The 57,050-nt window shown below is 66.2% G+C and carries 56 protein-coding genes and 1 pseudogene (2 of these 57 cut by a window edge); 23 read left to right on the forward strand and 34 right to left on the reverse strand.

From position 1 onward, the window contains the following. The 3 genes from purT to EF834_RS14830 all read right to left on the reverse strand — a co-directional run. On the reverse strand, positions 1-870 hold the 5' portion of the coding sequence (purT, locus tag EF834_RS14820) for a formate-dependent phosphoribosylglycinamide formyltransferase (RefSeq protein ID WP_127947989.1). 333 nt of this gene lie to the left of the window's left edge; only the first 870 of its 1,203 coding nucleotides appear in the window; its start codon is at positions 868-870; its stop codon lies off the left edge, out of view. A gap of 86 nt (positions 871-956) precedes the next feature. Beyond that, positions 957-1,688, reverse strand: coding sequence for an alpha/beta fold hydrolase (locus tag EF834_RS14825; RefSeq protein ID WP_127947990.1), 732 nt, complete (start codon positions 1,686-1,688; stop codon positions 957-959). Positions 1,689-1,711: 23 nt separating this feature from the next. Continuing rightward, entirely contained in the window at positions 1,712-2,089 is a 378-nt protein-coding gene (locus EF834_RS14830; protein WP_127948135.1) for a VOC family protein, read from the reverse strand. 110 nt (positions 2,090-2,199) lie between these two features. Between EF834_RS14830 and EF834_RS14835 the strand changes: the two genes are divergently transcribed. Next, complete coding sequence (locus EF834_RS14835) at positions 2,200-3,300, forward strand: CaiB/BaiF CoA transferase family protein (RefSeq protein ID WP_127947991.1); 1,101 nt, start codon at positions 2,200-2,202, stop codon at positions 3,298-3,300. 51 nt (positions 3,301-3,351) lie between these two features. Here EF834_RS14835 and yczR read toward each other — a convergent pair whose 3' ends face one another. Continuing rightward, a complete protein-coding gene (gene yczR, locus EF834_RS14840) occupies positions 3,352-4,821 on the reverse strand; it encodes a MocR-like transcription factor YczR (protein WP_127947992.1) in 1,470 nt (489 codons plus the stop codon). A 63-nt stretch (positions 4,822-4,884) separates the two neighbouring features. Between yczR and EF834_RS14845 the strand changes: the two genes are divergently transcribed. From EF834_RS14845 to EF834_RS14855, 3 genes are all read left to right on the forward strand, one after another. Beyond that, positions 4,885-5,106 carry a hypothetical protein gene (locus EF834_RS14845; RefSeq protein WP_127947993.1) on the forward strand — a complete coding sequence of 74 codons (222 nt, stop codon included), beginning with the start codon at positions 4,885-4,887 and terminating at the stop codon, positions 5,104-5,106. Positions 5,107-5,284: 178 nt separating this feature from the next. Then, positions 5,285-6,373 (forward strand): S-(hydroxymethyl)mycothiol dehydrogenase, encoded by a 1,089-nt coding sequence (locus EF834_RS14850; protein WP_127947994.1) that lies wholly within the window; start codon positions 5,285-5,287, stop codon positions 6,371-6,373. Between the two features lie 23 nt (positions 6,374-6,396). Beyond that, positions 6,397-7,032, forward strand: coding sequence for an MBL fold metallo-hydrolase (locus EF834_RS14855; RefSeq protein ID WP_127948136.1), 636 nt, complete (start codon positions 6,397-6,399; stop codon positions 7,030-7,032). Between the two features lie 17 nt (positions 7,033-7,049). On the opposite strand, the gene EF834_RS14860 is transcribed toward EF834_RS14855, so the two are convergent. Beyond that, positions 7,050-8,339, reverse strand: a complete 1,290-nt coding sequence (locus EF834_RS14860) for an adenylosuccinate synthase (protein WP_127947995.1) — start codon at positions 8,337-8,339, stop codon at positions 7,050-7,052. 272 nt (positions 8,340-8,611) lie between these two features. Here EF834_RS14860 and EF834_RS14865 point away from each other — a divergent pair, with 272 nt between their 5' ends. Both EF834_RS14865 and EF834_RS14870 read left to right on the forward strand, forming a co-directional pair. Beyond that, a complete protein-coding gene (locus EF834_RS14865) occupies positions 8,612-9,286 on the forward strand; it encodes a hypothetical protein (RefSeq protein ID WP_127947996.1) in 675 nt (224 codons plus the stop codon). Between the two features lie 101 nt (positions 9,287-9,387). Continuing rightward, positions 9,388-10,164: a site-2 protease family protein gene (locus EF834_RS14870; protein ID WP_127947997.1), complete on the forward strand. Its 777-nt coding sequence runs from the start codon at positions 9,388-9,390 to the stop codon at positions 10,162-10,164. 86 nt (positions 10,165-10,250) lie between these two features. On the opposite strand, the gene EF834_RS14875 is transcribed toward EF834_RS14870, so the two are convergent. From EF834_RS14875 to EF834_RS14895, 5 genes are all read right to left on the reverse strand, one after another. Beyond that, complete coding sequence (locus EF834_RS14875) at positions 10,251-10,556, reverse strand: chorismate mutase (protein ID WP_127947998.1); 306 nt, start codon at positions 10,554-10,556, stop codon at positions 10,251-10,253. 85 nt (positions 10,557-10,641) lie between these two features. Then, complete coding sequence (locus tag EF834_RS14880) at positions 10,642-11,556, reverse strand: aminotransferase class IV (RefSeq protein WP_127947999.1); 915 nt, start codon at positions 11,554-11,556, stop codon at positions 10,642-10,644. An 81-nt stretch (positions 11,557-11,637) separates the two neighbouring features. After that, positions 11,638-12,567 carry a cation diffusion facilitator family transporter gene (locus EF834_RS14885; RefSeq protein WP_127948000.1) on the reverse strand — a complete coding sequence of 310 codons (930 nt, stop codon included), beginning with the start codon at positions 12,565-12,567 and terminating at the stop codon, positions 11,638-11,640. A gap of 62 nt (positions 12,568-12,629) precedes the next feature. Then, positions 12,630-13,724, reverse strand: a complete 1,095-nt coding sequence (locus tag EF834_RS14890; RefSeq protein ID WP_164874140.1) for an FUSC family protein — start codon at positions 13,722-13,724, stop codon at positions 12,630-12,632. A gap of 37 nt (positions 13,725-13,761) precedes the next feature. Next, the gene (locus tag EF834_RS14895; RefSeq protein WP_127948002.1) at positions 13,762-14,178 is read right to left on the reverse strand and encodes a DUF3151 domain-containing protein; all 417 of its coding nucleotides are present in this window, start codon (positions 14,176-14,178) and stop codon (positions 13,762-13,764) included. 81 nt (positions 14,179-14,259) lie between these two features. Here EF834_RS14895 and EF834_RS14900 point away from each other — a divergent pair, with 81 nt between their 5' ends. Further along, a complete protein-coding gene (locus tag EF834_RS14900) occupies positions 14,260-14,793 on the forward strand; it encodes an Rv0361 family membrane protein (RefSeq protein WP_127948003.1) in 534 nt (177 codons plus the stop codon). Between the two features lie 106 nt (positions 14,794-14,899). On the opposite strand, the gene EF834_RS14905 is transcribed toward EF834_RS14900, so the two are convergent. Continuing rightward, entirely contained in the window at positions 14,900-15,496 is a 597-nt protein-coding gene (locus EF834_RS14905) for a hypothetical protein (protein ID WP_164874141.1), read from the reverse strand. A gap of 752 nt (positions 15,497-16,248) precedes the next feature. On the opposite strand from EF834_RS14905, the pseudogene EF834_RS14910 reads away from it, so the two are divergent. Further along, a pseudogene (locus EF834_RS14910) lies at positions 16,249-16,527 on the forward strand (integrase core domain-containing protein); the annotation flags it as partial. A 31-nt stretch (positions 16,528-16,558) separates the two neighbouring features. Here EF834_RS14910 and EF834_RS14915 read toward each other — a convergent pair. Continuing rightward, entirely contained in the window at positions 16,559-17,197 is a 639-nt protein-coding gene (locus EF834_RS14915) for a class I SAM-dependent methyltransferase (RefSeq protein ID WP_127948005.1), read from the reverse strand. Positions 17,198-17,738: 541 nt separating this feature from the next. Here EF834_RS14915 and EF834_RS14920 point away from each other — a divergent pair. After that, positions 17,739-18,320, forward strand: coding sequence for a TetR/AcrR family transcriptional regulator (locus EF834_RS14920; RefSeq protein WP_235871240.1), 582 nt, complete (start codon positions 17,739-17,741; stop codon positions 18,318-18,320). 339 nt (positions 18,321-18,659) lie between these two features. Here EF834_RS14920 and EF834_RS14925 read toward each other — a convergent pair whose 3' ends face one another. The 3 genes from EF834_RS14925 to soxR form a co-directional block, all read right to left on the reverse strand. Then, complete coding sequence (locus EF834_RS14925; RefSeq protein ID WP_127948007.1) at positions 18,660-19,511, reverse strand: alpha/beta fold hydrolase; 852 nt, start codon at positions 19,509-19,511, stop codon at positions 18,660-18,662. A 370-nt stretch (positions 19,512-19,881) separates the two neighbouring features. Beyond that, positions 19,882-20,043, reverse strand: a complete 162-nt coding sequence (locus tag EF834_RS18225; protein ID WP_164874142.1) for a hypothetical protein — start codon at positions 20,041-20,043, stop codon at positions 19,882-19,884. 14 nt (positions 20,044-20,057) lie between these two features. Beyond that, a complete protein-coding gene (gene soxR, locus EF834_RS14930; RefSeq protein WP_127948008.1) occupies positions 20,058-20,501 on the reverse strand; it encodes a redox-sensitive transcriptional activator SoxR in 444 nt (147 codons plus the stop codon). A gap of 162 nt (positions 20,502-20,663) precedes the next feature. On the opposite strand from soxR, the gene EF834_RS14935 reads away from it, so the two are divergent. After that, a complete protein-coding gene (locus EF834_RS14935) occupies positions 20,664-21,008 on the forward strand; it encodes a DUF1330 domain-containing protein (protein WP_127948009.1) in 345 nt (114 codons plus the stop codon). Positions 21,009-21,143: 135 nt separating this feature from the next. Here EF834_RS14935 and EF834_RS14940 read toward each other — a convergent pair whose 3' ends face one another. Further along, positions 21,144-21,893 (reverse strand): SDR family NAD(P)-dependent oxidoreductase, encoded by a 750-nt coding sequence (locus EF834_RS14940; RefSeq protein ID WP_127948010.1) that lies wholly within the window; start codon positions 21,891-21,893, stop codon positions 21,144-21,146. A 60-nt stretch (positions 21,894-21,953) separates the two neighbouring features. On the opposite strand from EF834_RS14940, the gene EF834_RS14945 reads away from it, so the two are divergent. Continuing rightward, positions 21,954-22,301 carry an ArsR/SmtB family transcription factor gene (locus EF834_RS14945; RefSeq protein ID WP_127948011.1) on the forward strand — a complete coding sequence of 116 codons (348 nt, stop codon included), beginning with the start codon at positions 21,954-21,956 and terminating at the stop codon, positions 22,299-22,301. A gap of 125 nt (positions 22,302-22,426) precedes the next feature. Next, positions 22,427-22,948, forward strand: a complete 522-nt coding sequence (locus tag EF834_RS14950; protein WP_127948012.1) for a GNAT family N-acetyltransferase — start codon at positions 22,427-22,429, stop codon at positions 22,946-22,948. A gap of 207 nt (positions 22,949-23,155) precedes the next feature. Here the strand turns inward: EF834_RS14950 and fbaA are convergent, their stop codons facing one another. Next, positions 23,156-24,193, reverse strand: a complete 1,038-nt coding sequence (fbaA, locus tag EF834_RS14955) for a class II fructose-bisphosphate aldolase (protein WP_127948013.1) — start codon at positions 24,191-24,193, stop codon at positions 23,156-23,158. A 227-nt stretch (positions 24,194-24,420) separates the two neighbouring features. Here fbaA and EF834_RS14960 point away from each other — a divergent pair, with 227 nt between their 5' ends. Beyond that, positions 24,421-25,128, forward strand: coding sequence for a VTT domain-containing protein (locus tag EF834_RS14960; protein WP_127948014.1), 708 nt, complete (start codon positions 24,421-24,423; stop codon positions 25,126-25,128). A gap of 2 nt (positions 25,129-25,130) precedes the next feature. Next, complete coding sequence (locus EF834_RS14965) at positions 25,131-25,793, forward strand: DedA family protein (RefSeq protein ID WP_408014521.1); 663 nt, start codon at positions 25,131-25,133, stop codon at positions 25,791-25,793. Positions 25,794-25,800: 7 nt separating this feature from the next. On the opposite strand, the gene EF834_RS14970 is transcribed toward EF834_RS14965, so the two are convergent. From EF834_RS14970 to EF834_RS14980, 3 genes are all read right to left on the reverse strand, one after another. Continuing rightward, entirely contained in the window at positions 25,801-26,922 is a 1,122-nt protein-coding gene (locus EF834_RS14970) for a glycoside hydrolase family 76 protein (RefSeq protein WP_127948015.1), read from the reverse strand. A 34-nt stretch (positions 26,923-26,956) separates the two neighbouring features. Continuing rightward, on the reverse strand, positions 26,957-27,637 hold the full coding sequence (locus tag EF834_RS14975) for a TrmH family RNA methyltransferase (RefSeq protein WP_127948138.1): 681 nt from the start codon (positions 27,635-27,637) through the stop codon (positions 26,957-26,959). Positions 27,638-27,717: 80 nt separating this feature from the next. After that, the gene (locus EF834_RS14980) at positions 27,718-28,512 is read right to left on the reverse strand and encodes an SDR family oxidoreductase (protein ID WP_127948016.1); all 795 of its coding nucleotides are present in this window, start codon (positions 28,510-28,512) and stop codon (positions 27,718-27,720) included. A 110-nt stretch (positions 28,513-28,622) separates the two neighbouring features. On the opposite strand from EF834_RS14980, the gene EF834_RS14985 reads away from it, so the two are divergent. After that, entirely contained in the window at positions 28,623-29,069 is a 447-nt protein-coding gene (locus EF834_RS14985) for a hypothetical protein (RefSeq protein ID WP_127948017.1), read from the forward strand. A gap of 107 nt (positions 29,070-29,176) precedes the next feature. On the opposite strand, the gene EF834_RS14990 is transcribed toward EF834_RS14985, so the two are convergent. Then, on the reverse strand, positions 29,177-29,635 hold the full coding sequence (locus tag EF834_RS14990) for a DUF3995 domain-containing protein (RefSeq protein ID WP_164874143.1): 459 nt from the start codon (positions 29,633-29,635) through the stop codon (positions 29,177-29,179). 240 nt (positions 29,636-29,875) lie between these two features. Between EF834_RS14990 and EF834_RS18230 the strand changes: the two genes are divergently transcribed. Further along, positions 29,876-30,337 (forward strand): DUF1109 domain-containing protein, encoded by a 462-nt coding sequence (locus EF834_RS18230; RefSeq protein ID WP_164874144.1) that lies wholly within the window; start codon positions 29,876-29,878, stop codon positions 30,335-30,337. 115 nt (positions 30,338-30,452) lie between these two features. On the opposite strand, the gene galK is transcribed toward EF834_RS18230, so the two are convergent. From galK to clpB, 7 genes are all read right to left on the reverse strand, one after another. Beyond that, the gene (gene galK, locus EF834_RS15000; protein WP_127948020.1) at positions 30,453-31,631 is read right to left on the reverse strand and encodes a galactokinase; all 1,179 of its coding nucleotides are present in this window, start codon (positions 31,629-31,631) and stop codon (positions 30,453-30,455) included. Next, entirely contained in the window at positions 31,628-32,743 is a 1,116-nt protein-coding gene (gene galT / locus EF834_RS15005) for a galactose-1-phosphate uridylyltransferase (RefSeq protein ID WP_206615293.1), read from the reverse strand. Before galT ends, galK begins: the two co-directional genes overlap by 4 nt. Positions 32,744-32,825: 82 nt before the next feature. Continuing rightward, positions 32,826-33,359: an orotate phosphoribosyltransferase gene (gene pyrE / locus EF834_RS15010; RefSeq protein ID WP_127948021.1), complete on the reverse strand. Its 534-nt coding sequence runs from the start codon at positions 33,357-33,359 to the stop codon at positions 32,826-32,828. 129 nt (positions 33,360-33,488) lie between these two features. Continuing rightward, complete coding sequence (locus EF834_RS15015) at positions 33,489-34,184, reverse strand: type III secretion system chaperone family protein (protein ID WP_127948022.1); 696 nt, start codon at positions 34,182-34,184, stop codon at positions 33,489-33,491. A gap of 54 nt (positions 34,185-34,238) precedes the next feature. After that, complete coding sequence (locus EF834_RS15020; RefSeq protein ID WP_127948023.1) at positions 34,239-35,093, reverse strand: hypothetical protein; 855 nt, start codon at positions 35,091-35,093, stop codon at positions 34,239-34,241. Between the two features lie 119 nt (positions 35,094-35,212). Next, positions 35,213-35,605, reverse strand: a complete 393-nt coding sequence (locus tag EF834_RS15025) for an RNA-binding S4 domain-containing protein (RefSeq protein ID WP_268961032.1) — start codon at positions 35,603-35,605, stop codon at positions 35,213-35,215. A gap of 58 nt (positions 35,606-35,663) precedes the next feature. Continuing rightward, on the reverse strand, positions 35,664-38,258 hold the full coding sequence (gene clpB, locus EF834_RS15030) for an ATP-dependent chaperone ClpB (RefSeq protein WP_127948024.1): 2,595 nt from the start codon (positions 38,256-38,258) through the stop codon (positions 35,664-35,666). A gap of 235 nt (positions 38,259-38,493) precedes the next feature. On the opposite strand from clpB, the gene EF834_RS15035 reads away from it, so the two are divergent. Together EF834_RS15035 and EF834_RS15040 are read left to right on the forward strand one after the other, a co-directional pair. Beyond that, positions 38,494-39,657 (forward strand): FAD-binding oxidoreductase, encoded by a 1,164-nt coding sequence (locus EF834_RS15035; protein WP_127948025.1) that lies wholly within the window; start codon positions 38,494-38,496, stop codon positions 39,655-39,657. A 58-nt stretch (positions 39,658-39,715) separates the two neighbouring features. After that, positions 39,716-40,483, forward strand: coding sequence for an FAD-binding oxidoreductase (locus EF834_RS15040; protein WP_127948026.1), 768 nt, complete (start codon positions 39,716-39,718; stop codon positions 40,481-40,483). 106 nt (positions 40,484-40,589) lie between these two features. On the opposite strand, the gene EF834_RS15045 is transcribed toward EF834_RS15040, so the two are convergent. The 5 genes from EF834_RS15045 to dnaK form a co-directional block, all read right to left on the reverse strand. Continuing rightward, positions 40,590-42,167, reverse strand: a complete 1,578-nt coding sequence (locus EF834_RS15045; RefSeq protein ID WP_127948027.1) for an AMP-binding protein — start codon at positions 42,165-42,167, stop codon at positions 40,590-40,592. A gap of 199 nt (positions 42,168-42,366) precedes the next feature. Beyond that, the gene (locus tag EF834_RS15050) at positions 42,367-42,774 is read right to left on the reverse strand and encodes a heat shock protein transcriptional repressor HspR (RefSeq protein WP_127948028.1); all 408 of its coding nucleotides are present in this window, start codon (positions 42,772-42,774) and stop codon (positions 42,367-42,369) included. Between the two features lie 32 nt (positions 42,775-42,806). Then, positions 42,807-43,979 carry a molecular chaperone DnaJ gene (dnaJ, locus tag EF834_RS15055; protein WP_127948029.1) on the reverse strand — a complete coding sequence of 391 codons (1,173 nt, stop codon included), beginning with the start codon at positions 43,977-43,979 and terminating at the stop codon, positions 42,807-42,809. 34 nt (positions 43,980-44,013) lie between these two features. Further along, entirely contained in the window at positions 44,014-44,604 is a 591-nt protein-coding gene (grpE, locus tag EF834_RS15060) for a nucleotide exchange factor GrpE (RefSeq protein ID WP_127948030.1), read from the reverse strand. Further along, entirely contained in the window at positions 44,601-46,442 is a 1,842-nt protein-coding gene (dnaK, locus tag EF834_RS15065; protein WP_127948031.1) for a molecular chaperone DnaK, read from the reverse strand. Before dnaK ends, grpE begins: the two co-directional genes overlap by 4 nt. A 381-nt stretch (positions 46,443-46,823) precedes the next feature. On the opposite strand from dnaK, the gene EF834_RS15070 reads away from it, so the two are divergent. From EF834_RS15070 to EF834_RS15090, 5 genes are all read left to right on the forward strand, one after another. Continuing rightward, positions 46,824-48,245 (forward strand): phytoene desaturase family protein, encoded by a 1,422-nt coding sequence (locus tag EF834_RS15070; RefSeq protein ID WP_127948032.1) that lies wholly within the window; start codon positions 46,824-46,826, stop codon positions 48,243-48,245. Positions 48,246-48,403: 158 nt separating this feature from the next. Then, a complete protein-coding gene (locus tag EF834_RS15075; protein ID WP_235871226.1) occupies positions 48,404-49,786 on the forward strand; it encodes a S1 family peptidase in 1,383 nt (460 codons plus the stop codon). 145 nt (positions 49,787-49,931) lie between these two features. Then, the gene (locus EF834_RS15080) at positions 49,932-51,254 is read left to right on the forward strand and encodes a S1 family peptidase (protein ID WP_127948033.1); all 1,323 of its coding nucleotides are present in this window, start codon (positions 49,932-49,934) and stop codon (positions 51,252-51,254) included. Positions 51,255-51,627: 373 nt separating this feature from the next. After that, entirely contained in the window at positions 51,628-54,699 is a 3,072-nt protein-coding gene (locus tag EF834_RS15085) for a (Fe-S)-binding protein (protein ID WP_127948034.1), read from the forward strand. A gap of 235 nt (positions 54,700-54,934) precedes the next feature. Beyond that, positions 54,935-55,882 carry a type IV toxin-antitoxin system AbiEi family antitoxin domain-containing protein gene (locus EF834_RS15090; RefSeq protein ID WP_127948035.1) on the forward strand — a complete coding sequence of 316 codons (948 nt, stop codon included), beginning with the start codon at positions 54,935-54,937 and terminating at the stop codon, positions 55,880-55,882. A gap of 96 nt (positions 55,883-55,978) precedes the next feature. Here EF834_RS15090 and EF834_RS15095 read toward each other — a convergent pair whose 3' ends face one another. After that, positions 55,979-57,050: the 3' portion of a dipeptidyl-peptidase 5 gene (locus EF834_RS15095; protein WP_127948142.1), read on the reverse strand. 878 nt of this gene lie beyond the right edge of the window; only the last 1,072 of its 1,950 coding nucleotides appear in the window; the start codon falls outside the window, past its right edge; its stop codon occupies positions 55,979-55,981.

Below are 57,050 nucleotides of genomic sequence, written 5' to 3' on the forward strand. Positions count from 1 at the left end.
CGGGCGAGGACTGACCTCGGAGAAGTACACGTCGTCACCCTTGACGAACAACTCGACACCGAAGATGCCGCGGCCGCCGAGAGCCGTGGTGACCTTGTCCGCGACGCCCCTGGCAGCGGCGAGCGCGGCGGGGCTCATGGCCTGCGGCTGCCACGACTCGACGTAGTCACCGGACTCCTGCAGGTGCCCGATCGGCTCGCAGAAGTGTGTGCCGTCGACCGCGCGCACAGTCAGCTGGGTGATCTCGTAGTCGAAGTCGACGAAGCCCTCGACGATCACTCGCCCCTTGTTCACCCGTCCACCGGAAAGCGCATATTCCCAAGACTTTTCGAGATCCTCGGCGCCGCGGGCCACGGACTGGCCCTTGCCGGACGACGACATCACCGGCTTGATCACGCACGGGAACCCGATCCGCTCGGCCGCGGCCCGGACCTCGTCGAGAGAGTCCGCGAACGCGTACGGCGACGTCGGCAAACCCAGGTCCTCGGCGGCGAGGCGGCGGATGCCCTCGCGGTTCATCGTCAGCTGTGTGGCCCGTGCGGTGGGGATGACGGTGGCGAGGCCCCGCTCTTCGACTTCGGCGAGTGCCTCGGTGGCGATCGCCTCGATCTCGGGCACCACGAAGTGCGGCCGCTCATCCTCGATCAGGCGCAGGAGTTGATCGCGATCGCCCATGTCGATGGTGTGCGCTCGGTGGGCGACCTGATGGCCGGGGGCATCGGCGTAGCGGTCGACGGCGACCACCTCTACACCGAGGCGCTGCAGTGCGATGATCACCTCCTTGCCCAGTTCACCTGAGCCGAGCAGCATCACGCGGGTCGCGCTAGGGCTCAGGGGAGTGCCGATTCGGGTGAGGGTGTCTTCTCGCATGGTCGGACTATATGCCGTTCTCGGTGGACGTCCCGTGGTGGCGCCCACCTGCTGGCGCTGATGGACTCCTTTGCAACACAACTCCTCTAGCCGCTACCGTTTGCACCGCGACCGTTTGCGCAGTCCAGGAAATCCAGCACGGACGCGTTGAAGAACTCCGGCCGCTGCCGAGCACACGGGTGCCCTGCGTCGGGGACGATCGTGAGTTCGGCGCCGGGAATCGAATTCGCGATGAGTTCGGTGTGACCGCGCGGGATCACGTCGCGCTCTCCCGCGATCACGAGTGTCGGGACCGCGATCGTGCCCAAGCGGCCGACCGGGATATGCGGGTGCAGCACCATGAGTCCCAACACCTCCCGCTTGCGCGCCAGCGTCGACGACAACGGCATCACCAGCGCGCCGAGGAGCCACGCGAGGGTCACGGGAATCCGGAACTTCCACGGCAGGCTGCTGGGATCGAGGTTGGCACTGTTGACGATGAGCGACCGCACCCGCTCCGGATGGCGCAGCGCCAACGTCAGCGCAGTGTTGCCGCCGTCGCTGTAGCCGAGGACGTGCGCGCTGTCGATCCCGAGGGTGTCGAGGACGACGCACACGTCGTCCGCGAGGCGCTCGAAGTCGAGCGGGCCGTCTCCGCGCGTCGACTCACCGTGGGCTCGGGTGTCGAGCGCAACCACGCGGTAACGCTCGGCGAAGGCCGGTACCTGAGCGGCGAAGTAGTCGAGGTTCTCGCTGTTGCCGTGCAGGAGCACCAGCGCCTCGCCCGTTCCGGAGACCTCGTAGTGGAGCCGGGCGTCGGCGGTTTCGACATATCCCACGCCGATCAACGTATCCCACGGGATCAGCTCGGCGGCTGGTGAATCGACAGCACGTTGCCGTGCGGGTCACGGAACCACGCGACGCGGGTTCCGTCGGGCGCCGTCCACACGGCGTGCTCGTCCTGGTCCATCCCCTGGTAGCGAAGGAACTCGATCCCCTTGCCGCGCAATTGGTCCACGGTGGAGGACAGGTCCGTCGTGCGCCAGCCCAGCACGGTGTAGCCGGTGTCGACCCTCGACTGCACGAGCGTAATTCGTAGTTCGGTGCCGCCACCGTCGACGACGAGTGTGAAGGGGGTCCGCTCGACCTCGGAAAGACCCAGGGTGTCGACGTAGAACATCGACGACACGTCCAGGTCGGTGCTGGCCAGGAAGGCGACGAGTTCTCCCGGGAAGGCCATGAATCCACTGTGCCCCTCGACGCCCGCCCCGGACAAGACCACCACAGACAAGACCACTGCAGTACAGATACGGTCACAGAATCGGAGGTAGACCATCCAGGAGGAATGACGTGACTACTGCAGGTTCGGAACGACGGGGCCCGCTCGAGGGTATCCGTGTCGTCGAGTTCGCCGGGATCGGCCCCGGTCCACACGCCGCGACGCTGCTCGCCGACCTGGGTGCGGACGTCGTGCGGGTCCAGCGGGCGGGGCGCCTTCCGGCCGAGGGCGAGGTGGGCGACCAGACCGCACGTAACCGCCGCATCGTCGAAGCCGACCTGAAGAACCCCGACGACGTGGAGAAGATCCTCGGTCTCCTCGGCCGCGCCGACGTCCTCATCGAGGGTTTCCGCCCCGGCGTCATGGAGCGAATGGGACTGGGTCCGGACGTCGTTCTCGAGCGCTGCCCGCGCCTGGTGTACGGGCGTATGACCGGCTGGGGCCAGAATGGACCGCTAGCACAGTCCGCGGGCCACGACATCAACTACATCTCCCTCACCGGCGTGCTGCACGCGGTCGGCCGCAGGGGTGAACGTCCGGTGCCGCCGCTCAACATGGTCGGCGACTTCGGGGGCGGTTCGATGTTCCTGCTGTTCGGTCTCCTGGCTGCCCTGGTCGAACGTCAGACGTCGGGCAAGGGCCAGGTAGTCGACGCCGCAATGGTCGACGGCACGCTCGCGCTGTCGCACATCATCTGGAACTTCCGCCGCAACGGCATGTGGTCGGACGAGCGTGGCGTCAACATGCTCGACGGCGGTGCGCCTTACTACGACACGTACGAGACCGCCGACGGCAAGTACATGGCAGTCGGCGCGATCGAACCCCAGTTCTACGCCGCACTGCTCGAAGGCCTCGGACTCGACCCCGTCGCCCTGCCCGGCCAGCACGACGCGGCCCGTTGGCCCGAGTTGCGCGAGATCCTCACCGACCGCTTCCGCAGCAAGACTCGCGACGAGTGGACCAAGATCTTCGAGGGCACCGACGCCTGCACCACCCCGGTCCTGACGTTCGCCGAGGCTCCGCAGGACCCGCACATTGCGGCTCGCGACGGCATCATCGAGCTCGAGGGCGTACCGCAGCACGCCCCCGCGCCCCGGTTCTCGCGCACGGCGACGACGACACCCGCACCACCGGCACGGGCGGCCACCGACGCCGACACACTCTGGCGCTGAGCATCTTCTACGGCGGGCCGGACACCAGGCGGTGTCCGGCCCGCCGCCGTCTCAGACGAGCATCGAATCGGCCGGTTCCCCACTGACCCCGAGGGCTTCGTAGGCCGCCGCCACTCCCGCCACCGCGCGTCGCAGTTCCTCCGCCGGCCGCGCGTACGGGAACCGCATGTATCGCTCAAATGCCCCCTCGACGCCGAAGCGCGGTCCGGCTGCCAGCACGACCCCGTGGCTCGGCGCAGTCGCGGCGAGCGCGGTCGACAGCGGCGCCGGCATCCTCAGCCACAACGACATTGCGCCCGTTCCCGCGGTGGGAACCCAGTCGGGTAGCCGCGCAGACAGCTCGTCGAGCAGGACGGTTCTCTGGCTGCGCAACAACTCGCGACGTTCCTCCACCGGGCCGTCACCAGCCATCAGGAGATGCACGGCGGCGAGTTGATCCATCACTGGGGTGCCGAAGTCCCACGCCGCTCGGGAACCGGCGAGCCGGGTGATCAACTCGGGCTCGGCTCGAATCCACCCGATGCGCAGGCCACCCCAGTGTGACTTCGACAGCGACCCGATACTCACGACGCCCGACCGCGCGACGCCCCGCGCGTGCGCCGCGACCGGAGCGGGGGGTGGCGCGTCCAGCCACACGTCGACCATCGTCTCGTCGACCACGAGCGTCATCCGCGTGTCCCGCGCGATCCGTGCGAGCTCGGTGCGACCGGCCTCGTCGAGGCACAGCCCGGTCGGATTGTGGAAGTCCGGGATCAGGTACGCCATACGTGCAGCGGTCTGCCTTGCAGCACTGCGTATTCCCTCGAGATCCCATGCCTGGGACCCGCCGCCCTCGGGACGCACAGGGACGGGAACCAGCCGGCCGCCCACCTGGCGGATGGCCGCGAGCGCATTGGGATACGTCGGATGGTCGACGAGCACCCGCTCGCCCGGGGCGACGAACACACCGAGGAGTAGTCGCAGAGCGTGCTGGGCACCGGACGTGACCATGATCTGCGCCGGCGTCGTCTCGAGACCCCGCGCGCGGTATCGCGCCGCGATCGCCTCGCGCAGTGCCGCGATACCGCGCGGCTCCAAACCGAAGGTGTCAAGGAACGGCGGAAGCTCCTGCAGCGCAGTGCTGTACGCATCCTGAACGGCCGACGCCGGGGCGGCCATCGCGGCGTAGGTCAGATCCACCACACCATCGACGGGCGGGGTGCGCCGCTGCACCTCGGTCGGCCCGTGGTCCTGCGACGTCACGGGAAGGGTGACCGTGCTCCGCGAGCCCTGACGACTCGACAGGTAGCCCTCCTCGCGCAGAACCGCGTAAGCGGTAGTGACAGTCGTCCGGCTCACCCTCAACTCACCGGCGAGGTCCCGCTCTCCCGGGAGTGCCGACCCCAGCGGGATTCTGCCGTCGTGGACGAGCAGGCGGATTCCGTCGGCCAGAGCCCGGTAGGCGGGACGACGCCCGGCATCCTCCCGCCACGCACCGAGATCACGAGACACCGTCCTGGCACCGACCGTATGAGTCATCATGCAGTCCAGTATTCGGAATCTGGATGTTTATCTCAAGACCAGTCACCCCGAAGACTGGCCGTCATGAGCACAGCCGTCGCCCTGATCTGCCTGGCCCTGCTGGCCGGCTTCGTCTATCGGTACGTCTCCCCGGACCGCCGGAGCCGCCTGTTCCGGCTCGAACAATTCCGTCCTGCAGCACCTTTGGCTGGAATCTTCGACGAACCCGATCGAGCAGGGACGGATGGGACGTCGTCGTCACCGGCCCGGAGGGGCGATCAGTCCAGTGTGGCCAAACTGGACTGATCGATGGCGTCGGACGCTTAGCAGCCGCTCGATTCCGGCCCGTCGATGTTCGGGATCGTCTCCGGCGGTATCCAGCTTCCGGTTCAGGGCGCGCGCGATGACTAGTCTCGTAGTCGGATGCGCACCCCGCGATGCGTGCGCCCGTGCATTCACGCCGACCGAACGGAGCGGAGAGACCATGCCGCAGCAGGTACGGGGCGTCATCGCCCGTGTGAAGGATGCGCCCGTCGAACTCGTGAACATCTCGATCCCCGATCCCGGACCGGGCGAGGCCGTCGTCGCGATCGCGGCGTGCGGGGTATGCCATACCGACCTGACCTATCGCGACGGCGGGATCAACGACGAGTTCCCATTCCTCCTCGGGCACGAGGCCGCGGGTATCGTCGAGGCCGTCGGCGAGAACGTGGACACCGTCGAGGTCGGCGACTTCGTGGTCCTCAACTGGCGCGCAGTGTGCGGAAAGTGTCGCGCCTGCAAGCGCGGTCGCCCACAGTACTGTTTCGACACTTACAACGCGAAGCAGAAGATGACCCTCGAAGACGGCACCGAACTTACCCCGGCGCTGGGTATCGGGGCATTCGCCGACAAGACTCTCGTTCACGCCGGGCAGTGCACCAAGGTCGATCCGACCGCCGACCCTGCCGTAGTCGGTCTGCTCGGCTGCGGTGTGATGGCCGGCATGGGTGCCGCCATGAACACCGGCGGCGTCACCCGCGGGGACTCGGTCGCCGTCATCGGCTGCGGCGGCGTCGGCGACGCCGCGATCATGGGTTCGCGTCTGGCCGGAGCGAACAAGATCATCGCGATCGACCGGGATGCCCGGAAGCTCGAGTGGGCCGTCGGACTCGGCGCCACTCATACCATCGACGCCGCCGAGGTCGACGACGTCGTCGAGGCTATCCAGAAACTCACCGACGGCTTCGGCACCGACGTCGTGGTGGACGCGGTCGGCCGCCCCGAGACATGGAAACAGGCCTTCTACGCACGCGATTTGGCCGGTACCGTCGTGCTCGTCGGTGTCCCAACCCCGGACATGACGATCGAGATGCCACTGGTCGACTTCTTCTCGCGCGGAGGATCACTCAAGTCGTCGTGGTACGGCGATTGCCTGCCCGAGCGCGACTTCCCGATGCTCGTCGACCTGTACCGGCAAGGCCGACTCCCGCTCGAGAAGTTCGTGACCGAGCGGATCACGCTCGACGACGTGGAGCAAGCGTTCGCGACCATGCACCGCGGCGAGGTGCTGCGTTCGGTGGTGATCCTGTGAGCGGCCCTGCGGGCGGAGCGACGGTGGACCCGAATCGCTTGCGGGTCGACCGGGTCGTGACGTCCGGAACGTTCGAACTCGACGGCGGCACATGGGATGTCGATAACAACGTCTGGCTCGTCGGAGACGACGACGAGGTGGTGGTCATCGACGCCGCGCACTCCGCGCAGCCGATCATCGACGCCGTCGGCAACCGCAAGGTGGTCGCGATTGTGTGCACGCACGGGCACAACGACCACATCACCGTCGCACCAGAACTGGCCGAGAGGCTGGATGCGCCGATCCTGCTCAACCCCGCCGACGACATGCTGTGGCAGATGACTCATCCGGGCTCACGCCACCAGTCACTCGAGAACGGACAGCGGATCATTTTGGCGGGCACCGAGATCCGGGCAATCCACACACCTGGTCACTCCCCCGGATCGACCTGCCTGTACCTGCCCGAGGCCAGTGAACTGTTCACCGGGGACACCCTGTTCTCGGGCGGTCCCGGCGCCACCGGGCGCTCGTACTCCGACTTCCCGACGATCATCGGGTCGATCCGCGACAGGCTGTTCTCACTGCCGCCGGAGACGCGCGTCCACACCGGTCACGGAGACGGCACCACCCTCGGCACCGAAGCTCCACACCTCGAGGAGTGGATCGCGCGCGGACACTGACCTTTCCGGTCGGCGGGTCAGGCCAGAATGTCGCGGCGGACGATGGTCTGGTCGCGACCCGGGCCGACACCGATGCAGGAGACGAACGCGCCCGAGAGCTCTTCCAGCCGCCGCACGTAGTTCTGCGCGTTGACCGGCAACTCCTCGAAGGTTCGGCAGTCGGAGATGTCCTCCCACCAGCCCGGCATCTCCTCGTAGATCGGCTTGGCGTGGTGGATGTCGGTCTGCGTCATGGGCATCTCGTCGACGCGGACACCGTCCACCTCGTACGCGACACAGATCGGGATGGTGTCCAGGCTGGAGAGCACGTCGAGCTTGGTCAGGAAGTAGTCGGTGATGCCGTTGACGCGAGTCGCGTACCGCGCGATGACCGCATCGAACCAACCTGTGCGGCGGGAGCGGCCGGTGGTGGTGCCCACCTCGCCGCCCTGCTTGGCCAGGAACTCGCCGTGCTGATCGAACAGCTCGGTCGGGAACGGGCCCGAACCGACCCGGGTGGTGTAGGCCTTGAGGATGCCGAGAACCGTCCCGATCTTGGTCGGGCCGATACCGGAACCGACGGACGCACCACCGGACGTCGGGTTCGACGACGTCACGTACGGGTAGGTGCCGTGGTCGACGTCGAGCAGCGTGCCCTGCGAGCCCTCGAGGAGCACGGTGTCGCCGCGCTCGAGCGCACGATTGAGTTCGAGGCGGGTGTCCGCGATGCGCCGCTTGAATCCGGCTGCCTGCGTGAGGACCTCGTCGACGACCTGTTGCGGATCCAGGGCCTTGCGGTTGTAGATCTTGACGAGTACCTGGTTCTTGAATTCCAGTGCGGCTTCGACCTTTTGGGTAAGGATCTTCTCGTCGAGGACGTCGGCCACACGAACGCCGACCCGAGCGATCTTGTCCTGGTAGCAGGGGCCGATGCCGCGACCTGTGGTGCCGATCTTCTTGGCGCCGAGGAAGCGTTCGGTGACCTTGTCGATCGCCACGTGGTACGGCATGATCAGGTGCGCGTCGGCCGAGATCAGCAGGCCGTCCGTGTCGACGCCCCGCTCCTCCAGTCCGGCCAACTCGTCGAGCAGGACGCCCGGGTCGATCACGACGCCATTACCGATCACGTTCTTGACGCCGGGGGTGAGGATGCCCGACGGGATCAGGTGCAGCGCGAACTTGTCGCCGTTCGGCAGGACCACGGTGTGTCCGGCGTTGTTGCCACCCTGGTACCGAACGACCCACTGCAGGCGGCCGCCCAGTAGATCGGTAGCTTTGCCCTTACCCTCGTCACCCCACTGGGCACCGATGAGGACGATTGCCGGCATTTCCCTGTCTCCTACGGTCGACGTGCAGTCGTATCGGACTACATGGTCCTGCCGTGGTGTAGGCAGTGGCCGGGGGCACAGTCTAGTCGAGTCCGACTGTCGGCCAGCCCGCTAGCCCTCCGAACCGGCCTGAGCTGGCCTCGGTACCCAATCGATCGTTTGCGACGTCCACACGGATTCGGGTAGACATCGAAATGCCCTTGCGTGCGACTCCGTCGCCGCTGCCGTGGCCTGGCGACGAACGTGAGCGTCGGAAATCAGCAAGGAGTGTCATGACCCCGGTAGTGCTCAAGTGCGGCGACGCGCCCCTACCGTTGGCGCTTCGCTCGCTCGACGTGTTCAACGCCCCCACCCTCCCCGAGAAGGACGACTTCGACGAGGCCTTCGCGAAACTCGAGACGGTGGAACAGCCACGACTGGTAGTCGTGGGAGATGACGCCGCGTTCGCAGCGGCACTGACCCGACTCATGCGCACCGAGCGTCTTCACGTCGAACTCGCGTACGTCCCCGAGGAGCGCACCGACGCCACACATGCTTACGGCTTGCGGACCGGTTCCAAAGCCGCGACCACCGCCGTTTCCGGCACGGCGCGCCAACTGCCACTGATCCGCGACGATGCCGGCATCGCGCTCGTCGGGGAAGCGCGTGTCCACGGGTCCGAGCACGACGGCGAGTTGATCGGCGAGGCGTACGTCGACGAAAAGCGCCTTTTCTCGGGCACGGTGCCCGGCATGCGGGTCGTACCGATTCCCGAACTTCCGGGTTTGCGCGCCACGATCGACAAGCGCCGCTGGTTCGGCGGCCATCGGTGGCTTTCCGGCCGCGCCGTTCAGCTCGGTTCGCCGTCGGCCTTCCTGACCCGCGACGGCATCCGGACCACGCGCGGCGTCAAGCGCTCGACGTTCTACCGGCACGACCAGGACTGGCTGCTCGTCTACGATTCCTGAGTGCGGCGGCCCTTCGGGCGGCACTTCGTCTGTATGACGGCACTTCATCCGGATACTGGCGCTTCATCTGGATACTGGCGCTTCATCTGGATACTGAAAGCATGCATATCGACTCACGGTCGCGGTCGTCGGTCGTCCGACCGAGCCCTGTGTTCCTCGGCATCGTCTCGATCGCCATCGTGGGCGGCGTGCTCGCCTGGCGGGCCGGCGGCGACGTGTCATCGGGCCGGATCGGGGTCTTTCTGCTCGTAGTCGCGGGGTGGGTCGTCACGCTTTGTCTGCACGAGTTCGCGCACGCCTTCGTCGCTTGGCGAGCCGGCGACCACGACGTCGTCATCCGCGGATACCTGACACTGGACCCGCGCAAGTACACCCAGCCCCTGTTGTCGATCGGACTGCCCGTGCTGTTCCTCGCCCTCGGCGGCATCGGCTTGCCGGGCGGCGCGGTGTACGTCAGGACAGGGGCCATGCCGCCACGCGTGCAGACGCGCGTCGCGCTCGCCGGCCCGACCGTGAACGCCATCGCCGCGGTGATCCTGCTCGTGGTGGTTCGGATGTTCGGTGTCGACAGCGAACACCAGGTGTTCTGGTACGGCTTGAGCTTCCTCGCGTTCTTGCAGGTGATGGCAACGATCCTCAACCTGCTCCCCGTCCCCGGCCTCGACGGCTACGCGGCGCTGGAACCGCATCTGAAGCCGAGTACCCAAGCATCACTGGGCAAGATCAAGCCCTTTGGGCTCCTTTTGCTGATTGCGCTGTTATTTGTGCCACAGATCAACACCGTGTTCTTCGACACGATCTACTCGATCTTCGGCCTGTCGGGTGTCCCGGAGGTCTACGCGGCGTTCGGCGGCTACCTGATGCAGTTCTGGCGCTGAGCGGGACCCGTAGTGAATAGTGCGGAAGTAATGAGTGACCGTGTCGGCCCCGATCGGTGCCGTGTCGATGGATCGGGGCCGACCGGTCACATGGCATGACCTAGGCGCCCCCGCCCGAGCCTGAGCAGCAACAACGCGAGTGTGTGCCCCTCCGGCCCAAGGTCATCGAATCGCGACAGAACCCTCATTTCCCGGGTGTGCACCAGACGGGGGCCGCCGCCGAGCATGCGCACCTCACCGACTTGGCGGGAAAGTTCGGTACGCCGCTGGATGGCAGCAAGGATCTCTGAATCCAAGCGGTCGATCTCATCGCGGAGCTGCTCGATGTCGACGTCCTGTTGGCGGTCGGCCTCGAGGCCCGTCGACATATTCGATACCTGTGCGCTGGTCATGTCAACAACGCTAGGTACGCGATCGCGTAGGGGCGTAGGTAGTTGACTACTCGAATCAAGCGGGCCGCCCCGAGTGTGACCGGGATCAACCCAACGAGGTGACCCAGCCGTGCAGTTCGTCGGACCGCAGCGCCGACGCATGCCGCTTGCGCAGCGCCTCGCAGATCGGCCCCTGGGTGCCGTCGCCGACGACTCGGCCGTCGACCTCTACGACCGGTGCAACATTCGCCGATGTGCCGGTTACGAACACCTCGTCGGCGATGTACAACTCGGTGAGATCGACCGTTCGCTCGACGACCCGAATGCCGTCCTCGCCCGCGAGGGTGAGCAGCGTACGGCGGTTGATGCCATCAAGAATGTCGCAGGACACGTCGGGGGTGATCAGAGTGCGACCCCGCACCAGGAAGATGTTCGCCGCGCTCAACTCGCACACGTGCCCGGCGCCGTCGAGGAAGATCGCGTCGTCGTAACCGGCGTCGATCGCGTCTTGCTTGGCCAGCACCGAGTTGACGTAGGCGCCGTTGACCTTGGCCCGCGAGGGGATCGCGAAGTCCGGAATACGGCGCCACGTGCTGGTCTTGAGCCGCATACCGTCCTGCGGGACGATCGGGACCGCGTCGTAGGCGAACATCGACAGGATGGTCCGGCAGCCCCGGACCCGGGTGCCGGGAATCGACTCGTCGACGTGGACGGTTGCCCGCACGTAGACGTCGGACGCGGGCGAATTGGCGGCAACCAACTCCATTGCCACCGAGACGAACCGTTCGAAACTCCACTCGCCCTCGAAGCTGTCGATCCCGATGATCTGGCACGATTCGATCAGCCGCCGGTAGTGATCCGCCAGACGGAAGGCAGTGCGGGTCGAGCCGTCGACGTGGACCGGGAACACCGTGTACACGCTCAGTCCGTACAGGACCGCGGACGTCGCTACGCTGAGCGTCGCCTCTTTCGCGGGTACGAGTCCGTCGCGGTAGTACACGTGAGGATGCGGCTCGGCCATGGTGCGATCGTAGAGAAAGAGGCCAGGGCTCACAGCGAGATTGTGACCATCACCCCACACGGGCCGGGCTCGTCGTCCAGCTCACCAGGTGAGGTCCTCCTGGCAGCGAGACCCTTCGGTGCCGGTTTCGACCTGAACGGTGGCGTGGCTCAGGCCGTGCGAGTCGAGAACCTGCTTGGCCGCGGCCAGCACCCGGCGTGAGTCCGTGTCCTCGCTGCAGGTGGTCAGGTGCGCCGTGGCGACGTCCATGCCCGTCGTCAGCGTCCACACGTGCAGGTCGTGGACGTCCGAGACGCCGGGCAGCGCGCACAGGTCGTCGCGGACGGCGTCGACGTCGACGTGGGCCGGTGAGGCCTGCGTGAGGATCCTCAGCGCCGACCCGGCGAGCCTGAGTGCCCGCGGAACCACCCACAGCGAGATCAGCACGCCGACGATGATGTCGGCGTACGTCCAGTTGAACAGCAGTACCGCGGCGCCCGCGAGCAGGACACCGACGCTGCCGACCGCGTCGGCGAGCACCTCGAGGTAGGCGCCACGGACGGCGATCGAACCCTTGGCGTCGCCGCGGAGCATCAGCATCACGACGATATTGGCGGCCAGGCCGGCGGCCGCGGTGGCGATCAGCGGGATGCCGGGGATCTCGGGAGCATCGCCGATCCGGTTGACCGCCTCGAACATGATGTACGCGGCTACGCCCAGCAACAGGACAGCGTTGGCCATCGCGGACAGGACCTCGGCACGGTGCCAACCGAAGGTACGGGCCGCAGCCTTGGAGCCCTGCCTCGCCAGCAGCAACGCGACGAGGCCCATCGACATGCCGAAGACATCGGTGAGCATGTGACCGGCATCGGCGAGCAGTGCGAGGGATCCGATCACCAGCCCGACGGTCGCCTCGAGAACGAAGAACGCGAGCACGATGACGAGCGCGATCACCATGCGGCGAATCCGCCCGGGTGAAGCCCCCGCACCCCCGTTTCCACCGATGGCTCCGTGCCCGTGACCTGCTCCCATGTTCACCCTCCTCGTCAGCCGAGGTCATCATATGCACATATACGCATATATTGAAAGTGGGGTCAGACCTCGGGGCGGTAGGCAGGCCTGGGCACGGTCGGCGGCAGTGTCGCGATCGCGGAGATCCGTTCGAGCCCCGCAACCTGCAGCAGGTCGACGATGACGGAACGCAGCTGGGCGAACACGACCGTGGCGGAGATCCCCGCATCCTCGACGAGTTCGGGCTTCATTCCAGACGAGACGGTACGCAACATCCGGGCCACCTCGGCCTGGTCCGGCTGCTCCCCCGGTTCGGCGAGGATCATCCGCCGCATCACCTCCAGCCCTTGGGAGAGCTTCTCGACCTGGTCGACCAGACGCGGATCCAGGATCTCGTCGTCGAGGACCAGCGACAGCGACCGCCGCGACAGGACCCGGATGTTGCGCATCGCGTTGTCCAGCGGATCGGCCGTCGCGATCAGGCGCGCGAGTCGGGCCCGGCTGCCCCAGTACAGCGGCGAGATTCGGCTGATCTCCATGCCCCCGGAGAGATTGCTGCGCAGCGAGTCGATCGCCGGCTGCGTCGCACGGGCCTTGCGAAGCGCCTTCTCGATCGGTTTCCGGTCGTTCGCAATCAGGCCGTCGGCGAGTAACCGCAGCACGTCCGCGGCGGTCGCGACGATGCTCGCGGCATCACGTCGCGATCGGCGGACGGGATGGGTCGGCACGATCGCGACCACAACGATGCCGACGATGCCCCCGATCAGGGCGTCGACCATGCGCTCGACGCCCGCGGCGTCCCCGGGAGGAAGCAACGTCGCGACCAGAACCGCCGACGTACCGGCCTGCATCGAGAAGATGGGACCCGACCCGATCAGCACCGCCGTTCCCATGGCCAGCATGACAACGAGCGCGATCTGCCAGGCACCGTTCCCGATGACCGAGATCAACAGGTCGCCGACACCGATGCCGACAGTGACTCCGCAGACCAACTCCACGGAACGGCGCGTCCGCGCGCCGAGCGACAACCCGAGCGAGACGACGGCCGCGATCGGCGCGAAGAACGGATGTTCGTGGCCGACGATCTCGGTCGCAACGAACCAGGCGATGCCGGCCGCCAGACCACACTGCAGAACGGGCAGCGCCGAGACCTTGAGACGGCCGATCGAGGCCGCCACCCGGTCTCGGGCCGCCGCCCGGTGGGAAACGAAACGGTTAGCCGAGACCAAGTGCTTCGGCCGCGCGCGGATCACAGTCCTCGAGCAGATCCAAGCACCGCGCGTACTCGTCGTTCTCGCCGATCGACTGGGCTGCCCGGGCCAGGGCCGCGACGCAACGCAGGAATCCGCGGTTGGGCTCGTGGCTGTAGGGGACCGGACCGAAGCCCTTCCACCCGTTGCGGCGCAGCTGGTCGAGCCCCCGGTGATAGCCGGTGCGTGCGTAGGCGTACGCCGTGATGACCTGGTCCTGCTCGAGTGCGGCCTCGGCCAGGTACGCCCACGCGATCGACGCGGTCGGATGTTCGGCGGCGACCGTCGCCGGGTCCTCGCGATTGAGCAGAGCCGACTCCGCCTCCTCGTCACCGGGGAGCAGAGTGGGCTGCGGTCCGAGAAGATCACCGAAAGACGTCATGGCGTCTATTGTGCCCGGCGGCGCGCGCTGGCCGATAGGCTGCCCACGGATCGATCACGTTCCCCCTCCGAGAGGCGTCACGTGTCCCCCACCGACGACTTCCAGGCCCCGACCCCACCGGCCGGCACCGGTCCCCAACGCATTGCACCGGCGACACCGTCGGCGAAGCCGACCGAAGCGCCCGGCGGCTGGCGCGGCAGGCTCACCGCGTCGAACGTTGCTTTCGCCGGCGTCCTGGTGACGATCGGAGTCATTTCGTTCCTCATCGTTCGCATCGCTCAGAGCGGGCCGGAATCCGAGGTCCGCGACGCCGTCAAGACGTTCGTGGCCGCGCTCGAGTCGGGCGACCTATCGGCCCTGCAGGCATCGACGTGCGGCACACTCGCCGACTTCTACCAAGACATCCCGCCCGCCGAGTTCGCCGACGTCCACGCCGACGCCGTCACCGACGGCGGCATTCCCGTCATCACCAGCATCGATTCCGTCCAGATCACCGACGACTCGGCGATCGCCCAGGTCACCGCGCACACTCAGGGCAACCCGTCCGATGAGTCGCCGCGGACGTTCGACCTCGAACGAATAGACGGTGCCTGGAGGGTCTGCGCCCCCGAATGACTCCGTTCACGAAACGTGTGAGAACCAGTCTCTCGAAGACACCATAATCCTCGACGGCCCTCGACAGCCCTCGACGACGGCGACCCCCAGCGACGCTTCGGGGCGTCTACCAGCGTAAATGCAGGAGTCCGGTCACCGACTCGTTGATGTACGCCTGGCCGTACGGACCGACTGCGGCTCCACACACGACCCGTCCGTAATACCAGCAGGCGAGCGCGTCGTACGGCCCACCGGTGTAACCGACCCTGTTCGGCCACGACCAGTACTCGTCGCCCGGGCTGTCGGGGGCCTCCCCGTAATCATCGCCGGTGCCGGCGAACTCGATGTTCGGCGAGCCGTTGAAGCACGGCTGCGGCGGTCCCCCGCACTCTCCCGGAACCGACACCATCAGCCCGGCTCCCGGTGCCGCGCCCTCCGGGACGAAGGCCCCCTCTCCGACGCTCAGCACGGCGCCGGTGGCCGCGTCGATGAGCACCGATTTGAGCTTCGACGACCGCAAGAGTTCCCTGTCCGCGTCCGAAAGCCGTTCCAAACGGCTCGAATTCGGATCTTTCGTGTCTTCGACAACCTTCTCGAAAGCTACGGCTCTCGGATCCGGCTCCGCCTGATTCGACCCACCCGGGGCGCCATGTGCCGGAGCGAATCCAAGCACCATGGCACCAGCTGCCGCGACTACGCCGAGCACCCGCTTCCGTGACTTCATTGACACCCCCACCGCTGTCCAATGAACGGAAAATCCATCTCACGATACCCACCGGTCCGCTCGGATCCGGGGCTTCCAGCGGCCGCGCTTCTACTTCCCGCGACTACTTCCCGCGACTCACTTCACACTCAACGGAACAAACTGCCCTAGTTGGTCGATCTGGCCCGCCGCGACAGCGTCGCGTCCCTCGATCAGTCAGGCGAGTTCTGCTTCCGCGACCTGGCAACGGCTGCGGAGAACCAAACTATTAGCGCGACAAGGGCTAGAGACCAGCCGAGGATCCCGCTGGCGTTCCCCTGCACCAGGAACGACAAATTGACACCCAGAATGACCAGGGTCATACAGGTGAAGTTCACTATCAGAAATCTCGGTTTGGTCATCACTCGAGCCTATACAAGCTGCATCTGCTGTCGCCGCGCACACCGCGCCGCATCTGTCCCGTTCGCGGTGTCCCTCAATGCGGTTGGAGAAATTTCCCTGCCCACTGGGTTTCGTTTCTGCTTAATGCCTTTCAACGTTCCCGACAAATAGGGACCTTTGAATGTTGCGATCCGGTGTGCCAAGGCGCCCTCTTCGTCGAGTGGATCTGCGCTTTCTACTGCGTGCGTTGACGGCGGCGCGCAACAAGCCAAGAAACGAGGAAGTAGATGATGGCGATTCCGAGTCCGAGGGCACTCTGGACCCAGACTGACAGTTCCACCGTGAAGGAAAGCACCATTCCGAGGACGAAGATCCCGAAGAACGTAACCGGCCAGGCTGTCAACGATTGGTGCCGGTTCACCGGTGCCGACTCGCTATTCATCGAACCCGGCGCACCCTGGCAAAACGTGTGGATCGAGTCATTCAACGGCCGTCTACGCGACGAACTGCTCAACGCGTGGCATTTCGACTCGCTGCGCGAAGCTCGCGTGATCATCGAAGACTGGCGCCTTGACTACAACACCAACAGACCCCATTCCGCCCATGGCGAACTCACCCCAGCCGAAGTCGCCCAACTATGGGCTACCCCCCGTCAACACCACGCTGGATAGCAACCGGATCATCGAAGCTGGATGGAGAGGATCACCCCCGCTTTGCTACCATAAAATAGCTAGATGCTCCTTTGTATATTTCCTCGGCGTCGATAATCTGAAAATTGCGACTTTTAAGCAGATCGTCCAGCTCAGAGCTTTTCAGCCTTCTTATAGGGATGGGAATTATTCCAATTTTGCTCAATATTCGGAAAAGTAATATCTGGATACCAACTGGAAGTGACATCTTATCCCGCAGGCAGGGTGTCACCGAAATGACGAGCCCCTGAGGCTTCAGTAACGCATGCATTCTTTCCACAACCTTGTGAGGATTAGGAACTGTATGCAACACATTGAAAGCCAGAATCGCATCGAACGTTCCTTCTTCGTATCTCTTGTCAAAGATATCAGCCTGTACGAAAGTTACGTTCGCGACGTCACTAGCAGCAGCTTTCTCATCTGCTAGTTCAATCATTTTAGATGAGATGTCAAGGGAATGAATCTCCTTAACCTCACTTGCAAGCTCACAAGACGTGGTGCCTGTTCCGCATCCATAATCTAGAATAATATCGGTGCCCTTGAGGTGCTTCTTAGCATTTTCTCTGCTTTTGGTATGGATGTACTCAAATCGTTCCTCGGTTTTATCGTATTTGCCTGCAGATTTATCCCAGAATGCTTCCGGTTCATTCACTTCCCAAGTCCCCTCTCGCTACTTTGGAGCGTCTTACCAGTCGTGTCGCTGTGGGCCTTGCCGCGGTGTTTTGGGCGCGAGATTTGTGGTTATGCCGCCTTCTGTCGCGTAGCGGGTATGTGGGTGTCCTTTCGTCGTTGGCGGGGCCGGATCAATGCCCCGAAGTCGATGTCCGCGCGACGGCCACCCCCGCAACAGCTACCAGGTGGGCTATGGTCAGCAGAATCCACAAGCGCGTGCGCGCGTTCATCGACACCCCCGCCGAGCCGTGAAACGAGCTCGACGCTCAGCAGCACTGTCCGGTCGGCGCTCTGGGCGCTGTGGTCGGCATCCAATGTGGCCAGTCCTTCCCATTCAGAGTTCGCCTGGCGCCACATCGCCGGACCAGGTGCAGGGCAAACCCAAGACACTAAGTGGATGGTATCGATCCGCTTAGCGTGCTCACTGCACTTCGGATGTGGATTCTGAGGGAGCTGCGGTACGACCACTACGCAGAGATGCCGCGCACAACAGGCAGCGCATCGTCGACGTAGCGCGCGAACTGTTCGCCATTCGTGGGCTCGAGGTCGGTCACAATGAAGTGGCCCATCAGGCCGGTGTAGGTGTAGGCACTGTCTACCGGCGTTTTCCGACTAAGGAGTCTCTTGTAGAGGCCATTTTCGAGGACAGGATCGACGAGATCACCGCGCTTGGACGTTGCGCCTTGAACAAGCCCGACTCATGGCAGGGACTGATGTACTTCGTCGAAGAGATGTGCCAACTCACGGCACGGGATCAAGGACTTCGCGAGGCCGTCTTCTGTCGCGAGCACGGCGGGGATCGGGTCGAGGCGGCGCGCGTACGGCTGTACCCTATAGTTGCCAAAGTCGTGGAGGCAGCCCGGGCCGACGGCTATCTGCGCGCGGACATCAGTGACAGCGACCTGGCGCTGATGTCGATCATCGCCGGCGCGGTCAACGAGTTCGCGGCCGATATCCGCCCCGATTTGTGGCGGCGCTACGTGACGATCTTCCTGGACGGGATGCGCGCAGACGGCGATCAAGCACTATTGCCGGTAGAGGCCCTCAGCGCCGATCAACACGACGCTGCGATGCGGAGTTGGAATCCCCGCACACACAGTTAGCGGGCGCACCAACGAGTCGTGGTCCATCCCCGGCGGGCGAGCCAAACCCCCTTTGAACCGTTACTCCCAAGGCGGTGCTGGGTTACAGTGAACTGCGACCCACCAATCCCAGCCGCATACCTCCTGGACCACAAAACGGGTCCCCCTCACGACCCCTCCGAAGACCCGACCTTCAGAATGGGACACAAGGCCCGTTGAGTCTCAGCGGTGTGGAAGCCCCCGACAAGGTTCGGGCCAACGCGACGTCGACTCATTCGCGATTCGGCCGCCGATCGTGACGAAACCACTGAGTAACACACATACTCGCAGCTGTGCACCGACGCGCTGGGGACTGCCAGCTCATCGGAGCAAGAATTCGAGGGTGATCCGCTCGAACGCCTCCTTGGCTTCGACCATCACCCAGTGCCCGCAGTTGGAAAAGACGTGGAGTTCCGCATTGGGGATCAGTCGCATCGGGATCATCGGCATGTCCGGCGGGCATTGCCGGTCGTCGCGACCCCACGTCAGCAATGTCGGGCACTGTACCTTGCCCATCATCGACCAGTACGGGGGCAGACCTGCATTTACCATCGCCCGCTGCTGCGCCTCGAATGCGGCGGAGCCGTACATCGCAGCCAAGGTCTTGTGCGACTCCGGATCATTGGCCGTCTGCCAGCGTTCCTCGATCCGCTCTTCGGTGATCAAGCTGCGGTCGTAGACCATGCACTCGAGCCAGCGAACCAACTTGTCTCGACTGGGCGCGTCTGCGAAATCCTGCAGCAGACGCGTGCCCTCACTCGGGTTCTGGCTGAAGATGTTCGGCCCCACTCCGCCGATGGTGACGAGCTTGCTCACTCGCTCGGGACACTTCATCGCCACATTGACGCCAACGACTCCACCCATCGAATTGCCCATCACCGCAGCCGATTCGATACCGAGCGCATCCATGAAGCGGATCGCCGACGACCCTGCCGTCACCACGGGGTGTCCGTCGACTGGATCGCTCACACCGAATCCGGGGAACTCGAGGATGTAGCAGTGGAAGTGCTCGGCGAACCTCTCCAGGTTGCCTCGGTAGTTCCGCCAACCACTGACACCGATCCCCGAACCATGCAACAGCAGGAGCGGCGGCCCCTCGCCGGCCTCGTGATAGCGCAGCACACCCTTGTCGGTGGCGATTTCCCTCTTGGTTCCCTCGTAGGTCACGTCCATCCCACAACACTAGAATAAGTTGCACCTTGCAACCACCTGATCGCCCTTACCCTCGGTCGCGATGTCGCAAACCATGCCGCCCGGGCGCGAGGGCGCTTCCCGGTCTCGCGGACGGCTCCGAGATCGTGCGCGGACGCGGGCAGGACAGGGTGCGGTCTGTGCCGGGACTGGGCGTTCCGGGGATGCTCAGTCGATCAGCTCGTCGCGTATGCGGGCCGGCTTGCCCGGGCCAATGCGTTCCAACAATCCTGCGCCAGCCGGGCCGGTTCAGAGGTTCGATCCCCGCGTTCGTGGACTTCGTTGGGGCGTAACTATTTTCGTTGACAAGTCGCGCCGGGGGTTGGCGCCTTTTGGGAGGCCGTAGCTGAAGTTACCGTTGCGGCTTGATCAGGAGTGCACCGGCCACCTCCACCATCACGAATAGCACGGCAACGGTCATGACCCACTGGCCAACGACTGCGGCTCCGAACAAGATGAAGCTGAGCGTTCCGACGGTGCCGATGGCGAGCAGTGGCACCCCGATCAAGGTCATGAAAGGGTGCGCTGTCAGTGCAGTGTCCTGGGCAGGTAGACCGCGCCGGTGCCGCCGTGGCCTGCGGCGTCGGCGGGGTTGGCGATGGCGCAACCCTTCAGCGAGAGGCAGCCGCATCCAATGCAGGAGTCCAGCTTGTCACGAAGGGCTATGAGTCCACTGATCTGGTCGTTGAGACGTTCCCGCCATGCCTTCGACAGCCGGTTCCAGTCCGCCCGTATCGGGGTTCTGTTGTCGGGTAAGGTTCTCAGGGCGTCCGCAATTTCTTCGAGGCTGAGACCAACATTGCGAGCAGCGCGGATGAACGCTAGGCGCCGCAACATGTTTCGCTTGAATCTGCGTTGCCCTCCCCCTGTTCGAGATGCCGTGATCAGTCCCTGCTTTTCGTAGAAGCGGATCGCCGAGGGGGCAAAGCCACTGCGATGCGCGATCTCGCCGACGGTAAGCAGATCATTCATGTGATGCGCCTCACGTTAACTGGGGTATTGACTTGAAGTGTACTTCAACTATCAGTATGTCGGCATGACTCGGATCGCTTGGACACAGGCCATCGACAACGCAGTTGCAGGCCTGCACGGCTCGCGCTGAACAAGAGAACGCCAACCGACAAGGAGACAGACATGGCCAATGAGACCCCCGCTTACTTGGTCGCCAGTTCGTTCATGCCCGAAGGGCACGGCTCACTCGAACCCTACGTCGAAGCAACCCATCCGATGATAAAGAAATACGGTGGTGAGCTTCTCATCGATGGCACTAGCAGCCAACTCATCGATCACTTCGAGGGTGAGTGGAAGGAGGGAGCCCGTTTCACACTGTTCAGGTTCCCGTCCATGGAAGCGTTGCAGGGCTTCTGGAACTCTCCGGATTACCAAGCAGTGAAGCACTTGCGCACTGACGTCATACCGCCGAATTTCACCTTTGCCGTTGAAGGTTTCGACCCAACCAAATGGGACGTGCCCTCATGAAGGAACGAGCCGTCCATGGAGCAGTCCGTCATTGGTGACTGAGCCCCGGCCCGAGACGCGACGGCCACGATCGATCTGTGGGAGCGGTGCGCTGTTGCGCGCTGCTCCCACAGATCGATGCGCGAGGGGCACGACCTACACGAGCTCGAGACCACCGTCGACGGTGACAACTTGACCGGTGATCCAGGACGCGGCCGGATCGCTCAGATGCACTATCCAGTCGGCAATCTCGGCCGGGACACCGCGGCGCCCCAACGGGATACGTCGTGCCTCGTCTCGTTTGATCTGCGCAACCATGTCGTCGGGGAGCCCGGCGGCGGCCAGGGCCTCGCTCTCGGTCGGGCCGGGAGCCACCGCGTTGACCCGCACGCCGTCGGGGGCCAGCTCGAGGGCCCAGCTGCGGGTGAGTTGTTCCAGCGCGGCCTTGGAGGCGGCGTAGTGCGCGGCGCCGGGAATCGGGCGATGCCCATAGGTGCTCGACACATTCACGATGCTGCCGCGGGTCTGGCGCAGGTGCGGCAACGCCGCACCTGCGAGCACACTGGGGGCAACGACGTTGAGGGCGAACAGGTCGGCGACACGTTCGGCGGTCACGTCGGCCAATGGCATCAATGTCGTCACCCCGGCGTTGTTGATCAGCACATCCACCCGGCCCCACCGCGCGACGGCCGCGCCGATCACCGCGTCGGCCTCGCCGTCACGGCGCAGATCGTGCGCTGCCACCTCGATCGCCGGATGCTCGCCCGCGGTGTCATCCAGCAACGCCTGACGGCGGCCGACACCGAGCACCTGGGCGCCGGCCCGGGCGAACGCGATCGCGGTCGCCCGCCCGATCCCCGTCCCCGCGCCGGTCACGATCACGACCTGGTCGTCGAAGCTGCCCATTACTCATACCACCCATCTTGTTCTATGTTCGTCGAACATCGAACAAGGTAGCATGGTCGTATGCGCGAACCACAACATCCGGAGGTGTCCGATATCCGGCTGACGGCCGTGCTTGCCGCGTTGAGCGACCCGATCCGGGTCGGGGTGGTCTCGCAGTTGGCCGACAACAACGAACGCGGATGGGGAGAACTGCAGGTTCCGGTCGCGAAATCCACACTGAGCCATCATCTTCGGGTGCTGCGCGATGCCGGCATTACCCGAACTCGGCAAGAAGGCACCCGGTGTTTCGTCGTACTTCGCCGCCGCGACCTCGATGAGCGATTCCCGGGACTTCTGGACACAGTCTTGACCGCGGCTTCGATCGACGGAGTGGGAAGCGACGTCGGGCTCACGACATCAAGCGGCTGATCCATCGAGACTCGCGAACGACACGCCCGAGGCAAACTCGCAAACCGCCGTCCCGACAGGACTCGCCACTCGCGGGCGGACCAGAATCGGCGCACCGCGCCTGTCACTGCACCAGACTGGTGGGCATGGACGTTGTTCTCGTTCGGCCGGCGAAAGCCGAAGACCTCGGCGCCCTTCCCGAGGTGGAAGTCGCCGCGGGCAGCCTGTTCCGCGAATTGGACATGGACGCTGTCGCCGATGAACCGGCCCCGGAAGTCGAGTGCTTCCTACGCGCTCACCAGCGAGGCGACGTTCTGGTCGCTGAGACTGCCGATCGTGTAGTCGGCTTCGTACGGCTCAATGAGCTCGACGGCGCTCTCCATGTGGAGCAATTGGGGGTGGTGCCCACCCACGGCGGTCAGGGAATCGGCCGCACACTGATGCTGGCGGCCGAAGACGTGGCCCGCTCCCGGGGGTATCGCCGAATGATCCTCACGACTTTCCGCGACGTACCGTTCAACGGTCCCTTCTACAGGAGCATGGGCTGGCGCACCGTCTCGCAAGCACGTCTGACACCCGGCCTCGCCGATGTACGGCGAACGGAAGCCGCAACCGGCCTCGATCAATGGCCTCGCATCGCCATGGAGAAGTCCGTCACCGATGACTGAGTCCCACCGAACTACGACGGCCGGTGACGGCCAGGATCGATCTGTGGGAGCGGTGCGCTGTTGCGCGCTGCTCCCACAGATCGATGCACGAGGGGAACGAATGAGAGATCACACTTCCCACCCCTCTACGTCATCTGCAGATTTCTCCACAGAACAACTCGGAGTTGCCCCTTTTGGGGATAGTTGGAATCCCTCGTCGGACCTCGACTACCCGGCGGAGACCGAACGTCCCGCGGACTTGAGGTCCGTGCAGGCCTCGACGACGCGCTCGGTCATCGACGCCTCGGCCTTCTTCAGGTAGCTCCGCGGGTCGTAGGTCTTCTTGTTGCCGACCTCACCGTCAACCTTCAAGACGCCGTCATAGTTGGTGAACATGTGCGCCGCGACCGGACGGGTGAACGCGTACTGGGTGTCGGTGTCGACGTTCATCTTCACGACGCCGTAGCTCAGCGCCTCATCGATCTCCGACTTCAGCGAGCCCGAACCACCGTGGAAGACCAGGTCGAAAGGCTTCGAACCGGCCGGCAGGCCCAGCTTCGCGGAAGCCGCAGCCTGGCCCTCGGCCAGCACGGACGGCTTGAGCTTGACGTTGCCCGGCTTGTAGACGCCGTGGACGTTTCCGAACGTGGCTGCCAGCAGGTACTTGCCGTTCTCGCCGGAGCCCAGAGCGTCAACGGTCTTCTCGAAGTCCTCGATCGAGGTGTACAGCTTCTCGTTGATGGCGTTCTCGACGCCGTCCTCTTCTCCACCGACGACGCCGATCTCCACCTCGAGGATGATGTTCGCGGCCTTCGACAGCTTCAGCAGGTCCTGCGCGATTTCGAGGTTCTCGTCGATGTGGATGGCCGAGCCGTCCCACATGTGGGACTGGAAGAGCGGGTTCTGGCCGTTGTTCACGCGCTCCTGCGAGATGGCGAGCAGGGGGCGGACGAAGCCGTCCAGCTTGTCCTTGGGGCAGTGGTCGGTGTGCAGCGCGATGGTCACGTCGTACTTGGCCGCGACGACGTGCGCGAACTCGGCGAGCGCGACCGCACCGGTGACCATGTCCTTGACGCCCAAGCCCGAACCGAACTCGGCACCGCCGGTGGAGAACTGAATGATGCCGTCACTGCCGGCGTCCGCGAAGCCCTTGATCGCGGCGTTGATCGTCTCCGACGATGTGCAGTTGATGGCGGGGAATGCGAAGGAGTGCTCCTTTGCCCGTCCGATCATCTCGGCGTAGATCTCGGGAGTTGCGATAGGCACGGCGGCTGTCCTCCATTGACGAGTCGTGGGCGCGGCCGAGGCGACGGCGCGCAGGATGTATATGCAGTATGGCAATCAACACACACGAGCGCCTCCCCGGTATCAGCTCCCCCGGTGGACAGGCCGTCGGCGGGCCCGTCGGCAGGTGAGGCATACCTCGCCTCGAGAGCCTCTCAGTCCCCACCGGTACTCTGGTCCGCGTGAATGTGCTGGCAGCTTCGGAATCCGTGACCACAAATCTGGCCTTGCTGCCGGGATTCCTTGATCCTGTAAACCTGCTGAACTCGTTCGGCACATGGATGCTCATCGGCCTGCTGGTCGTCGTGTTCATCGAATCGGGTTTACTGTTTCCCCTGCTTCCGGGTGACTCCCTACTGTTCACTGCCGGCCTCATCGCGGCGTCGAAGTCCGTCGATGTCGAACCGTTCGCCCCGCTGTGGGTGCTGATGGTGACGATCCCGATCGCCGCCATTCTCGGTGACCAGGTCGGATACTTCCTCGGCTCGAAGGGCGGCGCGGCCCTCTTCAAGTCGGACGACGCGAGAATCTTCAAGAAGAGCTACATCGACCACTCGCAAGAGTTCTTCGACAAGCACGGACCCATCACCATCGTCCTGGCCCGCTTCGTGCCGATCGTGCGCACCTACGCCCCGCTCGTCGCCGGGGCGTCGAGGATGAAGTACCCGGTCTTCATCAGCTACAACGTGATCGGTGGCGTCGTCTGGGGTGCCGGCGTCACGCTGCTCGGCTACCTCCTCGGCCAGGTCGAGTTCATCGCCGCCAACATCGACTACATCTTCATTCTCATCGTTCTCGTCTCGGTGATCCCCATCATCGTCGAGGTCGGCAAGCGGTACTTCGGTCCCCGTAGGTCGGCCCGCCGCGCCCTGGCGGTCGAGCCGTCGGCTACGACTCCGAACGATCCGGCCGCTTGATTCTGACCGCTGCCGCGGGGGCCTTCGGCCCGTTCGAATCGGCAGGTCCCGCTCTCGTCTGGATCGTCGTACTGACCTTCGTCTTCCTCGAGTGCGCTCTGATCATCGGGCTGTTCCTCCCCGGCGACTCGATGCTGGTGACCGCGGGGATCGTGCTCGCCGCACACGGGGCCGCTGCTCAGCACACCTGGGCGCTGTCGGCGTGCGCGATCGGGTCCGCGGTCGTCGGGAACCAGATCGGATACGTGATCGGCAAACGCAGCGGCCACCACCTCGTGGCCCGCCGCAACGGCAAGTACATCAACATTCAGAACCTGCACAAGGTCAATGTGCTGCTGGACCGGCACGGCTTCTGGGCCGTGCTCGTGGCGCGTTGGATTCCGTGGGTGCGCACCCTCTGCCCGATGGTCGCCGGGGCCGCGAACATGGACCACCGGCGCTACACGATCGCGAGCAGCATCGGCGCAGTCATCTGGGCACCGGTGCTGCTGCTCGCCGGGTTCTACTGCGGTTCGCTGCTGCTGCAGGTGCCATGGTTGCTATCCGCCGTGGTCGCTGTCCTGGTGACACTCCTGGTCATCGGCACCGCGGCAGGCTTGTGGAGCTACCGCCGCGAGATGTCCAAACCGATAGAGGACGTCCCGGTCGACGCGGTCCACGCCTGATCGAGGGTCATCGACGCTTCGGGTACCCCGCCGCCGACACCAAATAAGCCGACTCCATCAGCATCCAGCCACCGAGCTGCACCGACAGATCGCGTTCGGCGATGTCGGATGGATGCACCGTCCCTCCGGAGAAGGTCGCGGTCCCCGCCCCCAGGCCGGGTAGCTGCGCCGGCAGACTCCAGTCCTTGCCGAACAGCGGCAGTTCCTCGACCTGGAGCCTGTTCTCCCACGCCGCCTCGGCAGAGCCGAGTACCACTTGCGCCGCGAGTCGCCGCGCCCGCACATCCTCCGAGGCCTCGCCCGGCAGCATCAGCGCCACGAGGGCCAGGTACCGGGCGAGGAGTCCGTTGAACAGTCCGCCGTCGCCCCCACCGCCTCCGCGGATGACACCGCCCTTCGTGAGTCTCTCGTCGACCGCGTCGACCAGACGATGCACCCGCTGCCGGTGCCGCGGCGCCCCCATACGCACCGCCAACTCCGTCTCGAGGCTCAGGACCGTGCCCTGACAGTACGAGTAGATGTTCCGTTCCAGGGTCCCGTCGCGCCGAATGCCGTCGAAGATCAGCCCGGTCTCCGGATCCCTCAGGGTGTCGTCGATCCAGTCGGCGATCGCCTGCGCCAGCCAGAGTCGACCCGCGCGCGCGAGCACGAGCCCAGCAGGGCCGTTCGCGGGGGCGTTGAAGAAATCGGAGTTCTTGCGCCACGGGATCCCGCCGCCGGAGTCAGGTGACCACGCCTTGAACAGTTGCCGTTCGAGTGCGGCAAGGGCCCTGCGGTTGTCGATGAGTTGCATGCGTTGGGCACGTTCGAGGGCCAGCCCGAGCCACGCCATGTCGTCGTAGTAGCTACTGGTCCAACCCGAGATGTTCCGGAATCGGTGGCCGCGAATGAGTCTCGCGAGGCGGCGGTGGCGCCTCGCGGTGGGGCTTCGTTCAGCAGCGTCGACGGTGCAATTGATCAGGTTCGCTTGCCACCAGTAGTGCCACTGCAAGAAGACCCGCTCACGGCGCACCGCCGGCCACGCGACGACCGCCAACGCCGTACCGGGTATGCCCCAAACGCGGCGAATGTGCCGAGTCATGACCGCGCTCTCGGCGGCATCGGCTCTAGCAGACCATTCGCGCTGCATGACTACCGATCTTGCCTGGGCGTCTCCTCTTCCGCTACCAGGCGCGACCGAGATTCGCGTGCTGACGTATCCAGGTATGCATCGCGATTCCCGCTGCCACACCTGCGTTGATGCTGCGGGTGGACCCGAACTGAGCGATCGACACGGTCGTCGACGCGACCTCGTGCCCCTGCTCGGTGACGCCCGGACCCTCCTGCCCGAACAACAACAGACACTCCCGCGGCAGTTCCACGGTTTCGATCGGGACGGACCCTGGAGTGTTGTCGACCGCGACGACCGTCAGCGCGTTGTCCTGCGCGAACGCCGCCAACGCGTCCAGATCGACGTGATGCACCAGGTGCTGATAGCGGTCGGTGACCATGGCGCCGCGCCGGTTCCATCGGCGGCGGCCGACGATGTGCACCGCGGCCGCGGCGAAGGCGTTCGCGGTCCGCACGACCGTGCCGATGTTCGAGTCGTGGCCGAAGTTCTCGATCGCCACATGCAGCGGATGCCGTCGGCGGTCGATGTCGGCGACGATGGCCTCCCGCGTCCAGTAGCGGTAGGCGTCGACGACGTTGCGGCGGTCTCCCTCCGCAAGCAGCTGCGGGTCGTACCGCGAGTCGTCGGGAATGGGCGTGTCGTGCTCCAGGATCCACGGCCCGACACCGTGGGGGTGGTCGCCCCATTCCGTGGGTCCGGGCGCGTCGGCGTCGTCGCCGACCGGGATGTGCATCTTGGGATCGTCGGTGCTCACAACGTCTCGTTCGGATCGGGGGTATTCGGACAAGGCAGGGGAAAACTAGGGTGATCCGATTAAACGCGACTGAGCAGCCTGTTCAACAGCCGCGCAAGCCAGGCCGGCGAGAACCGCGAGGCCGAAGCCAGGAACCGGGCCTGCGTGCCCACCGGATAATGCACCTTCGGCAGCCTCCGCTGCCGGTCGGTGGTCGCGGCGACGATCGCGTCCGCTACGTCCTGTGAGGTCAGGTGTACCCCGAGTGAACGCGTACTGCCCGTAGACATCCCACGAATCATGCCGGTGCGGACGAACAGTGGCCACATGTCGATCACCCGGATGTCGTGCGCCCGCCACTCGAGTTCGAGCCCCTCGGTGATCCCGCGTACCGCGAACTTGGTGGCGCTGTACGTCGCCAACTCCGGCTGACCGTAGATCGCCGACGCCGACGCCAGGTTCACCACCTGCGCACCGGGCGTCTCCTTCAAGTATGTGAACGCAGCGAGCAGGCCATTGATCGTGCCGCCCACATTGACGTCGAGCATCCTGCGGTGCGCTTCGGCCGGAATGTCCTCGAAGTGCCCCGACGACAGCACCCCGGCGTTGTTGACGAGGACGTCGAGCCGTCCTCCACCCGAGGTGAATTCCGCCAACCGTTCGCGCCAAGCGTCGAGGTCGGTGACGTCGAGCACGCCGGTGCGCACCCGGCCGCCCCGGGCGAGAATCTCCTCGCTCAGAGCGTCGAGACCCGACTCGTCGACGTCGTACGCACCGACGAAATACCCGCGACTGGCGAACGTCACGGCGGTGGCGCGCCCGATCCCCGCGGCGGCACCGGTGATGAACACAGTGGGCAGAGGTGTCGAAAACATGTCGTCAGGCTAAGACCTGAGACGCCCAGGTCGGGGGCGAAGCGGAAGATCGACTCAGACCAGTGCCGACGCAGAGCGACTAGGCTGGATAGCGACACGAAGAGAACGCCATGAACCACCCGCGCATCGTTCGTACCGTCTGCTTCATCACCGTCAGCTACCTCATCGTTCTCGCGACCTGGCTGGGATGGCTAGTCGAGCACACCCCTGAGGCCACGATCCCGTACCAGATCGGCGGGTTGCTCGCTGCCTACGGCTCAGCTCTGGGCCTCGGCATGATGTGGGCCGACCGGCCCAGCCGAGCCGAGCGCAAACTCGCCAAGCACGGCATAGAAGGGTGGGCGAAGATCCGTCACGCCCAGCGGATTCGGCGCACCGTCGACAACGGGGTGCTGACGGAACTGGACCTCGACCTCACCGTGCCAGGCTCGGAGTCGTACACCGGCCGGGTGCTCTACGAGGTGTCGCCGGAGAACCGCTCGAGGTTCGAGGTCGGAGAAACCATCTCGATCCTCGTCGACCCCGACGACCGGGATCGGATCCTGATCTATCCCTAGTCGCGTCTCCAGGGCGATCCAGCGGTCAACCGTGGACGCTCGTGCGGTACGGCCCCTGTCGCGCATCAGGTCGACGTCCGCATACTCGAAACTCGTTGATTCTCAAATTATGTCGCGACCGCGGCGGTGAGGACGGCTGCGGCGGTACCAAGGCAGAGCGGCCGGTACACCGTGTTGTCCAACTGAATGAAGCGCGGTGAGGGTTCCTCGAGACCGAGGACCTTGGTGGCCGGCCGTCCGCCGGCGACACCGCGCGCCGCAACGCCGGTGGCCAAGGCGAACCGCGCCACCGTTGCGGCCTTGCCCATCCCGCCCGCTCCTGCCACCAACGCGGCCGCAGCCGCCGCCAGTCCAGCGACGGCGAAGCAGGCTCGGGCATCAGGCATGGTGTCGCTCCCCACCACAGCATCGGCCAGGTCGGCCCGGTTGCGCAGCGGCCATGCCGAGCCCAGGCCCCATGCGGTGTGGACCAATGCAGCCGCCGCGAACGCAGACGAGCCGGTGAGGCCTGCGATGCGCGCGGTCGTTCCCCGAGAACGACCGGTGAGGACCGGGGGGGTAGTCATGGTGCCAACGTATCCCAGGCACCTTGGCAAAGACCTTCTGCCCCATTGCTGCCGGGCGCCCTGGGACATTCCAACACTCGAATTGGATACATTCGTCGGGTGAACAGAGGACCCTCCGGAACGGATCAAAGGGGAGTCGACGACAGTCGTCCGCCGGGTGTGGTTGTACTCATATCGACAGCTCTCGCGCTCGCAGTTTTGCTATGTGTCCATTACGACTGGCAACCGTGGCCGGGGAACATGACCGGTCCAGATAAACTCTTGTACCTCGCGATAGGGTCGCTGGCACTTTCCATCGCTGGACTTGCTTGGGCGGTGCGTACGCTTTACTTTGTCGGCCGAGACCGCAAGTGGTCCTTGTGGGTTGCCGCTGCCCCCTTTGTCGTTATTTCTGGAGTTGCAGTTGCGCTCGCATTTCCTCCCAGGTCGTTCGATGAAGCGCGACCTGAATTGGAGAAGGTTGCGCAGGAAATGCTGAAAGGCCCTGATCGCTCCAGAAACGATCTGACAATCGGCGGTCTCGATATCAGCCTCGTGATACGCGGTGGCAATGGTTCCGTATTTTTCTATGACGCGGACGGATACGTCGGGACGTTCGTCAGCGGTTGGATATTCTCCCCGAATGTCGTTCCCGAGAGCGGTGGAACCTGGACGTTCGAAATGATTTCCGAAGACTGGTACAAGTTCTCCTATCGCTGGTGAATGGGAGAACGAACGGCTGCGACGCGCACCTCGTCGACGGTGACGGCTGCCGCGACTAGCAGCGAAGTGCCAGGATTGTCGCGGTGGCCACGCCACACCCGTTCCCCCGTGTGCCTCAGATCAACCGGCGCGCGGGCGGCGACGCCGTGACCATCGCGAACGCGGGTTCGGTCAGGCCCCGCTCGTCGGCCCTGCTGCGCACGGTCTCGATCGCCTCGTCCACCCTCTCCGGCGGGATCAACGCGATCGCGGAGCCGCCGAAGCCACCCCCGGTCATACGCGCTCCCAGGGCCCCGGCGATCAGTGTGCTCTCGACAGCGTTGTCGAGTTCCGCACACGAGACCTCGAAGTCGCAGCTCAGCGAAAGGTGCGATGCGTACAGCAGTCTGCCCAGCTCCCCGAAGTCGCCGGAATGCAGCGCCCGCACGGCGTGTCGAACGCGCGCGATCTCGCTGATGACGTGCCGGGCCCGGCGGCGCAGGACGTCGTCCTGCAGCGACCGGACCGCATCCGTCCCGTCGCTCCCCAGGTCGGCGAGTTCACGCAATGATCCGACCCCCAGCCGCTGCGCCGCCAGTTCCACCGCGGCCCGCCGATCCCCGTACGCCCCGTCCACCAGGCGATGCGGGGCACGGGTGTCGACAACCAGCAACGTCAGGCCCTCCGGATCGAACGGCACCTGCGACACCGAGCTCGACGCCGAATCCAGCAGCAACGCATGCCCTTCCGTCGCCAGCAGGGCGGCCGCCTGGTCCATGCCCCCGGTGGGAGCCAGCGCCACCTCGTTCTCGGTACGCACACATGCCGCCGCCAGCTTTGCTCGGTCCGCCTCCGGCGCGAGCGCGAGTGCGAGTGAGCACTCGAGCGCCGCCGAACTCGACAGCCCGGCACCGATCGGTACCGCCGACACGAACGCGACATCGACGCCACCGAAATCATCTGTGAGCAACCCGTTCTCACGTAGTGCCCAGATCACCCCGGCCGCGTACGCCGCCCACCCGGCGGGGCGCCCCGGTCCCACGTCCTCGAGGCGTCCGTCCCACCGGTCCGCGTCGGTCGAGCGCAACCGGATCAACCCGTCCGACCGCGGCGAGACGGCGGCCGCGGTGCTGTGCGGCAACGCGATCGGCAGGCACAACCCGCCCGCGTAGTCGACGTGCTCACCGATCAGGTTGACCCGCCCGGGCGCCGCCCACACGCCGTCCGGACCGCGATCGAACTCGCGGCGGAACAGGTCCACCGCGGCCTCCGCGAGTTCGGCGTCGGACATCGGCCGAAACCACCGGGCCGTCATGGCGCAACCTCCCGGAACCGAGCGGCGATCTGTTCGGGGGTGGTGTCGCTGATCCATGCCCCCATCCCGGACTCGGAACCGGCGAGGTACTTCATCCGGTGCGGTGAGCGCATGAGCGAGAACACTTGCAGGTGAAGCCGGCCCAGTTCCCGACCGGTGCCGACCGGCGCCTGGTGCCAGCCGGCGACATACGGCAGTCGGGTGACCTGGTCGAAGAAGCGGTCGAGGCGACCGAGCACGTCGAGGTACAGATGCGACAGCTCGTCGAGTTCGGCGTCGTCGAGTTCGGTGAGGTCCGCGACATCGCGGTGCGGTGCGAGGTGCAGTTCGACCGGCCAGCGGGCGGCCGCCGGCACGTAGGCCGTCCAGCGCTCGCCGTCGACCACGACCCGGGTTCCGGCGCGTCGCTCGGCTTCGAGGACGTCCCGCAGGAGTGATCGCCCGGTGCGGCTGCGGTGCAGCTCGGCCTGCCGCAGCAGGGCCGCCGTGCGAGGGGGCAGCGTCGGGTAGGCGTAGATCTGACCGTGCGGATGCGAGAGCGTCACCCCGATCTCCTCGCCACGGTTCTCGAAGCAGTAGACCTGCGCGACGGACGGCAGTGTCGACAGCTCACGGGTCCGCTCTCGGAGCGCCTCGAGCACCGTCCGCACTCGGGCCGCGGGCAAGTCGGCGAAGCTGCGCTCGTGCTCACTGGTGAAGCACACCACCTCGCACCGGCCGTTCGCAGCACGCTGTGGCCAGAGCTGTTCTCCGTCAACGAGTTCGGACTCGGGCACGGCACCGGACGCCAACGACGGGAATCGGTTCTCGAACACCACGACGTCGTAGTCGCCGGCCGGGATCTCGGTGGCCGGGTGGCCCGGCCGGGTCGGACACAGCGGGCACTCGTCGGTTGCGGGCAGGAAGGTCCGGTCCATCCGGTGCGCTGCGAGGGTCACCCACTCGCCCGTCAAGACGTCGTAGCGCATGGTCGACGCCGCCGCCACCGCAGCCGGTTCACGGCTGTCGTGCAGTTCGCGGGTCGCCGAACCATCGGCATACGGTTCGGTGTCGTCGAAGTAGAACAGCTCGCGCCCGTCGGATAGGCGTGTCTGCGTCTTCCGAATCGGCATCGGACCACGATATCGAGGTCCCAGGATTTCGGTCCCTCACCACACGGTTCGCGAGCCGGGGCTCGAACCGTGTCCCGTCGGGTCAGTTCAGGCCGAGGTCCTCGAGGCCGAGGAGTGAGCGGTACTCGAGTCCCTCGGCGGCGATGACGGCGTCGGCTCCGGTGGCGCGATCGACGACGGTGGCGACACCGACCACGGTCGCACCAGCATCGCGCAGCGCCTTGACCGCGGTGAGCGGCGAGTTGCCGGTGGTGGTGGTGTCCTCGACGACCAGGACACGCTTGCCGACGACGTCAGGACCTTCGATCTGACGCTGCATGCCGTGCGCCTTGGCGGCCTTGCGGACGACGAACGTGTCGATCGGGCGACCCTCGGCATGCATGACCGCAATCGCGACCGGGTCGGCGCCCATCGTCAGCCCGCCGACGGCGTCGAAATCCCAGTCGGCAACCATCTCCCGCAGCAGCTTTCCGATCAGGGGTCCGGCCTGATGGTGCAGTGTCGCACGACGCAGGTCCACGTAGTAGTCGGCTTCCTTGCCCGAGGACAAGGTCACCCTTCCGTGCACCACCGCCAGCTCGCGCACCAGCGCGGCGAGCTCGTCGCGATCCGTCATCGGCCGCTCTCCCCTATCCAACTCGGGCAACATTTGGTCAGGTCGAGCCTAGCGAGGAGGCCGGATCGCTGCGCCTCGGGTTCTCCCCCGCAACCGCCCGCCATCGGCAGGTCGAGAGATCTACCAGGACTATTCGTCCTCGTCGAACCGGTCGTGGTTCTCCGTCGGCACCGGACGCCCCGGGTCATGCGCACCCCACCCCATGCCGTGGGGCGGGGTGGCCGGCGGCAACACCCGCAGCATGCCCGACAGGCGAGCCACCGCCTCGGTGGCGTTTTCCCAGTCGCGGCCCGAGCTACCGATCGGCAGCGACCCGAGGGTCCATTGGCCTTCGCTCCACAGCGCCTGCAATTGCGGTGGCACCGTCTCGGTGAACGCGACCATGCGCTGATCGCACACGCGTCGGGCGAGTTCGAGGTCGGTCGCGAACACGATTCGCTTCCCGATGGACCCGAGCAGTTCCAGATCCGCGTCGCGCGGTGGTGGCGCGGACTTCGGTCGTAGATCGATGTCCACGTCGGAGCCCACCTCACGGTGCACTGCAATGATCGTCGCGGTGTCCCCCAGGTCGAAGAGCACGAAGTCGCTGCCGCGTCGGGTACCCCACACCACGTCGACCGCGCCCATGTACTCCTGCTTGGCGAGGGTCGCACGATGCCAGAGCGACGGCAGTTGCTCGTCGAATCTTTCGTACGTGTATCCGTGCGCGTTCGCCCAGATCTGCCGGACGCGTCCCGTCTGGTTGCGTCGCTTGCGGTCGATGTAGAGCAGCGCGACAGCACCCAGTAGTGCTATCACTGCCAATCCGAACCAGGTAGCAGTCATCGGGGCTCAGCCTAGCCACTCGGGGAGCACGACCCTGACATCCGGTGCCGCGCGTCAGTTTCCGAAGCCCGGAATCGTCGTCCCGATGATCACGTTCGCGGTAACCGTCTCGTTCCTGACCCTGTCCCCCTGCACCAGCACCGATTCGCCCGGTTCCAGGTCGGCGACGTTACGCGCGGTCAGAGAGATCAGGGTGGTGTCGGGGGTGGTGAGCACGGTGATCTCGGACCCGCCGAGACCCTCGAGGGTCAGCGTCCCGCCGTCGTTTGCGGTGATTGTGCCCAGAGCGGTGCCGGCCTGGCCTATGAGGTCACCGATGCGGCCGGGGATGCTTTCCCCTGGTGAGTCGCTATCGGGCGCTGCGGGCGGCGGGCTCACCGTCGGCGGTGGCATTTGCACCGACGTGCGGGGCGGTTGCGGCGCAGCTGCCGGGGGGGCGTCGTCGGAGCCCCGTCCGCTCAGCATGAGTCCGACGATCAGGCCGAGTACCAGCAGCACGCCGCCTGCGACAGCGACCGGCCGCAGCGCGACCCTGCGTCCTGCCGCGTGCTCGGGCGTGTTCTCGATTGCGGGCGCCTCACCGATGGGCGGCGGTCCGGGCGGCGGATATCCACCGGCGCCGTAGTACGTCGGATACGCCTGGGTGGGGTTGGGGGGAGCAGCTTGCGGATCGAACCGCGGGTCGTACGTCGGGAATTCCCGCGTCGGATGGGGAGTCTGGGACCCATACGCTCGGTGCGGATCGTCGGTGTAGTACTGCTCGGTCGGCTGCTCCGGCGATTCGATCGACGCCATCTGCTCGGTCGGGTCGTCGGAGGGGCGGGCCCACTGGGAAGTCTCGTCCGATACCTGCTCGGCAGGATCGTACGCGCGTTCCTGCGGAGTGCGGTGATCGTCGGGGTTCGTCATGGCGCGGGCCTGTTCTCCTCTTTCGTCTCGAGTGCTCTTTCGTCTCCGGTGCCGACGGCTCCAGTGTGGTCGGACCGACAGTCCAGGGTAAGCCGGATTCCCGGAACGGTCCGAAACCGTCAGGCGAGTGGCATACCTCGGTCGAGGAACTTCTCCATGTCACGACGCTCGCGTTTGGTGGGGCGCCCGGCCCCCCGGTCACGACGCGGAATGGACGCGAGAAGTTCGGCGGACGGCGGGGGCGGGCTGCTGTCCTGCATGCACTCCGCCGCTATCTGCGCACCGACGCGTTTGGCGATGGGACGGACCACCACGACGATCCGTTCCCGTCCGGCGGCCCGCACCCGCACCTCATCGCCCTGCTTGACCTGCACCGACGCTTTCGCGGAGGAACCGTTGACGCGCACGTGACCGGACCGGCACGCGGCAGCGGACTGCGAGCGCGTCTTGAACAGCCGCACCGCCCACATCCAGCTGTCGACGCGTACGGTCTCGGAGGCCTGACTGGTCACTCGCCCAGGTTACCGAGATCGCACGCTGCCGCGCGTCCGTCCCTCGCGGCGACCGCCGCTAGCCGAGGACCAGGTGATCCCCGTCCGGGGACACGGTCACCGGCACGGTGTCACCGTCGCGGACGGTGCCCGCCAGCAGCAGCTTGGCCAGCTGGTCCCCGATCGCCTGCTGGATGAGGCGACGCAGCGGACGCGCACCGTACTGGGGGTCGTAGCCGCGGACCGCGAGCCAGAACCGCGCCGAGTCCGACACCTCGAGTGTGAGCCGACGGGCAGCCAACCGCTCGGCGAGCTGGTCGAGCTGGATGTCGACGATGGACTCGAGCTGCTCCTCCGACAGCGGATCGAAGATCACCACGTCATCGAGGCGGTTGATGAACTCCGGCTTGAACGCCGACCGCACCGCCGTCATCACCTGGTCCCGATCTCCACCCGAGCCCAGGTTCGAGGTGAGGATAAGGATCGTGTTGCGGAAATCCACGGTGCGGCCCTGGCCGTCTGTGAGCCGGCCATCGTCGAGCACCTGCAGCAGGATGTCGAAGACATCCGGGTGTGCCTTCTCGACCTCGTCGAACAGCACGACGGTGTACGGCCGGCGCCGCACAGCTTCGGTGAGCTGCCCACCCGACTCGTAGCCGATATAGCCGGGAGGGGCACCGACGAGGCGTGCCACCGAGTGCTTTTCGCTGTACTCGGACATGTCGATCCGCACCATTGCGCGTTCGTCGTCGAACAGGAAGTCCGCCAGCGCCTTCGCGAGTTCGGTCTTGCCGACACCCGTGGGTCCGAGGAACAGGAACGAGCCGGTGGGCCGGTTCGGGTCGGCGACACCAGCGCGGGCACGACGCACCGCGTCCGAGACCGCTTGCACCGCTTCGGACTGCCCGACGACCCGCTTACCGAGTTCGGTCTCCATCCGCAACAGCTTGGCGGTCTCGCCCTCCATCATGCGGCCGGCGGGGATGCCGGTCCACGCGGAGACTACGTCGGCGACGTCGTCGGGGCTGACCTCCTCCTTGAGCATGACGGCACCGTCGGACGCACCTTGCGACGCCTCGGCGGCGGCGGCCAACTGCTTCTCCAACTCCGGGATGCGGCCGTAACGCAGCTCGGCGGCCTTGCCGAGATCACCGTCGCGTTCGGCGCGTTCCTCCTCGCCGCGCAGCGCCTCGAGCTTCTCCTTGACCTCGCGCACCGCGTCGATGGCGTTCTTCTCGTTCTGCCACCGGGCGGTGAGCTGGCGCAGCTTCTCCCGGCTGTCGGCGAGTTCCTCCCGCAACCTCTCGAGCCGCTCCTTCAGCGCCAAGTCCGTCGCGGTGTCCTCCTTGGCCAGCGCCATCTCCTCGATTTCGAGACGGCGGACGGTCCGCTCCACCTCGTCGATCTCGACGGGTCGCGAGTCGATCTCCATGCGCAGCCGCGACGCGGCCTCGTCGACCAGGTCGATCGCCTTGTCCGGCAGGAAACGCGACGTGATGTAGCGGTCCGACAAGGTGGCCGCCGCGACGAGCGCGGAGTCGGTGATACGTACACCGTGGTGCACCTCGTACCGCTCCTTGAGGCCGCGCAGGATGCCGACGGTGTCCTCGACGGACGGCTCACCGACCAGTACCTGCTGGAAGCGACGCTCGAGCGCAGCATCCTTCTCTATGTGTTGGCGGTACTCATCGAGAGTGGTCGCACCGACGAGGCGCAGTTCGCCGCGAGCGAGCATCGGCTTGATCATGTTGCCGGCGTCCATCGCCGACTCACCCGTCGCGCCGGCGCCGACGATGGTGTGCAACTCGTCGATGAATGTGATGACCTGGCCGGCCGAGTTCTTGATGTCCTCGAGCACGGCCTTGAGGCGTTCCTCGAACTCACCGCGATACTTGGCGCCGGCGACCATCGCACCGAGGTCGAGCGAGGTGACCGTCTTGCCGCGCAGCGACTCCGGGACGTCCCCGGCGACGATGCGCTGCGCGAGACCCTCGACGATCGCGGTCTTGCCCACGCCGGGCTCGCCGATGAGCACCGGGTTGTTCTTCGTGCGCCGGCTCAGCACCTGCACGACACGGCGGATCTCGGTGTCGCGGCCGATGACGGGGTCGAGCTTGCCCTCACGGGCCTGCGCCGTGAGGTCGGTCGAGTACTTCTCGAGTGCCTGATACGTGCCCTCCGGGTCGGGGCTGGTGACGCGCGCGCTGCCGCGGACCGCGGTGAACGCGTCCCGCAGCGCAGTCGGGGTGGCGCCGTGTCCGACCAGGAGCTTGGCCACGTCGGAATCGGCGGCGGCAGCGGAGCCTGCGGAACGATCCAGCCCACCAGCGAGACCCACCATGACGTGCTCGGTCGAGACGTACTCGTCGTCGAGCTCGGTCGCGAGATGCTGCGCCGCGGTGATCGCCGCGAGTGCCTCCCGGCCGAGCTGCGGCTGCGTCGTCGCGCCGGTGGCACGCGGCAGCCGGTCCACCAAGTCCTGCGCCTCACGCCGCACCACGGTGGGGTCGACACCGATGGCCTTGAGCAGCGGCGCGGCGATGCCGTCGGACTGGTCCAGCAGCGCAACCAGCAGGTGCGCCGGCCGGATGTCGGGGTTGCCGGCCGCGGATGCCGACTGCAGCGCAGCCGTCAGCGCGGCCTGGGTCTTCGTGGTGGGAGAGAACGAGTCCACTGGTCACCTTCCTTGCGACGAACGAACAAGATCATTGTGCCGGTGCGTACGGGTCCACCGGCCTTTCCTTCTCCTCAACGATCGAAATGTTGAGTCTGTTCCACTCAACTTCGACTATTCCACGTAGATTTGTCCACGGTCGACGAGGGCACCGATCGCCCCCGACTGGAAACAGTGCAAACTGGTTACCGGTTCCGGCACGTGTCGGGCCACGAGACACGCGAGGGAGGACGAGGTGGACACGGCCGAGGTCAGGCTCATCCGCTCACACTTCGCCAACGTCGTCTCTTCCTCCGCTCACCGTGACCACTTCGCCCGCACGTTCTACACTCACTTCTTCGCACGGTTGCCGCAGTGCCGTTCGCTGTTCCCGGCGAGCATGGACGGGCAACGCGTCAGGTTCGTTGCCGCACTCGAATACATCGTGCGCGGACTCGACGACACCGACCGACTGCTGGCGTTTCTTGCGCAACTGGGCCGCGACCACCGCAAGTACGGCGTGCAGCGCGGCCACTACGCGGCCGCCGCGAACGCTCTGCTGGACGCGATCCGGGAAGTCGATTCGGACGAACCGTGGAGCCGGGCCGCCGACACGGCGTGGCGCGAACTCATCGCGCTGATCACCAACACGATGTCCGATGCCGCCGACGCGGACAACTTCCCGGCGCTGTGGGAGGCCACGGTCGTCAGCCACGAACGGGTGCTGCGCGACCTCGCTGTCATCCGGCTCGAATGCGATTCGCCGATCCCCTACGCCCCCGGCCAGTACGTCAGCGTCCAGATTCCGCAGCGGCCGCAGATGTGGCGTTACCTGTCTCCGGCGATCCCCACGAACCCGTTCGGCCAAATCGAGTTCCACGTCCGTCGGGTCTCCGGTGGATGGGTGAGCCCGGCGATGGTCAACCAGACCTCCGTCGGTGACCGCTGGCGCATCAGTTCCCCACTCGGCGGACTGCACGTGGACGTCGACTCCGGGCGGGACGTGCTGATGATCGCCGGCGGTACCGGCCTGGCCCCGCTGCGCGCCCAGGTGATGGACATGGCGCACCGCGGAATCAATCCGCGGGTGCACCTGTTCGTGAGTGGCGTGTACCCGTGCGACCTGTACGACATCGAGACTCTGTGGCACCTGTCGCTCAGCAATCCGTGGCTCACCATCGTCCCCGTTTCCGAGGAGGACGAGAACCCGTGGTGGCACCCCTATCCCGTGCCCGAGCCACCGCACGGTCTGCACCAACGACTGCGTGGGCCCATCGGTGCGGTCGTGAGCCAGTTCGGGTCGTGGGCCGATCGTCAGGTGCAGATCTGCGGCTCGCCGTCGATGGTCAAGACCACCGCATACGCCCTGCAGCGGGCCGGGACACCGGTGGAATCGATCTCGTACGACCCGCTGCGTTGACGCGCTGACGCCACCGAATACCGACACCGAGTACCGACACCCCGGAGGCAACATCGCCATGCAGCAGCCGAGCTGGACCGCGACCGTCGTCGAGCACCATCGCCTGCGCAAGGACCTAGCTGTGGTGCGCCTGGTGGGCGAGCCCGTCCCCTTCCGGCCAGGCCAGTACGTCGACGTCACCGTCCCGCAGTTCCCGCGGCTGCCGCGACGCCTCTCGCCCGCGTTGCCGCCGTCGCGCGACGGCAAGCTCGAGTTCCACGTGCGGGCCATCCCCGGCGGCTGGGTGAGCGGCAGTATCGTCGCCGACACCAGACCCGGGGATCAATGGCAGATTTCCTCGCCGAGGGGCGAACTCACAGTCGACGAGAACGGGCCGACGGTCGTGATGGTCGCGGGTGGAACAGGACTGGCGCCACTGCGCTCGATCATCCTCGACCTCACCCGGGTGGAGAAACCCCCGCGGGTGTACCTGTTCGTCGGTGGTCGCACCGTCCAGGACCTGTACGCGTCGGACATGCTGTGGATGCTCACCGAGCAATTGCCTTGGCTCACCACGATTCCCGTCGTCGAGGACGTCACCGGCCGTGGCGTGCCCGACGAGTGGTATCAGAGGATCCGCGCCGCGATCGGCCCCGAGACCCTCTTCGGATTCACCGAAGACCACCTGCTCGAGGGCACCCTGGGCGACGTCGTCGCCGCGCACGGAGCCTTCGTCAACCACCAGGTGCTCGTGTGCGGGTCGCCCGGGATGGTGCAGAGCACCCGGGAGCGACTGACCGCTACCGGAACTCCGGCCAGGGCCATCCAGTTCGACCCCCTGGGTTGAGTGCGGCGGAGCTAGGCATGGCTCGGCGCGCACGGCGGCTTCCCCTGACCGCCGTGCGCGCCGAAGTTCTCACCGGATCGGCTGCCTCACCGGATCGACTGCTCCGTCACACCGAGCGAGCCGCGCCCTCCCAGAACTGTGCGCGCAGAGCCTTCTTGTCGAGCTTGCCCAGCGGTGTGAGCGGCAGCGCGTCGACGAAGTCGACGGACTTGGGCGCGTGCACCGAACCCTTTGCGGTACGGACACGTTCGACGAGTTCGTCGGCCGGGGCGGTCTGCCCGTCGCGCAGCACGACGCACGCCTTGACGGCCTCTCCCCACTTCTCGTCCGGCACACCGACGACCGCAACCGACGCGACCGCGGGATGGCCCGAGATGACGTCCTCGACCTCGCGTGGGAACACGTTGAATCCGCCGGTGACGATCATGTCCTTCTTGCGGTCGACGATGTAGAGGAAGCCGTCCTCGTCGGCGCGGGCGATGTCACCGGTGTGCAGCCAACCGCCGCGCAGCGCCTCCTCCGTCTCCGCCGGCTTCTTCCAGTAGCCCTTCATCACGAGTGGGCCGCGGACGCAGATCTCCCCGAGTTCGCCCTGGGCGACCTCGTTCAGGTCGTCGTCGAGCAGGCGCACGTCGAGCCACGGCACCGGGCGACCGCACGACGCGAGCCGCTCGAGGTTCTCCGGATCGTGCTCCTCCTTGCGCATGACGGTGATCGTCATACCGCACTCGCTCTGTCCGAAGTACTGGAAGAAGATCGGGCCGAGCTTCTCGATGCCCTCCTTGAGCCGTGCAGGCGACATCGCGGCGGCGCCGTAGAACAGCGTCTGCAGGCTCGACACGTCGCGGGTCTTCAGGTCCGGGTGGTCGAGCAGCATGTAGATCATCGTCGGCACCAGCATGGTCGAGGTGATCTTGTACTTCTCGATCGCCTCGAGAACCGCGCCCGGCTCGAACGCCGGCAGCACGACGAGCGAGCCGCCCCGCAGCAGGGTCGGCACGAAGAACGCCATGCCCGCGTGCGAGAGCGGCGTGCACGCGAGGAACCTCATCTCCTCGGGGAACTGCCACTCGGCCATCTGGATCTGCGGCAGCGTCACACCGGAGCGGAAGGTGTTCACGACGCCCTTCGGCTTGCCGGTGGTGCCGCCGGTGTAGACCATGCTCGACGGGTCGTCGCCGTCCACGTCGGCCGCCACCAGGGGCTCGGGGCGCAGCGTCTTCGCCAGTTCGAGAATGTCCGTTCCCACCTGGGACGGCCCGAGCGAGAACAGGTTCTTCAGCGTCGGGACCGTCGCCTTCAGCTCCGCAGCCCGGTCCTCGAACGCCGTCGGGTCGAAGATGAGCGTCTCGATCTCGGCGTCACCGAGGATGTAGCTGTGGTCGTCGAGCGACCCCATCGGCGCCAGTGCGGTGTTGCGGCAGCCGAGGATCATCGTCGAACCGGTGCTGATGAGAACCTCGGGGCGGTTCTTCGACAGCATCGCGACCGTCGACCCCCTGCCGATCCCGAGCGACGCGAGCGCCTGTGAGAAACAACTGATCTGGTCGCGCATCTGGCCGCCGGTGAGCACGACGTCGCCGAGGTAGAGTGCCGGCCGGTCGACGTTGCGTTCGAGTGCTGTGATCAGGAGGTCCGCCAGGAATCGCGGGCGGTGAAGAACGTCGTCGAGCGCGTCGGTCATTTGTGTTCCTTCTGCGTACACGGGACCCGCAGGCATGATGAGCACCCTCACGCCCCGGTCCCCTGTGTGGTCCGGGTCACCGACACGATAGCCGGATTTCTCCCAAACTGGAACCTGTTACACCTGACGGCGGGGCCGGATCCGCCGGTTCAACCAGTCGTGCGCAACCCTGTGGCACCCGCACGAAGCGTCGAACGGGTCAGCGTTCGCCCCGCGGCTTCCAGACCACGAGCGCGCTGCTGCGCGGAACGGGCACCAGGTCACGGCGGTAGCTGGCGTGGATCTGGGCGATCTCGGCAGCCAGTTCGTCGACACGGTGCTGCAGCGCCTCGACCTGGTTCGTCAATTCGATGATGCGTTTGATGCCGGCGAGGTTCACACCCTCGTCCTGAGACAGACGCTGCACCTCACGCAGCAGGGCCACATCCCGGGGCGAGTACCGGCGTCCGCCACCGCTCGCGCGGTGCGGGGTGACCAGTCCGAGCCGGTCGTAGTTGCGCAACGTCTGTGCGTGCATACCTGCCAGTTCGGCAGCCACCGAGATGACGAACACGCGCGCGTCGGGGTCCGGCGGGACCTCGGACTTCTTGCGTTGCTTGTCGCTCATGATCGTTCACCTGCCCGGTCGCTTACGGACTGTCAGACGCCGGCCCATCCTGCCCGCGGATCGAATCCGCTGGCCTTCTCGGCGTTCAGGTACGCGTGGAGTGCCTCGGTGGCGGGGTCGTCGAGCTTCTGCGGCACCGCGACCTTCACGGTCACGAGCAGATCCCCCGCGCCGCCACCGCGCTTGGGTACTCCCCGCCCGCGCACCCGCAGAACTCGTCCATCTGCGGTTCCGGCCGGAATCTTCACTCCCACACGACCGTCCAACGTGGGCACCGATACGGTCGTTCCGAGCACCAGCTCACCGTAGCTGACCGGCACCACCAGCGTCAGGTCGTCGCCGTTGCGTCCGAACACCTTGTCGGGCCGCACGTGCACGGTGACGTACAGGTCGCCCGACGGCGCACCCCGCAGCCCGGCCTCGCCCTGACCCGCCAGCCGGATCCGAGTGCCGTCGCTGACACCCGACGGCACGCGAACGGTGATCGTTCGGGTGCGGTTGGCCACGCCGTTGCCGTGGCAGTCGGGGCAGGGGTCGTCGATGATCGACCCGGTACCGCGGCAGTCGTCGCACGGCTCGCTGAATCCGAACGCCCCCTGGTTACGGGTGACGACACCGGTTCCGTTGCAGCGCGGGCAAACCCGCGGGCTGGTACCGGGCTTGGCGCCGCTGCCGTGACAGGTTGTGCACGGCGACGGGCTGGTCAGACGCAACGGAACCGTGACGCCCTGTGCGGCCTCGCGGAACTCGAGCGTCGTCTCGGTCTCGACATCGCTGCCCCTGCGCGGACGTGTACTCGCCGTGGTCCGGCCGCCGCGATTGAACAGGCCACCGAAGATGTCGCCCAGACCGCTCTCGCCGCCGGCGGGACCACCGGCGCCGCCGCCGAAGAGGTCACCCAGGTCGAATCCGCCGTTGAATCCACCTGGACGGGTTGTGTATCCCGCGCCAGGACCGAACCCGCCGCTTGCGAACAAGCGGCGGGCCTCGTCGTACTCCTTGCGTTTCGCGGGGTCGGAGAGGACGGCATGCGCCTCACTGACCGACTTGAAACGCTCCTCCGCCTTGGGGTCGCCCTGGTTGGCGTCGGGATGCAGATCCCGGGCCAGCTTTCGGTAAGCCCTCTTGATCTCGTCGGCCGAGGCGTCCGAGGAGACACCCAGGTCCTTGTAGAAGTCCTTCTCGATCCACTCCCGTTGACTCACTGGGCGTCTCCTCCTCTCATCATTTCCTGTTCAGCTACTCGACGACCGCATCGGATGCGGGTTCGCCGTTGGTCACGGTCACCATCGCCGTCCGCAGGACCCGGTCACCGAGACGGTAACCCTTGCGGAGCACCGCGCCGAGGACAGGGTTGTCGCCGTCGCCCTCCATCTGCACGGCTTCGTGCAGATCCGGGGAGAAGGAGTCGCCTTCCTCGCCGAAACCGACGAGCCCGAGTCCGTCGAGGACGCCGGAGAGCTTGTCCGACAATGCCTTCATCGGCCCGCTCTCGAGATCTCCGTGGGCGCGGGCCCGGTCGAGGTCGTCGACGACATCGAGGAACTTGCTCACCACCGCGATCCGCTCGTCTTCGACCGCCCGGTCGATGCGGGTCCGGGAGTTGCGGTGGAGATTGGCAATCTCCGCCTTGGCGTAGCCCAGCTCCGTCGCGAACTGATCGCGTTCGGCGGTTACCTTGCCCAGCTCATCCGTCTCGAGCGTGGCGTCGGTCGCCTCCGCGCCGACCTCGGCCTCGGGGGCGAACGAGACTTCCTCTTCGGTGTCGAAGGGGTCGACCACCTTGCCGTCGGTGATTACCGGTTCACGCTCGGGGTGCTCGCCGGTCACTTCTTGTCCTGATCGCTCGGCTCGTCCACGACCTCGGCGTCGACGACGTCGTTGTCGGTCGGACCGGCACCGTCGCCGGAGGCGGCGGCGTCGGCGGCCTGCGCCTCGTAGATCGCCTGGCCGAGGGCCTGCGACTCGGTCGACAGCTTCTCGACCGCCGACTTCACGGCAGCGATATCGGAGCCGGCCAAAGCAGTCCTGACCTCAGCGATCGCGGACTCGACCTTCTCCTTGACGTCGGCGGGCACCTTGTCCTCGTTGTCCTTGATGAACTTCTCGGTCTGGTGCACCAGCGAATCGGCCTGGTTGCGAACCTCGGCCTCCTCGCGGCGGGCCTTGTCCTCCTCGGCGTGCGCCTCGGCGTCCTTGACCATCCGGTCGATCTCTTCCTTGGACAGGCCGGAGCCGTCCTGGATCTTGATCGTGTTCTCCTTGCCGGTGCCCTTGTCCTTCGCGGTGACGTGGACGATGCCGTTTGCATCGATGTCGAAGGTGACCTCGATCTGGGGCACGCCACGCGGGGCCGGCGGGATCCCGGTCAGTTCGAAGGAGCCGAGCAGCTTGTTGTGCGAAGCGATCTCGCGCTCACCCTGGAACACCTGGATCTGCACCGACGGCTGGTTGTCGTCGGCGGTGGTGAAGGTCTCCGAACGCTTGGTCGGGATCGTGGTGTTGCGCTCGATGAGCTTGGTCATCACGCCACCCTTGGTCTCGATGCCGAGCGAGAGCGGGGTGACGTCGAGGAGCAGGACGTCCTTGACCTCGCCCTTGAGGACGCCGGCCTGCAACGCAGCTCCGACCGCCACCACTTCGTCAGGGTTCACGCCCTTGTTCGGCTCACGGCCACCGGTGAGCTCGCGCACCAAGTCCGCGACAGCGGGCATACGGGTCGAACCGCCGACGAGCACGACGTGGTCGATCTCCTTGACCGTGATGCCGGCGTCCTTGATGACCTGCTGGAACGGAGCGCGGGCGCGGTCCAGCAGATCCGACGTGATCTTCTGGAACTCGCTGCGGGTGAGCTGCTCGTCGAGGAACAGCGGGTTCTTGTCCGCGTCGACGGTGATGTACGGCAGGTTGATGGAGGTGCTCTGCGAGCTGGACAGCTCGATCTTCGCTTTCTCGGCGGCCTCACGCAGGCGCTGCAGGGCCATCTTGTCCTTGGTCAGGTCGATGCCGTTCTGCGCCTTGAACTTCTCGACGAGCCAGTCGACGACGCGCTGATCCCAGTCGTCGCCACCGAGGTGGTTGTCACCGGACGTCGCGCGAACCTCGACGACGCCGTCGCCGATCTCGAGGAGGGAGACGTCGAAGGTGCCGCCACCGAGGTCGAACACCAGGATGGTCTGTTCCTTCTCGCCCTTGTCGAGGCCGTACGCGAGCGCGGCCGCGGTGGGCTCGTTGACGATGCGCAGGACGTTCAGGCCCGCGATCTGGCCGGCCTCCTTGGTGGCCTGACGCTGTGAGTCCTCGAAGTACGCCGGGACCGTGATGACGGCGTCGGTGATCTCCTCACCGAGGTACGCCTCCGCGTCACGCTTGAGCTTCATCAGCGTGCGGGCGCTGATCTCCTGCGGCGTGTACTTCTTGTCGTCGATCTCCACGGTCCAGTCGGTGCCGATGTGACGCTTGACCGAGCGGACGGTGCGGTCGACGTTGGTGACCGCCTGGTTCTTGGCGGGCTGACCGACGAGCACTTCCCCGTTCTTGGCGAAGGCGACGATCGACGGGGTGGTCCGTGAGCCCTCGGAGTTGGCGACCACTACGGGCTCGCCACCTTCGAGTACAGACACGACCGAGTTGGTGGTCCCGAGGTCGATTCCGACCGCACGAGCCATAGTGATCCCTCACTTTCCTTCCCTGCAGCTTGGTGAACTGCGGTTTTGCTTACCTACGCTGAGCTGATGAGCCCCAGATGAGCGTATACGGCTCAAGTTTGCATACGACTCTGGTCGAAGTCAATTTGAAACTTGAGCCCAGCCCACTCAGGTCCTCGAAAGACTCAACGGACCGGGAACCGGGTTTGTTCCCGACTGGATTCGTTCCCGGCCGGGTCTGGTCCCGGCCCGGTTTTGATCACAGCCGGGTTCGGTCACCAGCCCGGGCGACGGTCGATACGATTTCCGTGTGGACACCGCCGGCGATCGCGGGGCACCGGACGCAGCGATCCCGCACCGACCGCGGACCGAGCTGCCGGACCGGAATACGGTGACCGCTCGATGACTGACGCGGTCGTCGTCGGTGCCGGTCCCAACGGGCTGGCCGCGGCCGTCACGCTTGCGCTGCACAAAGTCGCGGTCACCGTCTACGAAGCCGACGACACCATCGGCGGCGGCACCCGGACCACCGAGCGGACCATCCCCGGGCTGCTGCACGACGACTGTTCCGCCGTGCATCCGATGGGCGCGGCATCGCCCTTCTTCCGCTCGCTCGACCTCACCGCGCACGGACTCGAATGGTGCCGCCCCGAGGTCGACCTCGCCCATCCACTCGACAACGCGGTAGGGGGCGTGTTCACACGCTCGATCACGGAGACCGCCGATCGACTCGGCCCGGACGGGCCGTCGTGGCGACGATTGTTCACCCCTCTGATCGAGCGCTTCGACGAACTCGCCGACGAAGTCCTGCGACCGATCGCACACCTGCCACAGCACCCGATCACGTTGGCACGCTTCGGTAGCGGCGCGCTGGCCCCGGCGGCAATGACCGTCAGACGCTGGCGGACGCAGCAGGCACGGGCCTTGTTCGGCGGCGTCGCGGCTCACGCCTACTACCCCCTGAGCAGGCCGACGACGTCGGCGGCGGGCTTGCTGATGCTCGCCGCCGGCCATCGGTACGGCTGGCCCGTCGCTCGCGGTGGTTCACGTTCGATCACCGACGCGCTGGCCGCGATCTTGCGCGAGCACGGCGGACAGATCGAGACCGGCCGCCGGGTCCGGTGGCTCGGAGAACTGCCGCGAACCGACGTCACGATGCTGGATCTGTCACCGGCCGGCGTCATCGAACTGGCCGGAAACCGGTTGCCGCCCCGGGTGGCCCACGCATACCGCAGATACCGGTACGGACCGGCCGCGTTCAAGCTCGACCTGGCGGTCGAGGGAGGAATCCCTTGGCGCGACGACGCTTGCCGCCGCGCCGGCACGGTCCACCTGGGTGGAACATTCGGCGAGACCGCGGCCACCGAACGGGACCTGCACCGCGGACGGATGCCGGAACGCCCCTTCGTTCTGATCGGTCAGCAGTATCTGGCCGACCCGTCTCGCTCGGCGGGCAGCGTGCATCCGGTGTGGGCGTACGCCCATGTACCGCACGGGTACACCGGCGACGCGACCGAGGCGATCCTGCGTCAGATCGAACGTTTCGCCCCCCGCACGCGCGAGCGCATCGTCGGCAGCTGGAGCCGCTCCGCTGTGGAGATGGCCGTCTACAACCCCAATTACGTGGGTGGCGACATCGCGTCCGGCGCCAACGATCCTCGACAGCTACTGTTCCGGCCGCGGATGGCGCTGGACCCCTACACGACCGGTATTCCTGGCGTCTACATCTGCTCCGCCTCGACGCCTCCCGGTGGCGGCGTGCACGGCATGGGCGGCTACAATGCGGCCCGGTCGGCAGTGCGCCGACTGGAGCGCACCGGATAGGGCAGCACGAACAGCTTCAGAGCGGGGATGCGGGGCACTCGGACCACAGCGGAGTGGAGTCGTCCGACTTGTGAAGCAAGAGCACAAATTCCCGGGCATGTCGGGTGTGTCTTGCTCTATTGTGGGTTGCCGATCCCGCAGAACCCGGAGGACACCGAGTGCGAATCTCGCTGGCGCCGCGCGCCGCAGTGCAGTTGTTGGCCCGCCGAGTCGCCGTCGTGGGATCGTCGGCGCTCCTGCTTGCGGTACCGGTCGCCGCTCCGGCGCTCGCCGATCCTCCACCCTCCTCTTCCGGAACACCCGACGCACAGGTAGTCCAGTTGTCGGCCGCTGAACTGCCCGACGAGATGGTCGAGGCGATCACCCGGGATCTGAAGATCAGCCCGCAGGAGTACCTGGACCGTGCCGCACGTGCGCAGGAACTCGACTCGTACGCGACGGACTTCCGTGCAAAGCACCCTGAGGAGTTCTCCGGAGCGTGGATGGATCTCGACGGCCAGCCCGTCGTCGCGGTGACAACTACGGCCGCCGCGCAGACCGCCGCACGTGATGGGTACCGCACCCAGATGGCGCCGGTCTCCGCCGACGGACTCGAGCGTTCCCTCGCCGACTTCAACCAATGGGTCTCGCAACTGCCCAGCCAGGTCGCTTCTCAGATCGGGGCCGCCTCGATCGACGTCCTCAACAGTCAGATCGTCGTCGACATCGCGAACAGCCCGCTCGGCCGCGCCATCGACCTCCCGACGCAGCTCGAGAACATCAAGGTGCAACTGAAGGCGCCGGGACCGGTCCCCGTCGAACGAGTTCCCATGGGAGGCGACACATACTTGACGTTTCCCGAACGTCGCGGGAACTCGATTCCCGACGAATTCGGAATGTGCTCCCTGGGATTCAGCGCCACCGACCGGAACGGCAACGCGATCAACATCAGCGCGGGACACTGCGATCCCACACCGGGCACCGGCACCGAGGTGTACCTGCCGAACGGCCCGTACCTCGCCGACAGTGTCCAGGTCGGCAAATTCGAACGCTCCCACTTCGGTGGCACCCAGGCCCTCGACTACTCGCTGATCCGCCTCAACGACGCCGGTGTGCGCGCCGGACTCGACCGTCCCGTGATCCGTGGCGCCGGCGGCAGCACCCTCACCGTGACGGGTACGGCGGTGCCCGTCGTCGGCGCCCCGATCTGCAAATCCGGACAGGCAACAGGGTTCACCTGCGGCATCGTGGCCCATGACCAGGTCCAGGCCGTCGACGAGGACGAAACCCCCGTCGTCGAAGGATTCGCCAGTACCGCATGCACCCTGCCCGGCGACAGCGGTGGTCCGATCGTCACCGGCACCCTGGCCCTGGGCATCACCAGCTTGTCCAACATTCTCGACGAAGCAAGCTGCGCCGAGGCCAACTTGGAACTCATGTTCAACGGTGGAACGATCAGCGTCGGTTTTCCGATCCAGAACGTCCTGAACACGGCCGACAACTACTCAGGGGGCGGGTTCGGCGCAGGCCTCACGGTGAACACGGGCACTGCACGCGACTGACGAATCGCCCACACCGAGTTACGTGTATCGGTGGGCACGGCGGCCTTATAGTCGAACGCAACTCGGGGCGCCCGAAGACGCCGGGTGCTCCTCTCTGTAGACCTCGGCGTCTATGGGCGCCCAGGGCAGACGGAAGAGGGCCCTCATGCGAAGCCTGCTCGCACGTCCTGCCGCGGTGTTGGGTGCTGCCGCGCTCCTTGTTCTCGGCCCCGCAACGACAGTCGCTCAGGCTCAACCGGCGGCATCGTCCGCGGCGTCCGAGTCCAGTCTCTCCGATCAACCGGCCCAACTTCCGATCGAACTGACCGATGCTCTCTGGCGGGACCTGCAACTCACCCCCGACCAGTACCTGGAGCGGTCCGACCTCGCTCAACGACTCGGCGAGTTCGCAGAGTTCGCACGCTCGCAGTTCCCGGAAGCCTTCGGCGGCGCCTGGATCGACCCGTCCGGCGTCCCGGTGGTCGGCCTCACCGACAACGACGACGGCGTCGCGAAGGCTGCCGTCGAGCGCGCCGGGTTCACGAGCACCGATGTCCTGCGGAACGAGGGTCAGCTCGAATCCACCCGCGCGGCGCTGGCCACCTGGATCGGAACCTTGCCCCCAGAGATCGCACGGTCCGTCGGCGGAGCGACCGTCGATATCGCCGACAACGATGTGGTGCTGCGGGCCGACGGCAGCACAGGTGACCTCCTCGACCTGGTGCCCCCGTTCCTGGGGGAGGCCGCGCGAGTGGTGCTCGGTCCCGCTCTCGCGACGCTGCAACCGGCGACTTCGTCGTCCATGCTCGCGCAGTACGGCGGGGATGCGTTCCTCGGTGGTGATCCGTACGTCGCTTCTGGGGGCGGCGCGGCGTTCGAGTGCTCGCTCGGGTTCAATGCAGTCGACGGCAACGGAGCACCGGTCAATATCAGTGCAGGCCACTGCGACCCCGACCGCGCCGCCGCAGGAACGGAGTACGCCTCTCGAGTGAGCGGCTTGTCCGGAAATGTCGTCGGCACCTTCGAGAGGACGAGCCTCGAGGGGTACGACTACTCGATCCTCCGGCCCACAGCAGCTGCGGCGCCGCGCTTCACGAACAACGGAGTGCGCACTCCGATTGCCATACCGCTCCCCATCACCGGCACCGCGAACCCCGTAGTCGGCGCTCCTGTCTGCAAGGCCGGTAGTACCTCCGGGTTCAACTGCGGTGTCGTGACCGCGGTCAACCAGACCGTCCAGGTTGGCGAGCGCGTCCTCAACGGCGGCTTCGCCACGAACCTGTGCGCACTGCAGGGCGACAGCGGTGGACCCATCGTCACCGGCACCCTCGCCCTCGGCATCTCGAGCGCCTCGAACGTCGGGGAATTCCAGTCGTGCGCGGAGGCGAACCTCGGGGCCTTCGAAGAGGGCGAGAGCCCGGAGTTGTTCGCCACCCCGATCAACGCGATCCTCGGTCAGAATCCCGGGCTGAGGCTCCAGACCTTCTAGCCCGCACGGCAGATCGGGCGAGTTCAACGCCTCTTGATCGCCCTCGTGGAGCCAACTCGCGCGTTCCCTTGTCGGCCCGTCGACTGAGTTAGGCCTACCTACGCGATACCAGCCGCAGGGGCACCACATACCGTTAACTCAATCCAGCCCGGATCGTACGGTTCACCTGGACCCGCGAGTGACGCGTCAGAGCATCCGCACTGCCCTCCGAGCGGCCCAGCCGGAGGCAAAGATGCAGGAAACTGTGCCACGCGCTATGTTACCGACAGGTAGAAAATGTAAGTTACTAGCGGGTAACTTGGGAGCGGTTACGATCTGTGGCTGAGCTGAACCCAGGCGGCACGTGTGCTGCCCCGAAACGAAAGGCCTCGACATGAACGCCCTGACGATCACGTTGGGCACAATCGGCGTGCTATTGAGCATTCCCGCGTGGGGGTCATTCTTCCTCGGCGTGTGGAGGATCGTCAGCGCCATCCGGGTCGGTCAGCCCGCCCCAGACCGTTGGCGGCCGTTCTTCCCGCGATTCAAGCAAATGGTTGCGGAGATCTTCGCTCACACCCGTATGAGCAAGTTCCGAACTGTCGGCTGGGCGCACTGGCTTGTCATGATCGGCTTCTTGCTGGGATCGATCGTTGCGATGGAGGCCTACATCCAGACCTTCAACCCGCAAGGAGGCTGGCCACTCATCGGCGGAACCGCCGTCTACCACTTCGTCGATGAATTGCTGGGAATCGGCACCGTCATCGGCATCATCGCCCTGGTCATCATTCGCCAGCGGAACCACCCACGCGGACCCGCTCGGCTCTCACGGTTCAGTGGCTCCAACTTCCGCGCCGCATACTTTGTCGAAGCAGTCGTCCTCATCGAGGGCCTGGGCATGATCCTCGTAAAGGCCGGCAAGATTGCCACCTACGGGCACGCCAATCCGTGGACCGACTTCTTCACCATGCGCGTCGCCGAGCTCATCCCGGGTAGCCCCGAACTTGTCTCTGTGTTCGCGTTCGTCAAGCTGATGTCCGCCATGGTGTGGCTGTACATCGTCGGCCGGAACATCAATTGGGGTGTCGCTTGGCACCGCTTCTCCGCGTTCTTCAACATCTACTTCAAGCGTGAGGACGACGGTGACGTCGCTCTGGGTGCGGCGAAGCCGATGATGTCCAAGGGTCGCGCGCTCGACATGGAGAACGTCGACCCCGACACCGACACTCTCGGTGCCGGCCGGATCGAGGACTTCTCGTGGAAGGGTTGGCTGGACTTCACCACCTGCACCGAGTGCGGTCGCTGCCAATCGCAGTGCCCCGCATGGAACACCGGCAAGCCGCTGTCGCCGAAGCTGTTCATCATGTCCCTGCGCGACCACGGTTCCGCCAAGGCCCCGTACCTGTTGGCGGGAGGCCGCAAGGACATGGGCGGCGACGAGGTCGGCCTGGTAGACGCCGAGGGCAAGGTCCTCGAGGACAAGCTCGCCGCGATCCCCGAGGCCGCCCGCGCCGAGGCCGAGCGTCCCCTGGTCGGCGAGTCGGTCGAGGGTGAACTCGGCGGCATCATCGACCCCGAGACCCTGTGGTCCTGCACCACGTGTGGTGCATGTGTCGAGCAGTGCCCGGTGGACATCGAGCACGTCGACCACATCATCGACATGCGCCGCTACCAGGTCCTGATCGAGTCGGACTTCCCGTCCGAGCTCGCGGGTCTGTTCAAGAACCTCGAAAACAAGGGCAACCCCTGGGGCCAGAACGCCAAGGACCGCCTGAACTGGATCAACGAGATGGACTTCGAGATCCCGGTCTATGGCCAGGACGCGGATTCCTTCGAGGACTACGAGTACCTGTTCTGGGTCGGCTGCGCCGGCGCCTACGAGGACCGCGCCAAGAAGACCACCAAGGCTGTCGCCGAACTGCTGGCGACCGCGGGCGTGAAGTTCATGGTCCTCGGCGCCGAGGAGACCTGCACCGGCGACTCGGCCCGCCGAGCGGGCAACGAGTTCCTGTTCCAGCAGCTCGCCATGCAGAACATCGAGCTGTTGAACACGGTGTTCGAAGGCACCCCGGACAACAAGCGCAAGATCGTCGTCACGTGTGCGCACTGCTTCAACGCACTCGGCAACGAATACCCGCAGGTCGGCGGCGCCTATGAGGTCGTCCACCACACCCAGCTGCTCAACCGCCTGGTGCGGGCGAAGAAGCTCGTCCCCGTCGCCAAGCTCGAGGAGAACGTCACCTACCACGACCCGTGCTACCTGGGCCGTCACAACAAGGTGTACGACGCGCCGCGTGAACTGATGGAGGCGTCGGGCGCAAACCTCACGGAGATGCCACGTCACGGCGAGCGTTCCATGTGCTGTGGCGCCGGTGGTGCCCGCATGTGGATGGAGGAGCAGCTCGGCAAGCGCATCAACGTCGATCGCGTCGACGAGGCCCTCACCACGCTGGGTGGGAACGGGGCATCGCCCCAGGGTGCATCGACACAGAAGATCGCGACGGGCTGCCCGTTCTGCCGCGTCATGCTCACCGACGGCGTCACCGCCCGCCAGGAGCAGGGCCAGGGCGAGGGAGTGGAGGTCGTCGACGTCGCGCAGATGATGCTCGAATCCGTCACGCGTCTCGATCCCGAACAGCTGACCGCGAACATCAAGGTCGAGCGGCGCGAGAAGGTTCCGGCCGCCACACCGGCTGCGGCCGAGGCTGCCGCAGCGCCCGCCGCTCCGGCGTCCGAACCCGAAGCCGCTCCGGCGGCCGAACCCGAAGCTGCTCCGGCCGCGGAGGCCGCTCCGGCCCCTGCCGCAGCACCGGCGAAGGGCAAGGGCCTGCAGATGAAGGGTCTGGCCAAGGCGCCGGGCGCGAAGGCACCCGGCGCGAAGGCACCCGGCGCGAAGGCACCGGGAGGCAAGGGCCTGCAGATGAAGGGCGCCGCCAAGGCACCCGGCGCAAAGGCCGCCACGCCGGCACCCGCCGAACCGGCCGCCGATACGCCTTCGGCCCCGGCAGCACCGGCCGCCAAGCCCGGTGGACTCGCCATGAAGGGCGGGGCGAAGGCACCCGGCGCGAAGGCACCGGGAGGCAAGGGCCTGCAGATGAAGGGTGGAGCCAAGGCACCCGGCGCGAAGGCCGCCACGCCTGCACCGGCCGCTGAAGCACCGGCCCCGGCCGCCGAGACGCCTGCGGCCCCGGCTGCTCCCGCGACACCGACGGCCAAGCCCGGCGGACTCGCCATGAAGGGCGGAGCCAAGGCACCCGGCGGCAAGGGCCTGCAGATGAAGGGCGGAGCGAAGGCACCCGGCGCCAAGACTGCACCGGCACCGGCACCCGAGCCCGAGAAGCCCGCCGAGCAACAGGCAGAGGACGCTTCACCGGAACAGGAGGCGTCGAACACGCCTCCGCCGCAGGCCAAGCCCGGCGGACTCGGGTTCAAGGCCGGCGCCAAGGCACCGGGCCGTAAGAAGTAGGCACACACGAAGGCGCCCTCACCGTCCGCGGTGGGGGCACCTTCGTCTGTGGTCACCGCCGACATCGCACACCTTCTGCGCCGATCACACACGGGTTCCGGCCGCAGCCGGGGTGTGACGCCGGCAACGGGTGTGCGCTGCCGATGTGATCCACAGGCGTTGAGTCATCCACAGGAGGGCGCGACGACGTCGTGTGAGGCACGGGGCAGATCACGCCGCAGTCCACGATGGCCGCATGGGGGCACACATCATCCGGCGCGACGAGGCACTACGACGCGGCGCCGCCGACAGCCAACTACAGCGCCTGTGCCACAAGGGGTCCTGGTACCGGCTACGCCCGGGCGTGTACACGCCGCGCGAACAGTTCGCGGCGCTGGACGCCCGTGAACGACACATAATTCTGGCCACCGCGGCCCTGCACGCGTCGTCACCGGACGCGGTACTGAGCCACCAGTCGGCGGCCGCGCTACACGGCCTGGACCTGTGGAACACCCCGATGAAGGCCGTCCACCTGACGCGGAACCGGCGATCAGGTGGACGGCGGACCGGACATCGACACGTCCACTCCGCGGCCCTGGACTCCGACGAGGTGACGACGATCGACGGTCTCCGCGTCACCACTGTCGCCCGGACTGTCGTCGACCTGGCGCGGTCGTTGCCGTTCGAGCAGGCAGTCGTGGCGGGCGATCACGCGCTGCACACCAAGCGGTGCACGTTCCGGGACCTCGAGGCCAGCCGTCCGCAATCGGCCCGTCGCAAGGTCGCTCGCGTATCGAGCCAGTTGGACGGGAGATCCGAGAGTGTCGGCGAATCCCGGAGCCGGGTCCTGATGATCCGAGAACAATTGCCGATCCCCGACTGCCAGGCGAACCTGTACGCACCCGACGGGGTGCACCTGGGACGGGTGGACTTCTTGTTCGAGGAGTTCGGCGTTGTCGGGGAGTTCGACGGTCGCATCAAGTACGGCCGACTCGTCCCCGACGGGCAAGTCCCAGCAGACGTGCTGTGGGCGGAGAAGACGCGCGAGGACGCGATCCGGGCCGCGGGCTGGCAGGTGGTGCGGTGGGGCTGGAACGAACTGTCGACGCCCCACGTGGTCGTCCAGCGGATTCGTGACGCGTTCGAGCGGGCGCGCCTTTCCCCTCCGCCACGCGGACGCGTCGAGCACACGCCGCAACCGTGACCGTCACACACCTGATCCGGCGATCACATACCCATTCAACGGTGAAAGCCCGTGTGACGCCATCAAAGGAAGTGTGCCGTCAATCCAACGCGACTGCTACGGCCGCCACAGCTCCAGCCGCGGGACGCCGGGCGTCTCGAAGCCGAGGACCTGGCCGTAGAACGACAGTTCCGCCTCACGGGCGCTGGCGATCGTCTCGGCCTTCCGGAACCCGTGAGACTCGCCCGCATAGGCGAGGTAGGCGTGCGGAATCTGCTTCCGTACGAGCGCATCGCGGAACTGTTCGGCCTGCGACGGCGGCACGATCGGGTCCGACAGGCCCTGCAGCAACAGCACCGGACACGACAGTCCGTCGACGTTGTTGACCGGCGCCCGACGGGTGTACAGGTCGGCGGCCTCCGGTAGCGGGCCGATCAGTCCGTCGACGTACCGGGACTCGAAATCGTGGGTCTCCTTGACGAACTCGACCAGTTCGGCGACGCCGTAGTACGACACGCCGCACGCGAATACGTCCGACGTCGTCAACGCCGACAACACGGTCCATCCGCCCGCCGAACCGCCTTCGATCGCAAGACGATCCGGGTCGGCGAGCCCCGCGTCGGCGAGGCCGCGGACGGCCGCGACGGTGTCCTCGACGTCGACGACCCCCCACTGGCCGCGTAGCCGGTTTCGGTACTCGCGTCCGTACCCGCTGGATCCGCCGTAGTTCACGTCGACAACGCCGATACCGCGGCTCGTGAAGTACGCATACGCCGGCTGCAGTGCAGGCGCGACATGTGAGGTGGGCCCGCCGTGCACGAACGCGACGTAGGGAGGCAGTTCGCCGTCCGGGGCGTGGTAGTCGGGGTTGTGGGGTGGGTAGACGACCGTATGCACCTCGCGCTCCGGACCCTGGAAGGTCAGGGACCGTGCCTCGGGCAGGTAGCTGGTGCCGGGTAGTGCGTCGACCGACAGCCGCACGTCGGTGAGTGCTCCGGTGTCCAGGTCGAGCACGCGTAGCCCCGGTGCGACCTGTGCTCCGCCACAGCGCAGTAGGACCCGTCGTCCGTCCACGTCGCAGATCTGTACCGACGAGATGCCTTCGAGTTCGACATCGCGAAGCGCGCCCGTGGCCGGGACGACAAGGCCCAGCGTGTCGGTGCCGACGGTGCGGGCCGTGAGGAGGTGG

The organism is Rhodococcus spongiicola (genome assembly GCF_004011835.1).
GTDB lineage: Bacteria > Actinomycetota > Actinomycetes > Mycobacteriales > Mycobacteriaceae > Prescottella > Prescottella spongiicola.

Bases quoted from the DNA above. Each gene is read 5' to 3' on its own strand.
- EF834_RS14830 (WP_127948135.1), bottom strand. From the start codon at position 2,089: ATGGCCTTCCCGGGAGAACTCGTCGCCTTCCTGGCCAGCACCGACCTG.
- yczR (WP_127947992.1), bottom strand. From the start codon at position 4,821: ATGATGACTCATACGGTCGGTGCCAGGACGGTGTCTCGTGATCTCGGT.
- EF834_RS14845 (WP_127947993.1), top strand. From the start codon at position 4,885: ATGAGCACAGCCGTCGCCCTGATCTGCCTGGCCCTGCTGGCCGGCTTC.
- EF834_RS14850 (WP_127947994.1), top strand. From the start codon at position 5,285: ATGCCGCAGCAGGTACGGGGCGTCATCGCCCGTGTGAAGGATGCGCCC.
- EF834_RS14860 (WP_127947995.1), bottom strand. From the start codon at position 8,339: ATGCCGGCAATCGTCCTCATCGGTGCCCAGTGGGGTGACGAGGGTAAG.
- EF834_RS14865 (WP_127947996.1), top strand. From the start codon at position 8,612: ATGACCCCGGTAGTGCTCAAGTGCGGCGACGCGCCCCTACCGTTGGCG.
- EF834_RS14870 (WP_127947997.1), top strand. From the start codon at position 9,388: ATGCATATCGACTCACGGTCGCGGTCGTCGGTCGTCCGACCGAGCCCT.
- EF834_RS14875 (WP_127947998.1), bottom strand. From the start codon at position 10,556: ATGACCAGCGCACAGGTATCGAATATGTCGACGGGCCTCGAGGCCGAC.
- EF834_RS14880 (WP_127947999.1), bottom strand. From the start codon at position 11,556: ATGGCCGAGCCGCATCCTCACGTGTACTACCGCGACGGACTCGTACCC.
- EF834_RS14885 (WP_127948000.1), bottom strand. From the start codon at position 12,567: ATGGGAGCAGGTCACGGGCACGGAGCCATCGGTGGAAACGGGGGTGCG.
- EF834_RS14895 (WP_127948002.1), bottom strand. From the start codon at position 14,178: ATGACGTCTTTCGGTGATCTTCTCGGACCGCAGCCCACTCTGCTCCCC.
- EF834_RS14905 (WP_164874141.1), bottom strand. From the start codon at position 15,496: ATGAAGTCACGGAAGCGGGTGCTCGGCGTAGTCGCGGCAGCTGGTGCC.
- EF834_RS14925 (WP_127948007.1), bottom strand. From the start codon at position 19,511: ATGGACGTGACCTACGAGGGAACCAAGAGGGAAATCGCCACCGACAAG.
- EF834_RS18225 (WP_164874142.1), bottom strand. From the start codon at position 20,043: ATGACCTTGATCGGGGTGCCACTGCTCGCCATCGGCACCGTCGGAACG.
- soxR (WP_127948008.1), bottom strand. From the start codon at position 20,501: ATGAATGATCTGCTTACCGTCGGCGAGATCGCGCATCGCAGTGGCTTT.
- EF834_RS14935 (WP_127948009.1), top strand. From the start codon at position 20,664: ATGGCCAATGAGACCCCCGCTTACTTGGTCGCCAGTTCGTTCATGCCC.
- EF834_RS14940 (WP_127948010.1), bottom strand. From the start codon at position 21,893: ATGGGCAGCTTCGACGACCAGGTCGTGATCGTGACCGGCGCGGGGACG.
- EF834_RS14945 (WP_127948011.1), top strand. From the start codon at position 21,954: ATGCGCGAACCACAACATCCGGAGGTGTCCGATATCCGGCTGACGGCC.
- EF834_RS14950 (WP_127948012.1), top strand. From the start codon at position 22,427: ATGGACGTTGTTCTCGTTCGGCCGGCGAAAGCCGAAGACCTCGGCGCC.
- EF834_RS14970 (WP_127948015.1), bottom strand. From the start codon at position 26,922: ATGCAGCGCGAATGGTCTGCTAGAGCCGATGCCGCCGAGAGCGCGGTC.
- EF834_RS14975 (WP_127948138.1), bottom strand. From the start codon at position 27,637: ATGCACATCCCGGTCGGCGACGACGCCGACGCGCCCGGACCCACGGAA.
- EF834_RS14980 (WP_127948016.1), bottom strand. From the start codon at position 28,512: ATGTTTTCGACACCTCTGCCCACTGTGTTCATCACCGGTGCCGCCGCG.
- EF834_RS14985 (WP_127948017.1), top strand. From the start codon at position 28,623: ATGAACCACCCGCGCATCGTTCGTACCGTCTGCTTCATCACCGTCAGC.
- EF834_RS14990 (WP_164874143.1), bottom strand. From the start codon at position 29,635: ATGACTACCCCCCCGGTCCTCACCGGTCGTTCTCGGGGAACGACCGCG.
- EF834_RS18230 (WP_164874144.1), top strand. From the start codon at position 29,876: ATGACCGGTCCAGATAAACTCTTGTACCTCGCGATAGGGTCGCTGGCA.
- galK (WP_127948020.1), bottom strand. From the start codon at position 31,631: ATGACGGCCCGGTGGTTTCGGCCGATGTCCGACGCCGAACTCGCGGAG.
- galT (WP_206615293.1), bottom strand. From the start codon at position 32,743: ATGCCGATTCGGAAGACGCAGACACGCCTATCCGACGGGCGCGAGCTG.
- pyrE (WP_127948021.1), bottom strand. From the start codon at position 33,359: ATGACGGATCGCGACGAGCTCGCCGCGCTGGTGCGCGAGCTGGCGGTG.
- EF834_RS15015 (WP_127948022.1), bottom strand. From the start codon at position 34,184: ATGACTGCTACCTGGTTCGGATTGGCAGTGATAGCACTACTGGGTGCT.
- EF834_RS15020 (WP_127948023.1), bottom strand. From the start codon at position 35,093: ATGACGAACCCCGACGATCACCGCACTCCGCAGGAACGCGCGTACGAT.
- EF834_RS15040 (WP_127948026.1), top strand. From the start codon at position 39,716: ATGCAGCAGCCGAGCTGGACCGCGACCGTCGTCGAGCACCATCGCCTG.
- EF834_RS15045 (WP_127948027.1), bottom strand. From the start codon at position 42,167: ATGACCGACGCGCTCGACGACGTTCTTCACCGCCCGCGATTCCTGGCG.
- EF834_RS15050 (WP_127948028.1), bottom strand. From the start codon at position 42,774: ATGAGCGACAAGCAACGCAAGAAGTCCGAGGTCCCGCCGGACCCCGAC.
- dnaK (WP_127948031.1), bottom strand. From the start codon at position 46,442: ATGGCTCGTGCGGTCGGAATCGACCTCGGGACCACCAACTCGGTCGTG.
- EF834_RS15070 (WP_127948032.1), top strand. From the start codon at position 46,824: ATGACTGACGCGGTCGTCGTCGGTGCCGGTCCCAACGGGCTGGCCGCG.
- EF834_RS15080 (WP_127948033.1), top strand. From the start codon at position 49,932: ATGCGAAGCCTGCTCGCACGTCCTGCCGCGGTGTTGGGTGCTGCCGCG.
- EF834_RS15085 (WP_127948034.1), top strand. From the start codon at position 51,628: ATGAACGCCCTGACGATCACGTTGGGCACAATCGGCGTGCTATTGAGC.
- EF834_RS15090 (WP_127948035.1), top strand. From the start codon at position 54,935: ATGGGGGCACACATCATCCGGCGCGACGAGGCACTACGACGCGGCGCC.